Source organism: Streptosporangium sp. NPDC049376, from assembly GCF_044466505.1.
In the GTDB taxonomy this organism is placed as follows: Bacteria; Actinomycetota; Actinomycetes; order Streptosporangiales; family Streptosporangiaceae; genus Streptosporangium.
This window is the reverse complement of record NZ_JBITMT010000004.1, coordinates 512,029-567,625: the sequence shown is the minus strand read 5'-3', so window position 1 is coordinate 567,625 and position 55,597 is coordinate 512,029. Positions and strand designations below refer to the sequence as shown.

The 55,597-nt window shown below is 70.8% G+C and carries 50 protein-coding genes (1 of these 50 cut by a window edge); 14 read left to right on the top strand and 36 right to left on the bottom strand.

The window, feature by feature from the left end:
- Nucleotides 1-604 precede the first annotated feature (604 nt).
- The 4 genes from ACIBVQ_RS15540 to ACIBVQ_RS15525 all read right to left on the bottom strand — a co-directional run bounded on the left by ACIBVQ_RS15540 (nt 605) and on the right by ACIBVQ_RS15525 (nt 4,438).
- Entirely contained in the window at nt 605-874 is a 270-nt protein-coding gene (locus ACIBVQ_RS15540) for a WhiB family transcriptional regulator (RefSeq protein ID WP_184718892.1), read from the bottom strand.
- A 126-nt stretch (nt 875-1,000) separates the two neighbouring features.
- Nucleotides 1,001-1,333, bottom strand: coding sequence for a hypothetical protein (locus ACIBVQ_RS15535; RefSeq protein ID WP_352016224.1), 333 nt, complete (start codon nt 1,331-1,333; stop codon nt 1,001-1,003).
- A 115-nt stretch (nt 1,334-1,448) separates the two neighbouring features.
- Nucleotides 1,449-2,324 carry an acyl-CoA thioesterase II gene (gene tesB, locus ACIBVQ_RS15530; RefSeq protein WP_352016225.1) on the bottom strand — a complete coding sequence of 292 codons (876 nt, stop codon included), beginning with the start codon at nt 2,322-2,324 and terminating at the stop codon, nt 1,449-1,451.
- Nucleotides 2,321-4,438 carry an ATP-dependent DNA helicase UvrD2 gene (locus tag ACIBVQ_RS15525; protein WP_399178019.1) on the bottom strand — a complete coding sequence of 706 codons (2,118 nt, stop codon included), beginning with the start codon at nt 4,436-4,438 and terminating at the stop codon, nt 2,321-2,323. Before ACIBVQ_RS15525 ends, tesB begins: the two co-directional genes overlap by 4 nt.
- A gap of 178 nt (nt 4,439-4,616) precedes the next feature.
- Here ACIBVQ_RS15525 and ACIBVQ_RS15520 point away from each other — a divergent pair, with 178 nt between their 5' ends.
- Together ACIBVQ_RS15520 and ACIBVQ_RS15515 are read left to right on the top strand one after the other, a co-directional pair.
- Nucleotides 4,617-5,762, top strand: coding sequence for an alpha/beta fold hydrolase (locus ACIBVQ_RS15520; RefSeq protein WP_399178017.1), 1,146 nt, complete (start codon nt 4,617-4,619; stop codon nt 5,760-5,762).
- Nucleotides 5,763-5,851: 89 nt separating this feature from the next.
- Complete coding sequence (locus ACIBVQ_RS15515) at nt 5,852-6,088, top strand: mycoredoxin (protein ID WP_184718882.1); 237 nt, start codon at nt 5,852-5,854, stop codon at nt 6,086-6,088.
- Here ACIBVQ_RS15515 and nudC read toward each other — a convergent pair whose 3' ends face one another.
- Nucleotides 6,089-7,147, bottom strand: coding sequence for an NAD(+) diphosphatase (gene nudC / locus ACIBVQ_RS15510; protein ID WP_399178014.1), 1,059 nt, complete (start codon nt 7,145-7,147; stop codon nt 6,089-6,091).
- 92 nt (nt 7,148-7,239) lie between these two features.
- Here nudC and ACIBVQ_RS15505 point away from each other — a divergent pair, with 92 nt between their 5' ends.
- Genes ACIBVQ_RS15505 through ACIBVQ_RS15495 form a run of 3 tightly spaced genes read left to right on the top strand, consistent with a single transcriptional unit; the run spans nt 7,240 to nt 11,572 of the window.
- A complete protein-coding gene (locus ACIBVQ_RS15505) occupies nt 7,240-8,397 on the top strand; it encodes an ATP-grasp domain-containing protein (RefSeq protein WP_399178013.1) in 1,158 nt (385 codons plus the stop codon).
- Complete coding sequence (locus ACIBVQ_RS15500; RefSeq protein WP_399178011.1) at nt 8,382-10,001, top strand: IucA/IucC family protein; 1,620 nt, start codon at nt 8,382-8,384, stop codon at nt 9,999-10,001. The genes ACIBVQ_RS15505 and ACIBVQ_RS15500 overlap by 16 nt, the downstream gene beginning before the upstream one ends.
- The gene (locus tag ACIBVQ_RS15495; RefSeq protein WP_399178009.1) at nt 9,998-11,572 is read left to right on the top strand and encodes an IucA/IucC family protein; all 1,575 of its coding nucleotides are present in this window, start codon (nt 9,998-10,000) and stop codon (nt 11,570-11,572) included. The genes ACIBVQ_RS15500 and ACIBVQ_RS15495 overlap by 4 nt, the downstream gene beginning before the upstream one ends.
- 234 nt (nt 11,573-11,806) lie before the next feature.
- Here the strand turns inward: ACIBVQ_RS15495 and ACIBVQ_RS15490 are convergent, their stop codons facing one another.
- The 9 genes from ACIBVQ_RS15490 to ACIBVQ_RS15450 form a co-directional block, all read right to left on the bottom strand.
- Complete coding sequence (locus tag ACIBVQ_RS15490; RefSeq protein ID WP_362914304.1) at nt 11,807-11,977, bottom strand: hypothetical protein; 171 nt, start codon at nt 11,975-11,977, stop codon at nt 11,807-11,809.
- 1,222 nt (nt 11,978-13,199) lie between these two features.
- Nucleotides 13,200-13,844 (bottom strand): response regulator, encoded by a 645-nt coding sequence (locus ACIBVQ_RS15485; protein WP_399178005.1) that lies wholly within the window; start codon nt 13,842-13,844, stop codon nt 13,200-13,202.
- Nucleotides 13,835-14,989 (bottom strand): histidine kinase, encoded by a 1,155-nt coding sequence (locus ACIBVQ_RS15480; RefSeq protein WP_362914301.1) that lies wholly within the window; start codon nt 14,987-14,989, stop codon nt 13,835-13,837. The genes ACIBVQ_RS15485 and ACIBVQ_RS15480 overlap by 10 nt, the downstream gene beginning before the upstream one ends.
- Before the next feature lie 11 nt (nt 14,990-15,000).
- Nucleotides 15,001-15,801, bottom strand: coding sequence for an ABC transporter permease (locus tag ACIBVQ_RS15475; RefSeq protein WP_399178003.1), 801 nt, complete (start codon nt 15,799-15,801; stop codon nt 15,001-15,003).
- Nucleotides 15,798-16,712 carry an ATP-binding cassette domain-containing protein gene (locus ACIBVQ_RS15470; protein WP_362914297.1) on the bottom strand — a complete coding sequence of 305 codons (915 nt, stop codon included), beginning with the start codon at nt 16,710-16,712 and terminating at the stop codon, nt 15,798-15,800. Before ACIBVQ_RS15470 ends, ACIBVQ_RS15475 begins: the two co-directional genes overlap by 4 nt.
- Before the next feature lie 130 nt (nt 16,713-16,842).
- The gene (locus ACIBVQ_RS15465) at nt 16,843-18,681 is read right to left on the bottom strand and encodes an RICIN domain-containing protein (protein ID WP_399178001.1); all 1,839 of its coding nucleotides are present in this window, start codon (nt 18,679-18,681) and stop codon (nt 16,843-16,845) included.
- Between the two features lie 359 nt (nt 18,682-19,040).
- The gene (locus ACIBVQ_RS15460; protein ID WP_362914295.1) at nt 19,041-19,487 is read right to left on the bottom strand and encodes a hypothetical protein; all 447 of its coding nucleotides are present in this window, start codon (nt 19,485-19,487) and stop codon (nt 19,041-19,043) included.
- 22 nt (nt 19,488-19,509) lie between these two features.
- Nucleotides 19,510-19,737, bottom strand: a complete 228-nt coding sequence (locus ACIBVQ_RS15455; protein WP_352016238.1) for a hypothetical protein — start codon at nt 19,735-19,737, stop codon at nt 19,510-19,512.
- Between the two features lie 82 nt (nt 19,738-19,819).
- Nucleotides 19,820-20,422 carry a disulfide bond formation protein DsbA gene (locus ACIBVQ_RS15450; protein ID WP_399178040.1) on the bottom strand — a complete coding sequence of 201 codons (603 nt, stop codon included), beginning with the start codon at nt 20,420-20,422 and terminating at the stop codon, nt 19,820-19,822.
- A gap of 127 nt (nt 20,423-20,549) precedes the next feature.
- On the opposite strand from ACIBVQ_RS15450, the gene ACIBVQ_RS15445 reads away from it, so the two are divergent.
- Nucleotides 20,550-22,034, top strand: a complete 1,485-nt coding sequence (locus tag ACIBVQ_RS15445; protein WP_399177999.1) for a PLP-dependent aminotransferase family protein — start codon at nt 20,550-20,552, stop codon at nt 22,032-22,034.
- A gap of 22 nt (nt 22,035-22,056) precedes the next feature.
- Here the strand turns inward: ACIBVQ_RS15445 and soxR are convergent, their stop codons facing one another.
- From soxR to ACIBVQ_RS15420, 5 genes are all read right to left on the bottom strand, one after another.
- Nucleotides 22,057-22,506: a redox-sensitive transcriptional activator SoxR gene (gene soxR / locus ACIBVQ_RS15440; protein WP_352016275.1), complete on the bottom strand. Its 450-nt coding sequence runs from the start codon at nt 22,504-22,506 to the stop codon at nt 22,057-22,059.
- 292 nt (nt 22,507-22,798) lie between these two features.
- Complete coding sequence (locus ACIBVQ_RS15435; protein WP_399177997.1) at nt 22,799-26,263, bottom strand: ATP-dependent helicase; 3,465 nt, start codon at nt 26,261-26,263, stop codon at nt 22,799-22,801.
- Complete coding sequence (locus ACIBVQ_RS15430) at nt 26,257-29,403, bottom strand: ATP-dependent helicase (RefSeq protein WP_399177995.1); 3,147 nt, start codon at nt 29,401-29,403, stop codon at nt 26,257-26,259. The genes ACIBVQ_RS15435 and ACIBVQ_RS15430 overlap by 7 nt, the downstream gene beginning before the upstream one ends.
- A 536-nt stretch (nt 29,404-29,939) precedes the next feature.
- Nucleotides 29,940-30,758 (bottom strand): helix-turn-helix transcriptional regulator, encoded by an 819-nt coding sequence (locus tag ACIBVQ_RS15425; protein WP_362914287.1) that lies wholly within the window; start codon nt 30,756-30,758, stop codon nt 29,940-29,942.
- Nucleotides 30,759-30,824: 66 nt separating this feature from the next.
- Nucleotides 30,825-31,196: a hypothetical protein gene (locus ACIBVQ_RS15420; protein WP_399177993.1), complete on the bottom strand. Its 372-nt coding sequence runs from the start codon at nt 31,194-31,196 to the stop codon at nt 30,825-30,827.
- A gap of 609 nt (nt 31,197-31,805) precedes the next feature.
- Here ACIBVQ_RS15420 and ACIBVQ_RS15415 point away from each other — a divergent pair.
- A complete protein-coding gene (locus tag ACIBVQ_RS15415) occupies nt 31,806-32,147 on the top strand; it encodes a cupin domain-containing protein (RefSeq protein WP_399177991.1) in 342 nt (113 codons plus the stop codon).
- 112 nt (nt 32,148-32,259) lie between these two features.
- On the opposite strand, the gene ACIBVQ_RS15410 is transcribed toward ACIBVQ_RS15415, so the two are convergent.
- Nucleotides 32,260-33,096, bottom strand: coding sequence for an NAD(P)H-binding protein (locus tag ACIBVQ_RS15410; RefSeq protein WP_399177989.1), 837 nt, complete (start codon nt 33,094-33,096; stop codon nt 32,260-32,262).
- A 481-nt stretch (nt 33,097-33,577) separates the two neighbouring features.
- Between ACIBVQ_RS15410 and ACIBVQ_RS15405 the strand changes: the two genes are divergently transcribed.
- Nucleotides 33,578-34,219: a hypothetical protein gene (locus ACIBVQ_RS15405; RefSeq protein ID WP_399177987.1), complete on the top strand. Its 642-nt coding sequence runs from the start codon at nt 33,578-33,580 to the stop codon at nt 34,217-34,219.
- A gap of 13 nt (nt 34,220-34,232) precedes the next feature.
- Here the strand turns inward: ACIBVQ_RS15405 and ACIBVQ_RS15400 are convergent, their stop codons facing one another.
- The 9 genes from ACIBVQ_RS15400 to ACIBVQ_RS15360 form a co-directional block, all read right to left on the bottom strand.
- On the bottom strand, nt 34,233-37,016 hold the full coding sequence (locus tag ACIBVQ_RS15400) for a CDP-glycerol glycerophosphotransferase family protein (protein ID WP_399177985.1): 2,784 nt from the start codon (nt 37,014-37,016) through the stop codon (nt 34,233-34,235).
- Between the two features lie 181 nt (nt 37,017-37,197).
- Nucleotides 37,198-37,518 (bottom strand): MGMT family protein, encoded by a 321-nt coding sequence (locus ACIBVQ_RS15395; protein WP_352016250.1) that lies wholly within the window; start codon nt 37,516-37,518, stop codon nt 37,198-37,200.
- Nucleotides 37,506-37,886: a hypothetical protein gene (locus ACIBVQ_RS15390; RefSeq protein WP_352016251.1), complete on the bottom strand. Its 381-nt coding sequence runs from the start codon at nt 37,884-37,886 to the stop codon at nt 37,506-37,508. The genes ACIBVQ_RS15395 and ACIBVQ_RS15390 overlap by 13 nt, the downstream gene beginning before the upstream one ends.
- A 122-nt stretch (nt 37,887-38,008) precedes the next feature.
- Nucleotides 38,009-39,187 (bottom strand): S8 family serine peptidase, encoded by a 1,179-nt coding sequence (locus ACIBVQ_RS15385; RefSeq protein ID WP_399177982.1) that lies wholly within the window; start codon nt 39,185-39,187, stop codon nt 38,009-38,011.
- Nucleotides 39,181-40,224, bottom strand: coding sequence for a hypothetical protein (locus tag ACIBVQ_RS15380; protein ID WP_399177980.1), 1,044 nt, complete (start codon nt 40,222-40,224; stop codon nt 39,181-39,183). Before ACIBVQ_RS15380 ends, ACIBVQ_RS15385 begins: the two co-directional genes overlap by 7 nt.
- An 83-nt stretch (nt 40,225-40,307) precedes the next feature.
- A complete protein-coding gene (locus ACIBVQ_RS15375) occupies nt 40,308-41,528 on the bottom strand; it encodes a S8 family serine peptidase (protein WP_399177978.1) in 1,221 nt (406 codons plus the stop codon).
- On the bottom strand, nt 41,516-42,259 hold the full coding sequence (locus ACIBVQ_RS15370) for a hypothetical protein (protein WP_352016255.1): 744 nt from the start codon (nt 42,257-42,259) through the stop codon (nt 41,516-41,518). Before ACIBVQ_RS15370 ends, ACIBVQ_RS15375 begins: the two co-directional genes overlap by 13 nt.
- A 136-nt stretch (nt 42,260-42,395) precedes the next feature.
- The gene (gene moeZ, locus ACIBVQ_RS15365; RefSeq protein ID WP_399177976.1) at nt 42,396-43,577 is read right to left on the bottom strand and encodes an adenylyltransferase/sulfurtransferase MoeZ; all 1,182 of its coding nucleotides are present in this window, start codon (nt 43,575-43,577) and stop codon (nt 42,396-42,398) included.
- A gap of 80 nt (nt 43,578-43,657) precedes the next feature.
- Nucleotides 43,658-44,581, bottom strand: coding sequence for an alpha/beta fold hydrolase (locus ACIBVQ_RS15360; protein WP_399177974.1), 924 nt, complete (start codon nt 44,579-44,581; stop codon nt 43,658-43,660).
- A 291-nt stretch (nt 44,582-44,872) separates the two neighbouring features.
- Here ACIBVQ_RS15360 and ACIBVQ_RS15355 point away from each other — a divergent pair, with 291 nt between their 5' ends.
- Nucleotides 44,873-45,229 (top strand): hypothetical protein, encoded by a 357-nt coding sequence (locus tag ACIBVQ_RS15355; protein WP_362914269.1) that lies wholly within the window; start codon nt 44,873-44,875, stop codon nt 45,227-45,229.
- Nucleotides 45,230-45,538: 309 nt separating this feature from the next.
- On the opposite strand, the gene ACIBVQ_RS15350 is transcribed toward ACIBVQ_RS15355, so the two are convergent.
- A complete protein-coding gene (locus tag ACIBVQ_RS15350) occupies nt 45,539-46,381 on the bottom strand; it encodes a Ku protein (protein ID WP_399177972.1) in 843 nt (280 codons plus the stop codon).
- A 204-nt stretch (nt 46,382-46,585) separates the two neighbouring features.
- Here ACIBVQ_RS15350 and ACIBVQ_RS15345 point away from each other — a divergent pair, with 204 nt between their 5' ends.
- The 3 genes from ACIBVQ_RS15345 (at nt 46,586) to ACIBVQ_RS15335 (ending at nt 47,820) form a co-directional block, all read left to right on the top strand.
- The gene (locus ACIBVQ_RS15345) at nt 46,586-46,813 is read left to right on the top strand and encodes a hypothetical protein (protein ID WP_352016260.1); all 228 of its coding nucleotides are present in this window, start codon (nt 46,586-46,588) and stop codon (nt 46,811-46,813) included.
- Between the two features lie 59 nt (nt 46,814-46,872).
- Entirely contained in the window at nt 46,873-47,499 is a 627-nt protein-coding gene (locus ACIBVQ_RS15340; protein WP_352016261.1) for a TetR/AcrR family transcriptional regulator, read from the top strand.
- Between the two features lie 90 nt (nt 47,500-47,589).
- Nucleotides 47,590-47,820 carry a DUF3107 domain-containing protein gene (locus ACIBVQ_RS15335; RefSeq protein WP_184718831.1) on the top strand — a complete coding sequence of 77 codons (231 nt, stop codon included), beginning with the start codon at nt 47,590-47,592 and terminating at the stop codon, nt 47,818-47,820.
- 479 nt (nt 47,821-48,299) lie between these two features.
- Here the strand turns inward: ACIBVQ_RS15335 and ACIBVQ_RS15330 are convergent, their stop codons facing one another.
- Entirely contained in the window at nt 48,300-48,950 is a 651-nt protein-coding gene (locus tag ACIBVQ_RS15330) for a ferritin-like fold-containing protein (protein WP_399177969.1), read from the bottom strand.
- 364 nt (nt 48,951-49,314) lie between these two features.
- Between ACIBVQ_RS15330 and ACIBVQ_RS15325 the strand changes: the two genes are divergently transcribed.
- Both ACIBVQ_RS15325 and ACIBVQ_RS15320 read left to right on the top strand, forming a co-directional pair.
- The gene (locus tag ACIBVQ_RS15325) at nt 49,315-51,129 is read left to right on the top strand and encodes a DEAD/DEAH box helicase (protein WP_352016263.1); all 1,815 of its coding nucleotides are present in this window, start codon (nt 49,315-49,317) and stop codon (nt 51,127-51,129) included.
- Nucleotides 51,130-51,243: 114 nt separating this feature from the next.
- Nucleotides 51,244-52,116 carry an alpha/beta hydrolase gene (locus ACIBVQ_RS15320; RefSeq protein WP_352016264.1) on the top strand — a complete coding sequence of 291 codons (873 nt, stop codon included), beginning with the start codon at nt 51,244-51,246 and terminating at the stop codon, nt 52,114-52,116.
- 10 nt (nt 52,117-52,126) lie between these two features.
- Here the strand turns inward: ACIBVQ_RS15320 and pqqE are convergent, their stop codons facing one another.
- The 5 genes from pqqE to ACIBVQ_RS15295 all read right to left on the bottom strand — a co-directional run.
- Nucleotides 52,127-53,245 carry a pyrroloquinoline quinone biosynthesis protein PqqE gene (gene pqqE, locus ACIBVQ_RS15315; RefSeq protein ID WP_352016265.1) on the bottom strand — a complete coding sequence of 373 codons (1,119 nt, stop codon included), beginning with the start codon at nt 53,243-53,245 and terminating at the stop codon, nt 52,127-52,129.
- Nucleotides 53,242-53,544 carry a pyrroloquinoline quinone biosynthesis peptide chaperone PqqD gene (gene pqqD, locus ACIBVQ_RS15310; protein WP_386196117.1) on the bottom strand — a complete coding sequence of 101 codons (303 nt, stop codon included), beginning with the start codon at nt 53,542-53,544 and terminating at the stop codon, nt 53,242-53,244. Before pqqD ends, pqqE begins: the two co-directional genes overlap by 4 nt.
- A complete protein-coding gene (gene pqqC / locus ACIBVQ_RS15305) occupies nt 53,541-54,227 on the bottom strand; it encodes a pyrroloquinoline-quinone synthase PqqC (RefSeq protein ID WP_352016267.1) in 687 nt (228 codons plus the stop codon). The genes pqqD and pqqC overlap by 4 nt, the downstream gene beginning before the upstream one ends.
- A complete protein-coding gene (gene pqqB / locus ACIBVQ_RS15300) occupies nt 54,224-55,084 on the bottom strand; it encodes a pyrroloquinoline quinone biosynthesis protein PqqB (protein WP_399177966.1) in 861 nt (286 codons plus the stop codon). Before pqqB ends, pqqC begins: the two co-directional genes overlap by 4 nt.
- A gap of 463 nt (nt 55,085-55,547) precedes the next feature.
- A protein-coding gene (locus ACIBVQ_RS15295; protein WP_399177964.1) for a RecB family exonuclease crosses the window boundary here: on the bottom strand, nt 55,548-55,597 show its 3' portion. Its footprint extends 847 nt past the window's final position; only the last 50 of its 897 coding nucleotides appear in the window; its start codon lies beyond the right edge, outside the window; its stop codon occupies nt 55,548-55,550.

Genomic DNA, 55,597 nt, shown 5'->3' with positions numbered 1-55,597 from the left:
GCCCCCCCCGCGGGCGCCCCCCGCGGCGCGCCGCCCGCGCCGCCCCCGGCCCCGCCGGGCCCGCCGGGACCCCCGGGCGGGGGGGGGGGCGGGTGTTGTTGGCTGTTGAGCGTCCCGGGTGGTTTTCAACCCGGGGGGGGCGCCCACGCCCGGCGGCGACGCGCGGCGTGGATCCGTGCCGCGCGTCGCTTACCAGAGCCGAACTGAGCGGTGTTCACCGGCATTCATCGCCGTTGGCCACCGGCGAGCGCCGCTTACCGGCGTTCATCACCGTTGACCGGCGCCCATCGCCGGCGAGCGCCGTTGATCAATGGTGATCAACGGCGATCGACGGTGGCCGGTGGCGATCAGACGAGGCGCAGGAGTACGTGCCGCAGCCGGGCCGAGGCGCGTTCCGCGTTCCGGCGGGCGCGCCTCAGGCGCAGTATGCCTGTCACGATGCGCTGCTCCTCCGCCTCCCGGTGAAGGGTTCGTATTCGGTCCCTCACCAGTTCTTCTTGCATAGGCAGCATGTCGAAACCGGCGGTGGCGCTGTTGGGGTAGATCATCGGAAGTGGTCCTTTCGGGACATACGGTCTTTTTGGTTGATCAGGTTCCGCGCCGGTCAGGCGGCGACGGGGGTCTTGCGGGGACGGCCACGCGGGCGCTTCCTCGGGACGATGGCGCCCCTCAGGATGAGCTCGCCGCCCCAGACACCCCACGGCTCCTCGCGCTCAAGCGCGCGGGCCAGGCAGGCCTGCTGGATCGGGCAGCCTCCGCAGAGTGCCTTGGCGAACTCCACGTCCTCCGGAGACTCCGCGAACCAGAGGTCGGGGTCGGTACGACAGGGGATTGCGGCTTCGTCGATCAGGTCCATGATCGTCTGGGCCCCCATCTGCTTCACCTCTCAGTTAGGTGTTGGTCTTCGATTACCTCTAGGTGGGGGGACAGGAACAACGCGGACAAACAAGAAGGCCGCGAATCCTGGGTGCGGATCCGCGGCCTGAAGGCTCTTCTTCGGTCAGGTTATGACCGGAGGTTGCCTCCAGGAATACGGACCACGCCGTCCACCATTGCCGGTGTGCTTGGTCAGTGCGTAGCTGCCGCCCTCAGGAGCCAGAACGGCGCCTGCGCCTGCCGCCTTAAAGGCGGCCGGAGTGGCCGGTCGGCTGCCGAGAACTTGGGTACGGACAGTCGTGTCCTGCCGGAGCTGGGCCTCCCGCTGGACCTGGATCTCCTGTCGGAGTCTGGCCGCGGCACCATCGGCGAGGATGGCGCACGTGCCGAACGACAGGGTCATGGCAGGGGTCATGAAGGTAAGCCCAGACTGGGACGGCATCAGAATGTTCTTCACAGCGGACTCACCTCCATTCGTGGATCGTCGGACAGGAGCGTCCGACTTGCTTGAGCATGACCCTAAACCCCGGCGACAGGGAGGGGCAACATATTTTCTACCTGCAGTTTTACCACTAACTCACACGGATCATGGCTTCCTGGACCACCGACACGGCCAGTTCCCCGGACCGGGTGAACATCTCCCCCTTCGCCAGGCCTCGGGCGGAGCTCGACCAGGGCGACTCCTGGGCGTACAGCATCCACTCGTCGACGCGGAAGGGGCGGTGGAACCACATGGCGTGGTCCAGCGAGGCTCCGGAGACGTTGGGGGTTCCCCAGGCCTGGCCGTGGGCCAGCAGCACGGTGTCCACCAGGGTGAAGTCCGAGGTGTAGGCGGCCAGCACCACGTGCAGCAGCGGGTCGTCGGGCAGCTCCGACTCGTAGCGGAACCAGACGTTCGTCGTGGAACGGCTCAGCGAGGGATCCCGCAGGGCCTCCCAGGTAAGAGGTGTGGCGTAGCGGGCGTCGAGCGGACGCGGCCTGGCCAGCAGTTCCCGCCAGGGGGAGTCCTCGGGCATGTCCGCCAGGGCCTGCCGCATCCGCTCCGGGAAGGGCGCCAGTTCCTCGGGGCCGGGCACCTCGGGCATCGTCGTCGCCTGGTGCGCGAGGCCCGGCTCGTCGATGTGGAAGGAGGCCGACATGGTGAATATCGCCTTGCCGTGCTGGATGGCCACGACTCTGCGGGTGGTGAAGGAACGGCCGTCCCGGACGCGTTCCACGTTGTAGACGATCGGCACCGCCGGATCGCCCGGCCTGATGAAGTAGGCGTGCAGCGAGTGGACGTGACGCTCCGGGGGGACGGTCCTGCCCGCCGCGACCAGCGCCTGGGCGGCGACCTGGCCGCCGAAGACCCGTTGGACGTCCTCGGCGGGGCTGCGTCCCCGGAAGATGTCCAACTCGATCTGCTCCAGGTCCAGCAGGTCGAGCAACTCCTTGAGAGCCTGGTTCACACGTCCTCCGTCCGGTCTGCGGCGGCACGGCAGAGAGCCAGCACCGCCTCGCCGTACCGGTCCATTTTGACGCGTCCTATCCCGGTTATAGAGAGCAGGTCCCTTTCTGTGGCCGGGGCTCGCTCCGCGATGGCCTGGAGGGTGACGTCGGTGAAGACCACGTAGACCGGAACCTTGGCCTCCTTGGCGGCCGAGGCACGCCAGGCCTTGAGGCTCTCCAGCAGGGCCTCGTCGTAGTCGGCCGGGCAGGTTGCGCACCTGCCGAGCTTCTGCTCGGCGGCTGCGGCGAGGGTCCTGCCGCAGACACGGCAGTTGATCGGCGTGGCCACCTCGCGACGCCCGGCGGACCTTCTTGAAGCCGAACCCTGGGACGCCCCTCCGGACACGAACGCGGCGAAGGCCGACGTCGCACGGCCGGACCCTCCGGAACGTCCTGTGAGGCCGTCGAGGAAGCGGGAGGGCCTCCTGGAGCGATGCCCGCCGGGTGAGCGGGCCAACGCCCACGACAGCGCCAGGTGCTCTCTGGCCCGGGTGACGCCGACGTACAGCAGGCGGCGCTCCTCCTCGATCTGCTCCGGTGTCTTGGCGTAGACGATGGGCATCATGCCCTCGGTCATACCGACCAGGAAGACGGCGTCCCATTCGAGGCCCTTGGCGGCGTGCAGGGAGGCCAGTGTCACGCCGTCGACCGGCGGCGCGTGCTGTTCGCCCGCCCTGCGCTCCAGCTCCGCCACGAAGGCGGTCAGGTCGGCGCCCTCGGCGGCCATGTCCTCGGCGAGGTCGGCGAGGGCCCTGAGCGACTCCCACTTCTCCCGGGCCCCACCTCCGCCCGGCGGCACGGGGGTCAGGCCGATTCCGGCGAGGATGTCGCTGACGGTCGGGGCCAGTTCGTCGTCCCGCGCGGCCGAGCGGGCGGCGCCGCGCAGCAGGACGACGGCGTGGCGCACCTCCGGGCGTTCGAAGAAGCGGTCGGCCCCGCGCAGCAGGTAGGGCACGCCGACCGTGGTGAGGGCCTGCTCGTAGGCCTCCGACTGGGCGTTGACCCGGAAGAGCACGGCGATCTCGCGGGACGGGACACCGCCGTCGACGAGGGCTCGGATCGCGCGTGCCACCCCCGCGGCCTCGGCCTGCTCGTCGTCGTACTCGGTGAAGCCGGGTTCCGGACCGTCGGGGCGCTGTGCGACCAGCGTGAGCCGGTGCGGGCTCTTCGACCGGTCGATCAGCCTGTTGGCCAGGGAGACGACCTGGGGGGTCGAGCGGTAGTCACGGACCAGCTTGATCACGGCCGCCTCCGGATGCTCGACGGAGAAGCCGGTCAGATATCTGGGGGTCGCGCCGGTGAAGGAGTAGATCGTCTGGTTGGGGTCGCCGACCACGCACAGGTCGTCGCGTCCGCCGAGCCAGGTGTCGAGCAGGAGTTTCTGCAGCGGGTTGACGTCCTGGTACTCGTCGACGACGAAGTAGCGGTACTGCTGGCGGATCTGTGCCGCCACCTCACGGTGCTCGGTCATCACGGCGGCGGTGAGTTCGAGGATGGTCTCGAAGTCGACCAGGTGCCGTTCGCGGCGGAGCCGTTCGTAGGCGTCGAAGAGCCGGAAGACCTCCTCCGCGGGCACCGGCGGCGTACGGCCCGCCTTTCGCGCGGCCTCGGCGTAGTCCTCGGGGCCGATCTGGGTGGCCTTGGCCCACTCGATCTCGCCCGCGACGTCGCGCAGTTCGGCCCGGTCCGGGGCCCTTCTGACGAGTCGGAAGGCGTCGGCCAGCAGCGGCAACTTCGACTCGATCACCTTGGGCGGGTCTCCGCCGATGACGCGCGGCCAGAAGTAGGTGAGCTGGCGCAGCGCGGCGGCGTGGAAGGTACGGGCCTGCACCCCCGGGGCGCCGAGCGCGCGCAGCCGCTGCCTGAGCTCACCGGCGGCGCGTGTGGTGAATGTCACGGCCAGCACGCTCTGGGCGTCGACCACTCCGCTGCGCACCGCGTGGGCGACGCGGTGGGTGATCGCCCGGGTCTTGCCGGTCCCCGCTCCGGCGAGCACGCAGACCGGTCCGCGTACCGCCTCGGCCACCGCCCGCTGTTCCGGATCCAGTCCCGCCAGGACGTCGTCTGTGACCACGGGGACTCCTTACACGGGTTGTACAGGCCAGCTGTGAACATCCTGGCAGTCGGTGGCCAAGCTCCGCCCATTCTGGCAACATGCCGCCGTCAACCTACGTCGTTCCAGAAGATGCGTAAAAAGGGCAGTTCCTCCACAATGAGGGGGGATTTTGGGGTCCGAGGGAAGGAAGAAACCTGTGAGAACCGCGGCGACCGTGAGCGCTCTCGCCCTGGCGGCGTTGGTGATCGGCCCCGTGGCGCTACAGACATCCTCCGCGGCGCACGCCTCCCCCGCCACGCTGGCGCACTACGGCGGCGCGTCCATCACCGCCTCGAAGGCGACCACCACGCGCAAGGCCAGGACGAAGCACTCCACCAAGGCGAAGCACTCCGCCAGGAAGGCCGATCCGAGCCCCGAGCCGTCCACGACCACCTCGGCGTCGGCCACCTCGACCGCCAAGCCGACGCCCAGCCCGACGGCGAAACCGTCCGCAGGCGCGACCGCCAAGCCGAAGAAGCCGTCGGCCACCGCGACCCCGAGGGTCGCCTCGACCGACAACCCGCTGCTCGACGGCACCGTCATCAACACCGTCGCGTACGGCCCGCACCCCCGTCAGCGGATGGACGTCTGGCACCAGACCGACGGCCTCAAGCGGCCCGGTGTCTTCCTGATCCACGGCGGCTGGTGGTCGAGCGGCGACAAGAAGTACATGACCGCGATCACCACCAGCTACGCCGAGCAGGGTTACACGGTCTTCAACATCAACTACCGCCTGTCCGGTGACGCGGCCTGGCCCGCGCAGCGCACCGACGCGCTGGACGCCATCGCCACCGCCCGCAGGCACGCCGCCCTGTGGTCCTTCGACCCCAACAACTACGTGGTCGTCGGTTTCTCCGCGGGAGGGCACCTGGCCTCCGCCGTCGGCACCTACGGGGACGGGCTGCCCGGCCTGCGCGGGGTCGTCGGCATCTCACCGGTGACCTCGCCGATGCTGGCCTACGAGGACGGCGCGACCGACGTCTTCGACCTGAACAAGCGCAAGCTGCGTGAGTCGGCCATCCAGCTCGCCGGAGGCTGCGAACCCGTCAAGTGCCCGAAGATCTGGGCCAGCATGGAGGTCCCGAGGCACGCCAGCAAGGGCGACGTGCCGGAGCTGGCCGTACATTCCCAGGACGAGTTCGTGCCCGCCGAGCACAGTCTGCGGCTCAAGGAGCGGCTCAAGGCCGTCGGTGTGAGCATGACGGTGCTGACCGAGCCGGGAAGCGAGCACAGCACGCCGATGTACCGGCTTCCCGGGGTCGCCGAGACGGTCCAGGACTGGATCGCGGGCAAGCTCCTCTGACCGACGGAAATCCAGGCGACGGGAAGATGAACGGCTCTCACTTTGTTGCCACTGAGCGCTGAACATCTCACGAGGGGAAATCTCACGAAATGGCGCTGACGGTTTACACCGCCACCTGGTGCGGCCCATGCAAGCGGCTGAAGTCCCAGCTCACCCGCGAGGGGATCTCCTACCGGGAGATCGACATCGAGCAGAACCCCGACGCCGCGCAGTTCGTCGAGAGTGTCAACAACGGCAACCAGACCGTGCCGACCGTGCTCTTCGAGGACGGCACGTCCCTCACCAATCCCTCGGTGATCGAGGTCAAGGCCCGGTTGAACGCCTGATCACCAGTTTCCGGCAAGAGGCTCGCCGTACCAGGTCTCGATCAGCCTCCTGGCGATCGAGACCTCGGGCGGCGGAAGCACCTCGCCGCTGTCCAGCGCGGCCCGCAGTTCGGCGCGGCTGAACCAGCGGGCCTCGGCGATCTCTTCCTGGTCGACCGTGAACTCCGTCGTGACCGCCCGCGCGATGAAGCCGAGCATCAGGCTGCGCGGGAAGGGCCACGGCTGGCTGCCCAGGTAGCGGGGCTCGACGACGCGCACGCCGACCTCCTCGGCGACCTCCCTGGCCACCGCGTGCTCCAGTGACTCCCCCGGCTCGACGAAGCCCGCGAGCACCGAGAAACGGCCCTGGGGCCACTGCGGCCCCCTGGCCAGCAGGCACCGGTCCGCCTCGTCGTGCACGAGCATGATCACCGCGGGGTCGACCCGGGGGAAGTGCTGGCTGCCGTCCTCGGGACAGACCCGCACGTGCCCGCCGGAGCGCGTCTCGGTACGGCTCCCGCAGCGCGGGCAGAAGGCGTGGGTGGCGTGCCAGGCCTCAAGCGCGACCGCGTAGACCAGCAGCCCGGCGTCCAGGTCCCCCAGCAGCGAGCCGACCTGCCGCAGCCCGGCGACGACGTCCGCCCCCTCCTCGATGGCCGAGAGCGCGACGGCGGAGACGATCCGCCCGGGAAGCGCGGCGGGCCCGTCGGCCGGGAGCGATCCCGAGACTGCGAAGTAGGCGATCCCCTCGGCGTCCAGGCCGAGCAGGTAGCGCTCCCCCTGCGGCGCCTCGTCCGTGGGCAGCAGGACGAGATCGACCCCGTCTCCGTGCCGCCTGACCAGCGCCCGCCCGTCGTCGACCACGACGACCCGGGTCGCGCCGTCGGCCCACGCGCGTTCGAGCCACTCGGCGTCACCGCGTAGCGCGGCGGAGCGGTCGATCGCGCTGCGCGCGAGAAGCAGCGGCCCCAGCAGTCCTTCTTGGGTGGTGATGTCCACGTTCTTCCCCGTCTCCCAGATCGACTGGCATCCTACGACGCTCGCCGTGGACGGCTTTCCGGGGAGCGGCAAGCCGGGCATATGCGGTGAATATCCAGTCAGCCGAGCGACATGATCTCTGTACGGCTAGGATGCGGCGAGTTAGGTTAGGCTTACCTGATTCCGGGGGTCCCATGCGGCTGTACCTCACCGCGCTCAAGCCGACCGACTCGGTCACCGACGGATTCCTGCCCGCGGCACGCGCGCTGGGCTGCGACGTCACCGTTCTGACCGACAGACCGGAGCACCATCGGGACTCGGGGGCCGAGGTGCTCGGCTGCGACGTCCGTGACGCCCGCGCGGTGATCGACACCGTCTCCGGCCACCACACGCCCGGCGCGATCTTCTCCAACTCCGACCACCTGCAGGCCGAGACGGCCCTGGCCGCGGCCTACTTCGGCCTGCCCGGCAAGGACTGGCGGGCCTGCGTCACCGCGAAGAACAAGGCCCTCACCCGCGCGCGCCTGGCGGAGGCGGGCGTCGAGACCGTCCGCTCGGTACGGCTCGCCCCCGGCGACCCCGTACCCCGGGACGTGCCGTTTCCCGCGGTCGTCAAACCGCGCGAGGGCGTCGCCAGTGAGGACGTCGTCCTGGTGCGGGACGACCGTGAGCTCGAAGAGGCCCTGCACGCGATCGGCGCCAGACGGCCCGGTGAGGCGCTGGTCGTCGAGGAGTACCTCGAAGGCCCACTGCACACGCTGGAAACGCTCGGCGACGGGAGCGGGACACGGGTGCTCGGCGGCTTCAGGACGACGCTCGGGCCGTTGCCGTACTTCGTCGAGGAACGACTCGACTGGGAGCCTCCGCCCGCGGCAGGCCATGTGCTGCGGGCGCTGGACGCGCTCGGCGTGGGCTTCGGGGCCTGTCACACCGAGTACGTGATGACGCAGGCGGGGCCCAGGATCATCGAGGTCAACTACCGCGTGATCGGCGACCACTGCGACCTCCTGCTCGGCAACCTGCTCGGCGTTCCGCTGTTCGAGAGGATCCTCGGCGTCCACCTGGGCCTGCCGGCCGGGGACCTGGGCGGTGCCCGGGAGCACGGGACCGCGCTGAGCGTGGTCGCGGAGCGGGCCGGGACCGTCGTCTCCGCTCCGGGAGCGGTCGCCCCTTCCCCCGGCGCCCGGGTCAGGCTCTGGCACCGGCCGCTGCGCGCCGTCGGCGACCGGATCGAACCGACCAACACCAACCGTGACTATCTGGGGGTTGTCCGCGCGATCGGGCCCGACCGGGTGAGCGTCGACGCCGCCCTGACGGCCTTCGCGGCGGACAGACCATGGGTGATCGCGTGACCGCGCGGGAACGGTACCTCGCCGCGCGTGTCCTGGACGCGCTGCTGCGCGAGGACTACGGCGGCCTGGCCGGGCGGATCACCGGGAACAGGGGCGGCGTCACACTGGCCCTGGCCGGTGGGCGCGGGGTGCGCCTGGTGCCGGGGTCGCTCTTCCAGGACTTCGTGGTCGCCCCCGAGGAGACGCTCGGCCTGCGCGAGGTCCTGCTGACCCTCGGGGAGGTCGCCCCGCCGGAGGACGGCCCGGGGATCGAGGCGTTCGCCCAGGAGTGCGAGCAGGCGCTGCGCGCCCTGGAGCTGCACGCCGCCCACCGGGAGCGGGTGCTCGGCCTGCTGGCCGCCGCCGGGCCCGGGGAGCGGCTGGACGCCGTACGGTACGAGACGCTGGCCGCCTTCGTCGACCATCCGGTCTATCCGACGGCGCGGTGCAGGAACGGGCTGTCCGACGACGAGCTGACGGCCTACGCGCCGGAGTTCGCGCCCTCCTTCGAGCTGCGCTGGGCGGCCGTGCCCCGGGAACGGGCGCGCGGCGCGGCCATGCCGTACGCGCCGGGCTTCGCGGAGGTGGGGCTGCCGTCGTCCCTGGCGCGCACACATGTGCTCTTCCCCGTGCACCCGCTCACCGTTCCCGTGGTCGAGGAGATCCCGTGGGCGGTCGTGGGGGCGCGGCCGTACCTGGAGGTCAGGCCGACGCTGTCGACGCGCACGGTCGCGCTCGACGCGGGCACGCACGTGAAGCTGCCGCTGCCGACCAGCACGCTGGGACTGCGCAACCGGCGCTCCATCAAACCGGGCACGCTCGCCGACGGCGCCAGGGCGGAGCTGCTGCTGCGGCGGCTGCCGCACCCGGGGGTGCTGCTGGCCGACGAGCAGACCTACGGCCACGCGGACCACGAGTATCTCGGCTGGCTCCTGCGCCGCCTGCCACCCGGCGAGATCGTCCCGGTGGCCGCGCTGCCCGCGCCGACCCCCCGGGGCGTGCCCGTCGTGGAGGAGCTGGCCGGACGGTGGTACGGCGGGGACGTCACGGCGCTGCTCGGCGCCTACCTCAGGCTGCTGTTCGGCTTCCAGGTGCGGCTCTTCGTCCGGTACGGCACCGCCCTGGAGGCCCACCAGCAGAACCTGGCCCTGGTGCTGGGGAACGGTCCGGCCAGGCTGCTGGTCAAGGACAACGACGGGTTGCTGACCTCACCGGACCGGCTGCTGGCCGAGGGCGTCGCGGTGCCGGACTTCACCGACGAGCGGATGCTGACCGACGACCCGCACGCGCTCGCCGACGTGTTCGTGACGATCACGCTGCACCTGGCCGCGGCGGCGGTCGCCTTCTGCGCGCTGCCGCCGGCGCGGGCCTGCCTGCTGGTCCGCGACACGCTCGGGGAGGCGCTCGCCGAGTACGGCGACGACCCGATGGCCCGGCTGCTGCGGGCCAGGACCCTTGAGGCGGCCAGGCTCGTCGGCAAGTCGATGATCGTCGCCGGAACCCTGGTCGACAAGGCGCGTACCGGGGCCCGTGACGTGAACAAGTTCTACGGCACCAGCGGGCCCAACTACCTGCGCCACCCTCCTGCGGCCATCCAGAACATGACGATGCGAAGGATTCCATGACCGGCCTCGCGCTCGACCCCTGCTCCGCGGCCGTCTCCCCCGCGGCCGTCGCCGAGGAGGCGACGCTCGCCGCGCTGCTGCGCTGCTGCGTCAGGGAGGTCGCCGGGCCTCGCGGACAGGTCTGGCACGCCGAGCCGTACGTGCTGCTGCGGGTCGGCGGCACCGTGCTGCGGGCCAGGACGCACGGCGGGCTCGCGCTGCGCTTGGCGGGCCGCCCTGACTGGCTCGACGGGGGTGACTGGCGCCCGCTCGACGCCGACCGGCTCGTCGGGCTCGTGGAGAGCGAGCTGGGCGGGACGAACGAGGAGTTCGCCGCCCAGGTCGGCGCGAGCAGGCGGGCCATGGCGGCGCTGCTCGCGGCCAGGCGGAGCGGGCGGGAACCGGCCGACCCGTGGCTGGCCTCCGAGCAGCGGCTGGTCTTCGGGCACCCGTTCCATCCGAGTCCCAAGGCCCACGACGGGGCGGGCTGGCTGCGCTACGCGCCCGAGGCGCACGCGAGCTTCCCGCTCCGGCTGCTCGGGGTCCGCGACGACGTGCTGGCTGAGGCGGGTGAGACCGGGCGGCTCGACGAGCTCGGCCCGGCACCCGAGGGGTACACGATCCTGCCCGCGCACCCGTGGCAGCTCGACCTGCTCGCCGACGACCTCGCCGTGCCGCTGGCCGACGGCCGCCTGGTCGACCTGGGGTACGGCTCCCGCCCCGCGGTTCCCACCTCCTCGGTCCGTACGGTCTACGACCCCGGGATCGACCGGTGCCTGAAGTTCAGCCTGGATGTGCGGATCACCAACTGCGTCAGGAAGAACGCGTGGTACGAACTGGCCGGAGCGGTCGAGCTGACCCGGCGCCTCGGGCCGGTCTTCGACGACCTGGCCGCCTCCTTCCCCGGGACGCGCTGGCTGAGCGAGCCCGGCTACCGCTCGGCGAACCTGGGCACCCGGCTGTTCGAAGGGCTCGGTGTGATCATCCGTACCAGCCCGTGGTCGGTGTGCAGGCCGGGGGTGACCCCGCTGCTGAGTGGCGCGCTGGCCGTGCCCGGATCTGGACCCGCCGACCCGGCCGGTTGGTGGCGGGCCTATGTCGAGTGCGTCGCGCCTCCGGTGCTTGAGGCCTACCTGGAGCACGGCGTGGTGCTCGAACCGCACCTGCAGAACGTGCTGGTCGGCGTGGACGCGTCGGGGTCGCCGGTCGAGGCGGTCTTCCGCGACCTGGAGGGGACCAAGCTCGTGGCGGGCAGGCACGACCTGTCCGGGCTGCCCTCGCGGGTCGCCGAGGCGCTCACCTACGATTCCGGGCCGGGGTGGGACCGGGTGGTCTACTGCCTGATGGTCAACCATCTGTCCGAGATCGCCGCCTCTCTGGCGGGCGACGGCCCGGTGCGGGAGCTGTGGGCGGTCGCCGGGGAGGTGCTGGCCGGATACGCGGGCTCCAGGGGGTGGCCGCGTCCGCTGGCGGACCTGCTGGCCGGGGCGCCGCTGCCGGCCAAGGCCAACCTCTCGGTGCGGTGGGCGCGCTCGGCCGACCGCCGGGCCGGGTACGTCCCGGTCGCCAACCCATTGGCGATGCTCTCCTAGAGCTCTCCTGGGCTCTCCTGGGCCCTCCTGGCTTCCGTCCGGCTCACATGCCCGGCGCCGGTTTCCTCCGGTAGCCGGGCTTTTCTCTGGGTGATTTATCACGCCATCCACACATATCTCTCCTGCTGGGCGACAACTGCGACCATCCAAGAAATATGGATAAAATCCACCTTCCATATGACACAAGAAGCCGAAATAAGCGACAGAACACATCAGTCAATTCTTTGATCTTCGTTAATAAACCAAAAGCATCACTGTAACGATCACCGGGTACTTCACCCCTGCCGCCATCAGGCGGATCATGTATCCGAAATCATCAACGACATGGAATGCGATGACTTCTAGTGGTACCGGACGGGCTTCCACCGTCGACTCCAGCAGGTACGTACGGGGATTGATCACCACGGCGGCGACAATCGGTACTTTCCTCGCGCTTGCCTCCCAGTCGCTGGCGAACGCCGCGACCCCTGGCTCGGAAAGCGCCCAGCAGGGCAAGCCCGCGGGCCTCGCCACGCGCGGTGAGACTTTCCATATCGGCAGCCTCTCCTCCAGATGGTGTGGGTGCTGGAGAAGGCATTGCAGGTGCCACAACGGCCGTAACGGCCACAATGGCCGTAACGGCCGGGATGGCCACAATGGCCGGGATGGACGCGACGGTAAGACAGGGCCCCGAGGCCCTCAGGGACCGCAGGGTGTCCCCGGAACCCCGGGTGGGCCTCCCGGACCTCCCGGACCTCCCGGACCTCCTGGGCCTCCCGGGCCTCCCGGGCCTCCTGGACCTCCCGGGCCCGCTGGAGCCGCCGGTCCTGCCGGCCCCGCAGGCCCCGCAGGCCCTGCCGGTCGCGAGGCCGGACCGCGGGGTCCCGCAGGCCCTGCCGGAGCCACCGGTCCCGCAGGCCCTGCCGGCCCCGCAGGTCCCGCAGGTCCCGCAGGTCCCGCAGGCCTCACTGGTCCTGAAGGACCCGCAGGCCTCACTGGTCCTGAAGGACCCGCAGGACCCACAGGGCCTGAAGGGCCCGCAGGACCTGAAGGACCCGCAGGACCTGAAGGACCCGCAGGACCCACAGGCCTCACTGGTCCTGAAGGACCCACAGGACCCGCAGGACCCGCAGGTCCTGAAGGACCCGCAGGACCCACAGGCCTCACTGGTCCTGAAGGACCCACAGGACCCGCAGGACCCGCAGGTCCTGAAGGACCCGAAGGACCCAGAGGACCCGCAGGACCCAGAGGGCCCGAGGGACCTCCTGGGTGTCATGTACCTGAGAAGCCTCGGTGTCATGGGCCCCACAAGCCCCATGAGCCCCGCAAGCCCTGCGAGCCCTACAATCCCTGCGAGCCCCACAAGCCCGGCTGGACCGCAGGGCCCAGCGGAGTCGGCTGGACCGCAGGACCCAGCGGGGCAGGCTGGACCGCGGGCCCCAGCGGAGTCGCCTGGACCGCAGGACCCAGCAGGGTCGGCTGAACCGCTGCCCGCTCCCACCGCCTGTCCATCCGGGCAACCGCACCCCGTTCAGTGACGAGGTGGTGCCCTGACGGGTCCGGCCCCCTTCAGGGGGCGAGGAGACGAACCGGATGCCGTGCCCGACCCATCGGGCGCGGCATCCGCGTTTCCCCGGCCGGGCCGTACTCAGTCGTCGAGGTAGCGCAGGATCGCCAGCACCCTGCGGTTGTAGCCGGGGTCGCGCGGCAGGCCGAGTTTGTCCGTGATCGCGTTGATGTGCTTCTCCACGGTGCTCAGTGACACGTGCAGGCGTCCGGCGATCGCCGCGTTGACGAAGCCCTGCGCCAGGAGGCCGAGCACCTCGCGCTCGCGCCCGCTCAGGCCGTCCAGCGGGTCGGTGCGGGTGGTTCGGGCGAGCAGCCGGCGCACCACCTCCGGGTCGAAGACCGTCCCGCCCGCGTGCACCCGCTCCAGCGACTCCAGGAAGTCGGCGACCTCGGAGACACGGTCCTTGAGCAGGTATCCGACCCGTCCGCCCGCCCCGGAGAGAAGGGTCGCGGCGTAGGTCTTCTCCACGTACTGCGACAGCAGCAGGACACCGACCTCGGGCCTGCGCCCACGGATCTCCAGGGCCGCGCGCACCCCCTCGTCGGTGTGGGTCGGCGGCATCCGCACGTCGATCACGGCCACGTCGGGGCGGTGCCGTTCGACGGCGTCGAGCAGCGCCCGCGCGTCGCCGACGGCCGCGACCACCTCGTGCCCGGCCTCGTCGAGCAGCCGGACCAGGCCCTCGCGGAGCAGTACCGAGTCGTCGGCCAGGATCAGCCGCACGGCACGTCTCTCGGCAGCGTCGCGACGACCCTGGTCGGCCCGCCGGGCGGGCTGTGGACGTCGAAGGTGCCGTCGAGCGCCAGGACCCGCCTGGCCAGGCCGGACAGTCCGCCGCCCGAGGGGTCGGCGCCACCCGCTCCGTCGTCTGAGATCGTCACGCTCACCGTCCGTTCGTCCTCGGCCACGACGACCAGGATTTCACGCGCGTCCGCGTGCTTGACGGCGTTGGTGATCGCCTCCCTGGCGACGAAGTACAGGGCCGTCTCGATCGCGGAGGCGGGGCGCCCGGCCAGCCCGTAGTGCACGGTGACCGGCACCTGCGACCGTTCCGCGACGCCGGCGAGCGCGGCGCGCAGGCCGAGTTCGTCCAGGGCGGTCGGGTAGATCCGCCAGGCCACGCTGCGCAGTTCGTCGAGCAGGCGGCGCGACTCGGCGTAGGCCTCCTCGACCAGCGCCGCGGTCCTGGCCTGGTCGGGATTGCCCCGGGCCCGGCCGAGCAGCATGGCCAGCGCGACGCCCCGCTGTTGCACGCCGTCGTGCAGGTCGCGCTCGATCCTGCGCCGTTCGTCGTCCACGGCCCTGACGACACCCGAGCGGGTCGCGGTCAGTTCGGCGATGCGCCTGCGCATCAACTCCCGCGTGCCGGGACCGAGGAAGTGGTCGGCCAGGCGCCGTTCCACGGCCCCCGCGGCGAGAAGCCAGAGCACGGTCAGGGCCAGCACGACCGTCCCTCCGGCGAGGCCGAGCACCCCGTCGCTGGTCACCAGCCGCACCCCCGGCAGGTGCACCGGTACGGCCCGCGCCCTGTCCCCGGCCAGGTTCCACAGGCCGCCGAAGAGGAACAGCCCGCCGAGGAACAGCCCGGCGGCGCTGCCGTACCCGGCGAGGAGACCGAAGAGGGCGCGGACGGCGAGATAGCGACGGCCGTCCCGCCGGGGGTGCCCGGTCGTCTCGTGGTCGAACCAGGCGGCCAGCCTCGCCCGTTCGAGGGCGGTCAGCCGGTTCAGGATCCGCTCGACGCCGGGCCGTACGGCGGGCACCGGGTGGACGAGCGCCGCCGCGCAGAGGAAGAGCAGTTCGACGAGGCCCAGCACGGCGCCCGCGAGCACCCCGACCAGGGCGCGGGTGATCCGGTTACCTGACACGGGCGCGCAGTCTATGCGTCCCTGCGGCGCAGTACGGCATAGCCGGCGACCGTCGCGGCCGCCGCCCAGACCAGCAGCCACACCAGCCCCTGCGTGGCCGGGTAGGGCACCGGGCCGCCCATCGGGGTGTCCGAGCTGCCCATGAAGGCCAGGCCAGCGAACAGCGGCATGCGCAGCGAGGCCTCGAAGCCGATCGAGGTGCCCGTCATCACCAGCAGCAGCGGCGCGCCCATCAGCAGCATGAACGCCGTGGTCAGGGTGCCCGCCGCGCTGCGCGTCGCGACTCCCACGCCCAGCGTCGTCACCGAGACCAGGGCGAGGAAGACGCCCACGCCCAGCAGGTCGGGGACGACCTCGGCGGGCGGCGCCGTCACCCGGCCGCCGAACACCTCCGCGGACAACACCAGGTGGACCACCGCCGTCGCCACACCTGCGGCGACCACCCCGGCGACAAATGTCACCGGCGCCAGTACCAGCGCCTTGGCGGCGAGCACCCGGCCCCGGATCGGCGTCGCCTGCAACGTGGTCCTGATGCCTCCCGAGGCGTACTCGGGGGTGATCGTCAGCATCGCCAGCGCGACCAGGCCGAACTGGGCGAACGCCGTCGCCGAGGTCACCGGGTCGCTGGCGGACAGAGTGCCGGCCAGGTCCCGGCGCACCATCTCCGTCACCGTCCCGCCGCCGATCGCCAGCGAGCCGAGCACCATGAGCGCCGTGGTGCAGGCCAGGCACCACCAGGTCGAGCGGACCGAGCGCAGCTTCACCCACTCGCCGCCGATCGCCTGAGCCAGCTCTCTCACCGACGTGTTCACGCCCGCCCCTTCCGTGCGCCGTACTCGACGCTGTCGGCCGTCAGTTCCTGGTAGGCCTGCTCCAGGGAGGCCTCGCGGTGGCGTAGTTCGTGCAACCTGATGCCCGCCTCGTGCGCCAGGTCGCCGACGCGCTCCGCCGTGGCTCCGGTGACGACCAGCTCGTTCTCCCCCGGCCGTTCCCAGTGCAGGCCCGCGGCGCCGAGCCGTACGGCCAGGTCGTCCGTGTGCGGGGTGCGGACGACCACCGCGCCCAGCGAGCCGCGCGCGATGATCTCGGCCAGCGGCGCGTCCGCGATGAGCCGTCCCCTGCCGATCACCACGAGGTGGTCGGCGGTGAGCTGCATCTCGCTCATCAGGTGACTGGAGACGAAGACCGTCCTGCCCTCGTCGGCCAGGGAGCGCATCAGGTCGCGCACCCAGCGCACACCGTCGGGATCGAGGCCGTTGACGGGTTCGTCGAACATGAGCACCTCAGGGTCGCCGAGCAGGGCGCCCGCGATACCGAGCCTCTGGCTCATGCCCAGCGAGAGCGCGCCCGCCCGCCTGCGCGCCGCCTGCCCGAGCCCGACCGTCTCCAGGACCTCCGTGACCCGGCGGCGCGGGATGCCGTTGCTGCGGGCCAGTGCCGTCAGGTGCGCCCGGCCGCTGCGCCCGGGGTGCAGGGCGCGCGCGTCCAGCAGCGCGCCGACCGTCCGCAGCGGGTTCCTGATCCGGTGGTACGGCAGGCCGCCGATGAGCGCCGTGCCCGAGGTCGGGTGGTCGAGTCCGAGGATCAGGCGCATCGTCGTGGATTTCCCCGCCCCGTTCGGGCCGAGGAACCCGGTGACCGCGCCCTGCCTGACCTCAAGGGACAGGTCGTCGATCACCGTCCGGTCGCCGTACCGTTTGCGCAGGCCGTTGAGTCTGATCATGCCCGCAACGCTAGGCGGGCCCCGGGGTGGTGACCATGGAGGCGATCCTCCGACCTCGATGGCGGAAACCCGTAACCGCGTGACCGTGCGGGCCGTCCGGGGAGGGGCGGACGGCCCGCACGGATCCCGGTCAGACCTGGTTGAGGTACCAGATCTCGTTGCCCGCGATGACTCCGGCGCCGGAGTCGTTGTTACCGGTGATCGTCTGCTGGTCGAGGGTCGTCCCGCTGCCGGACGGCGCGTCGAGCACCTTGGCGCTGTAGCGGTTGACCAGGTAGAACGTGCCGTCGGCGACCCTCTGCAGGGTCCACTGCTGGCTGGTCCCGCTGCCGCAGGTCGCCTGCCTGATCTGGGTGCCGTTGGTCGTGCTCGCCGTGACGAGGTCGAGGCACTTGGCGCTGTTGACGTTCACCAGCTTCCAGTAGGAGCCGCTGGCCTGGAGGGTCCAGCGCTGGCTGGTCGCCCCGGAGGGCGCGTTGTGCGTGACCAGCGCGCCGGAGGCGGTCGAACCGCCGGCGGGCTCGACGTTGTCGTGGCTGGCGAACCCGTTCAGGTAGTAGGAGGTGCCGTTGACCGGGGAGGCGTCGGTGACCTGGTTGAACACCCACTGCTGGTTGGCCGCGCCGGTGTAGGTCTGCTGCGTGACGGCCGCCGGGTAGGCGCCGCCCGCGGTCAGCGCCAGCCCGGAGAGCCAGTCGAAGATCGCGTAGGTGTTCGTGCCGGTCTGCAGGTAGGCGAAGCGCATGCCGTCCTGGCCGTTGCAGTAGTACTGCAGCAGCGTCGTGCCGGGCGTGGTGCCGCTGTAGGCGCTGTCGGCGCACAGGCGACTGCCGACGTTGATGAACTGCAGTCCGGTGTTGTAGCTCATCAGCCACTTCTGGCTGGGGGTGTCCACCCGGGTGCGCTGGCTCAGCTCGGTCAGCGCCGTGGTCGCGCCGCCGATGGGTTCGAGCGCGCCCCCTGTCGAGGCGTTCGTTATGACGTAGGTGTTGCCCACCTTGGGATGGGGGTCGCTGTCGGCCGTCGAACCCGCGATGAGGTAGGCACTGTCGGCCACGTTCCAGTGCGTGGCCAGGTAGCTCCCGGCGGTCGGGACCGCGTTGTAGTAGTCGTCCCGGTTGCAGTCGGGCAGCCGGTAGTCGTTCCACTGCAGGCAGCTCCAGGTGGGCGTGCCGCCGTAGCACATGATGTCCCACTGGTCGAGGCAGTGCCAGGAGCCGTCCGAGTGGGCCGCGCTGAGCTGCACGGCGCCGAAGCTGTGCCCCAGTTCGTGGGCGATGGCGTTCGCCCCGAAGCAGTTGGGACTGGCGTCGACCCGGGAGAAGGCGAGGCCGTTGTTGAGGTTGGTCGACCCGGTGGTCAGGTCGTCGTTCTTGATGTCGGAGACACCGCAGATCACCGTGGCCTCGGTGAGCATGAGGTAGTGCCGGTCGTTGCTGTTGTAGCCGAGGGCCTGCAGGGCGGTCTTTCCGGCGTCGAAGGTGGCCAGCGAACCGGCGGGCACCACCACGTTGCGCACGACGGGGACGCAGCCGCCGCTGACCGCCGTGGTGACGTACCGGATGTGCCTGCTGCGGTCGGAGGTCGCGGCGGCGTCGTTGAACTGGTCGTCGGCGTTGGCCAGCCAGGCCCGGAACATGGGCAGGAGCTGCGCGTAGCGGTCCGGCATCGTCGCCTCGCGCACGTACAGGGTCTCGACGCGCTTGCCGCTGGTGCCGTCACCGTCGCAGGCGACCAGCTGGGGGCTGACCCGTGCGGTCTCCTCCTGCTTCTCGGCGTTCTTCCCGGTGTCCTTGACGGCCTTGGGGCCGACGCGCTCACCGAGCCTGGCGCCGGGGAAGACGTCGGAGGTGACACTGGACTGGCCGCCGTCCGGCGGGGCGGCCGACGCCGCGGGGGGTGAGGCGACCAGGCCGACCACGGCGAGTATCGACGCGGCGGCCAAGGAGAGGTTTCGCCTGAGCTGCATTCCGATGAACTCCGATCGGTACGGATACACCCGCACAGGGCGATTCATCGGCAATGATCACATTTCAAATATTAAAAGCGACCCCCTTGTAAGATTTATCACACCATATTGACGCGAGGCCTTCCAGGTGTTCTCACATTCAAGGTGAACACGTGCGGTAATACCGGTGAACACCACAACCCCATTACGTCCCCGTACATTCAGGGAATGCGCCGCGACGGAGCGTGCGCACCCCTCCGCCCCACGTGACGTCGGGCTTCGACCGGCACCCCACACCCTTCTCATCGGGAAAGACCCAAGGACAGGAAATCCGAACATTTCCCTCCCTGGAGGGAAACCCGGGGAATCGGCCGGGAGAATCAGGGGAGGATTTCCAGCCGGACGCCGGGAATGTCGTCGTAGAGGTGAGGGGCCGGGGTTATGACGCGCCAGCCGCCTCTGGACTCGGCCAGCAGTACGGCATGGGCCGCGGCGAGAACGGCCACGAGGTCGGTTCCCGTGACGGGGCCCGGGGTGTGCCGTTCCAGGTTGGCCGCGATCCTCGGGCCGAGCCCGGCGGCGTGCGCGACGTCGGCGGCCGTCAGGCTCCCCACCGTCACCACCGGCACCCCGAGCAGGGCCTCGGCCTGCTCGGGCCGCAGGGCCGTCACACACTGCGCGGCGGCCGCGGGCAGCAGGAGTGTGGTGTTGCGCAGCACGGACTGACGGACGATCTCACGCCCGTAGTTGCTCCTGACGTCGAGCAGATGGCAGACCGCGTCGAGATCGAGGACGTGGCCGGTCAGACCGTCGTCCTCCGGGGTCACCCGGCCTCCCGCACGTCCGGGGTCACGCGACCTCCCGCGCGGAGCCGAACAGGCGGTTGGCGCGCTCCCGGTCGGCGTCGGTGATGTCGTCCTGCCAGCCGGGACCCCACAGCCGTTCCAGGGCCGCCATGCCCTCCCTGATGCGACGCTGCTCCCGCAGTGCCTCGGCGATGTAGCCGGAGGCGTTACCCGAGCGCTGCGCCTCGTCGGCGAGGTCGTCGGGCAGGGAGATCGTGATCCGCTTGGTCATACCGAGGAGGGTAATCGCGTCATACTCCCCCCGTCCACGAAAGGGCGATCATCCGCGTGGCCGGTCACGCGGAGGCAACGGGTCAGTCGACTCGGGGAGATTCCGTACGGCTCCGCTTGAGCTCGAAGAAGCCCGGGGTCGCCGAGACCAGCAGCACACCGTCCCAGAGCCCGCCCGCCGCCTCACCACGCGGCACCGGGCTGACCACCGGCCCGAAGAAGGCGTTGACCCGCCCGTCGGGGCCGGGGACGTGGATGGCCGGGGTGCCCAGGTCCTCACCGATCGGGTCGAGACCGGCCCGGTGGCTCAGCAGGAGGGCCTCGTCGTGGTCGGTGCTCTCCGCCGCCTCGGCGAGTCCCGGGTCGAGGCCGAGTTCGGCCAGCGCGTCGCCGTACAGGCCGGGACCGATCGGGACCTTCCCATGGTGGATCCGGTCGCCGAAGGCGGTGTAGAGGTCGCGCAGGACGGGCGTGCCGTACTTCTGCTCGGCGGCGACGAGCACCCGGACCGGGCCGAGCGTGTCGGTGAGCCAGTGCCGGTACCACTCCTCCAGGCCCTGCCTGCCCTCGTTGAGCAGCCACAGGCTCATCACGTGCAAGCGGACCTCCACGTCACGGACGCGTTCGACCTCCAGCAGCCAGCGTGAGGTGTTCCACGCCCAGGGGCACTTCGGGTCGAACCACATGTCGGCGACGGTCAAGACATAACTCCTCGGCTGTTTCCCCGTTGGTCGAGTCCATCCAACGGCCTCGATTGGCTCCCCAGAAGGGCCAATTCCCCGGAAACCGAAAGAGCCAATGTAGGGTCTCCGCGTGGATCCGCACGTCAGCCTGGACGGCCCCGGCGACCTGGCCTCCCGCATCTACCGGCAGCTCCGCGAGGCGATCCTGGACGGCAGGCTCCGTCCCGGGGAGCGGCTGCCGCCCTCGCGGGAGCTGGCCCGCCGCCTCGGCGTCTCGCGCAACACGGCCTGCACGGCCTACGAACGGCTGACGGCCGAGGGCTTCCTCCTCCCCCGCGTCGGCGCGGGCACCTTCGTCGCCGAACCCACCACACCCGCCGGAGCCGTACGGCGTGGCGCCCCGCAGGGCCGTGGGGTGCGTCCCCGCCCCTTCTGGGACGATCTCCCCGACACCGCGGAAAGCCCCGAACCCCCTCGCTACGACTTCCGGGTCGGCAGACCCGACGGTGGCCTCTTCCCCCTCGCCACCTGGCGCCGCCTTCTCGCCGCCGAACTGCGCGCCTCGACGGTCAGAACCTCCGGGTACGGCGAGCCAGCGGGCCACCCCGCCCTCCGGGAGGCCGTGGCCCGCCACGTCGGCCTGTCCCGTTCGGTGCGCGCCGACGCCGGGGACGTCGTCGTCACCCAGGGCGCGCAGCAGGCCCTCGACCTCGTCGGCCGAATCCTCATCGAGCCGGGTGACCGGGTGGCCGTTGAGGAGCCGGGCTATCCCCCGGCACGGCTGCTGTTCGCCTCCCTCGGCGCCCGGGTCAGCGGGGTGCCCGTGGACGACGAAGGCCTCGACGTGGACGCGCTCCCGTCCGGCACCCGGCTGGTCTACGTCACCCCGTCGCACCAGTTCCCGCTGGGCACGCCGATGTCCCCGGCGCGGAGGGCCGCGCTGCTCGACTGGGCCGCGCGCCACGACGCCGTGATCGTCGAGGACGACTACGACAGCGAGTTCCGCTTCGGTCAGCGTCCTCTCGACCCGCTGCAGAGCCTCGACCGGGACGGCCGGGTCGTCTACGTGGGCACGTTCTCCAAGACGCTGCTGCCGATGCTGCGGCTCGGCTTCCTGGTCGCCCCGGCCTCGTTGCGCCCGGCGCTGCGCGCGGCCAGGCGGCTGACCGACTGGCAGGGCGACCACGCCGCGCAGGCCGCGCTCGCCCGGTTCATCGACTCGGGCGAACTGTCCCGGCACGTCCGCAAGGCGACCCGCGTCTACGCGGACCGCCGCGAACGCGTCCTCACGGCGCTGCGCGAGGACCTCACCGACTGGTTCGAGCCTGTGCCGTCGGCCGCGGGTCTGCACCTGTGCGCCAGGCTCAGGCCCGATGTGCCCGTCGATCTCGGCCGGATGTCGGCGGAGGCGCGCGCGTCGGGCGTCGCCGTCGAGAGTCTGGAGGCATACTGCGCCGAGGACCGGTCACGCTCCGGGCTGGTGCTCGGCTACGGCTCCATCCGCGCCGAGCGCGTCACCGAGGGGCTGCGGCTCCTCACCCACCACCTGGCCACGCAAGTCCGAAAAACGCACCGCGTGCTTGACAAGGCTCTAAATTACGATTTTCCGGCGTAGCCCCCCGGCATGTGATCCTCGATCACGGCTCATAGAGTTTGCGCGCCCCCGAGGCGTTTTCTCCGAGACAGTCATCCGGATTGACCAGCTTGCACAGTCCCAGGGACAGGCAACCGCATCCGATACATCCGGCGAGCCGGTCGCGGAGCCACTCAAGACGCTGGATTCGGCCGTTCAGGTCTTTTTGGTAGCATTCCGAAAGCTTGGCCCAGTCTTCCCGTGTCGGCGTACGCCCCTCGGGAAGGAGGGACAGGTAGAAGCCGATCTCCGCAAGAGAGGTCCCCAGCTGCTGGGACGCACGGATAAAGGCCACCCTGCGAAGGGTGTCACGTGAGTAACGTCGCTGATTGCCCGCCGTACGGCGACTGACTATGAGCTGCTTGCGTTCGTAGAAGCGCAGGGTCGAGGTGGCCACACCACTACGCCTGGACAATTCCCCGACCGTCAGCTCCACGGCTCGACGATATCCCATATAAATGGGGACAACCATTATTCCGTTCATTGCATGAGCGGCTCTTACGCTCCTCCACCCGACTCCGTAAGAGTCCTGGCGATGGAGTGGGTCACCACCGGACGCGGTGAGATCTCCAGGAATCCCCGCTGACCAGAACGACACCCGGACTTGTCCTCCCGGGGAGGACGCAGGCGACGCCTCGTTTTTGGACCTGCCCACCGTGGCCATGCCCCTCCCGCCCGGACAGCTGGGAGAACACGATCTCCGGCACGGAGGTCGAGGCGTTGGCGTGACCTGACACGTCAGCTGTTCAACCGATCGCGGGGACCGACTCGATGAGGGCGACCAGGCCGCGTTCGTCGAGGAGGTCGGCGGGCCGTACGGTCTCGTTGAGCCGCACGTAGTGGAAGGCCGCGCTCACCCGGCCGAGCGGGACCTCCGCCAGGTGCGCCCAGGCCAGCCGATAGGCCGCCAGCTGTACGGCCGCCGCGACCTCGGCCTTCTTCCCCTTCGGCCGTCTGCCGGTCTTCCAGTCGACGACCTCGTAACCGCCGTCCGGTGTCTCGAAGACCGCGTCCATCCGGCCCCTGACCAGCCGGTCGGCGATCATGGTCTCGAACGGGACCTCGACGTCAAGCGGCTCCCTGTCCGCCCACTCGCTCTCCTCGAACCGCTCGCGCAGCTCGGCCAGCTGGATGTCTGCGGCCTCGTCGGCCTCGCCCGTCTCGTCGGCCGAACCGGGCAGGTCGAGCTCGTCGATCAGCCGCTGCTGGCCCCAGCGGGATTCGAGCCAGCTGTGGAAGGAGGTGCCCCTGCGGGCCAGCGGGGCGGGCTTCCTCGGCACGGGACGGCGGATCTGCCGGGCCAGAGCCTTGGGGTCGGAGGCGAGCGTGACCAGCGAGGACACGGTCAGGTGGGTGGGCAGCTCGACCCGGCCGGGACCGCGCCGCCGGTTCAGCTCACGTTCCCTGAGCAACAGCTCGATGTCGCGTTCCCAGGCCCTGGCCCGCTCCCTGTCCCACCCGCGCAACGCCGGGGAGACCCGGTCGGGGACGTCGTCATAGGGTTCGGGGAGAGGCCGGCCCGCCGGGCCGAGGTCCCCGTTGAGATCCTCGTAGGGATCGTCGTAGGGGTCGTCGGGGAAGGGCACCTCGTCGTCCTCGACGACGAACATCTCCTCTACCGGGACGACCTCCGGCTCCTCGGATTCCTCCGACAGCGCCGCCAGCGCCGCACTGACCATGTCCGCGCCGTCCCGTACGGCCTCGTACCGTGCCCCGGCCGGGGTGACGGGCCACCTGGACTCGGCGGGCTCGGCCAGCAGCGGGTTGGTCTCCCCCTCCTCAAGGGGCGGCGCCCAGACCTCGGCCCGCCCGCACGTGTCGCGGACCTCGACCAGGAAGTCGGACGGGTCGAGGGGCTTCGACCCGCCGCCCCAGCGGTAGCCGGAGGCGATCAGCAGGTAGTGGGCACGGGTGACGGCGACGTAGGCCAGACGGCGTTCCTCAAGGAGCTCCCGCTCCCGGCAGCGCTCGTCGAAGTCGCCGATCTCCTCCTTGGACAGGCCGCCGAGTCTGGGCAGGTCGGAGGCGTCGCCCCGTAGCGGGTACGGCAGTTTGCGCGCGTTCTCCGTCCACCTGGGGCTGACGGTCGGCCTGGCCGGGAAGACCGTGCCGACGGTGAGCGTCCCGCCCTTCGACAACGCCTGGGACATCCCCGGCACGATCACGACCGGCCATTCGAGGCCCTTCGAGGCGTGGACCGTCATCAGCTTGACGCTGTTGCTCTCTCCGACCCGGCCCGCGTCGAGGCCGTTCTCCTCCTCGTCTGCGGCCTTCAGGAACGCCAGGAACGCCCCCAGCGTCGGGTCCTCGGAGTCTCCGGCGAAGCGGGAGGCGGCGTCGAGGAAGGCGTCCAGGTCGGCGCGGGCCGCGAAGACACCGGCGGAGCCCCTGGCCGCGACCTCGATGTCCAGGCCGAGCCTGCGTTCGATCTCGGCGACCAGGTCGGGCAGCGGCTGCCCGGTGTGGGCGCGCAGGACCCGCAGCTCCTGGGCCATGGCCACCAGGCGGACCCGGGCGAGCGGGGAGAACGCCTCCTGCCACTCGGGGCGTTCCGGCAGCTCGTCGAGGGCGTCGACCAGACTGCCCCGCTCCTCGGCCATGTCCGCGACGACCTGGTCGAGGGGGTCGGCGACGCCGCCGGGCCCGTCCTCACGGGTCTCCCGGCTCAGCTCACGCGCCCGGTCACCCAGTTCCTTCAGGTCGGCGGGACCGATCCGCCAGCGTGGCCCGGACAGCAGCCTGACCAGGGCGTCCCCGGCCGTCGGGTCGTAGATCACCCGTAGCGTCGCCACGATGTCCGCCACCTCGGGCACGGTCAGCAGCCCGCCGAGACCGACCACCTCGACCGGGATGCCCCGCGCCTCAAGGGCCCTGCGCAGCGTGGGGAACTGCGACCGTTTGCGGGCCAGGATCGCCACGTCGTGGGGTTGCAGGCACTGCGGCCCGCCCCAGGCGCTCTGCTTGGCCCGTTTGCGTTCGCCGTCGCCCCAGGGCAGCCCGTCGGGGGCGCTCTCGCCGCCCAGCAGCCCGGAGATCTTCGCCGCGATCCACTCCGCCTCGTCCTCAGCGGTCCCGTGGAAGGCGGTCACGACCCGGCCCCGCTCGATCCGGTTGCCGCCGGGCACCAGCACCGGCACCTCACGGGCTTCGAGCCGCAGCGGGATCTGCACCCTGGCCGCCACGTCGAGTACGGCGTCGCCGTTGCGGAAGCTGACCGACAGCCGGCGGACCGGGGCGGGCTCCCCCGAGGCCGTCCTGAAGTCGCGGGGGAAGCGGGTGAGGTTGCCCGAGGAGGCCCCGCGCCAGCCGTAGATCGACTGGCAGGGGTCGCCGACCGCCGTCACCGGGTGCCCGTTCCCGAACAGCGAGCGCAGCAGGACCAGCTGGGCGTGGCTGGTGTCCTGGTACTCGTCGAGCAGGACGACGGCGAACCTGCCCCGCTCGGCCTCCCCGACCTCGGGGTGCCGTTCGGCGATCCTGGCCGCGAGCGCCATCTGGTCGCCGTGGTCGACGACCTCGCGGCGGCGCTTGAGCCGTTCGTAGGCCTCGACCAGCGGAAGCAGCTGCTCCCTGGCCCGCTGCGTGGCCAGTGGCCTGCGCTGGAGCTGGGTGGGCGTGCCGGGCAGCCTGCCGTACCGCTCGGTCAGCCAGGCGCCGATCTCCCGCACCTCCTGCGGGGTGCGCAGGTGCTCGGCCATCTCCCCGGCGAGGTCGAGCACCGCCCGCGTGACGGTCGCCGGACCCCACTCGATCTGCTCCATCGGGCCGTCGTAGCCGCTGACCACCCGTCCGGCGAGCTGCCACGCGACGGCCGGGCTGATCAGGCGCATGGTGGGTTCGAGCGCCTCCCGCAGGGCGTGCTCGGTGACCAGCCTGGCCGCGTAGGCGTGGTAGGTGGAGATCGTCGGCTCGCCCTGCAACAGTTCGGCGGGCACCTGCTCGGCCGCGACCAGCCCGTTGAGCCGCTCACGCACCCGTACGGCCAGCTCCCCGGCGGCCTTCCTGGTGAAGGTCAGGCCGAGCACCTGCTCGGGGCGGACCAGGCCGTTGGCGACCAGCCACACGACCCGTCCCGCCATGGTCTCGCTCTTGCCGGAACCCGCCCCGGCGACCACGACCATCGGTTCGAGACCTGCCTCGATGACCTCGGCCTGCTCCGGCGTCGGCGGGAGGATGCCCAGCTTGGCCGCGAGCTGAACCGGGCTCAGCACACCTGGTCTCCGTTCTTGCTGACCGGGCAGCTCGCCCGCACGACACAAGTGCGGCAGCCGTCGTTGACCTTCGCCTGGAAGACCGGGCCGGACATCCCGGCCGCCACGGTGTCCACCATGTCACGTGCCCAGCCCGGGTCGGTGTCGTCGGCCAGCGGGATCTGGGCCTGCTCCTTGGCGGCGTTCCTCGTCGCCGCGTCTCCGACCTGCACCAGGGCCGCGCCGCCGGGCTCGGTCATCCCATGCCGTTCGAACGCGCCGAGCAGCGTGGCGAGCTGGTAGACCCCGAGCTGGGGGTGGCGTTCGAGGTCGGCCTCCTTGGGGCCGTGCTTGCCGGTCTTGATGTCGATGATCACGGCCCTGCCCTCGCCGTCCCGCTCGACCCGGTCGACCCGCCCCTTGATCTGCACGCCCTCGGAGACCGTCGCGACGAACGACTCCTCAAGGGCGACCAGCTCCCGGGGGTTGTCCCGCTGCCAGCGCAGGAACCGGGAGACCATCTCCTCGGCGACGCCGCGCTGCTTGCGGTTGTACCAGGCGCCGCCGAAGTCCAGCTCGTGCCAGACGTCGTCGAGCCGTTTGCCGAGCGTCTCCTCGGTCCCCTCGCCGGTCGCCGCGAGCACCGCCAGGGCGTGGATGACCGTGCCGAGGCCCCTGGCGACGTCGGTGCCGCCCGCGCCGACCGAGGTCTCCAGCAGCCAGCGCAGCCCGCACTTGGTGAAGTTCTCCACCGCGGACGGCGAGACGCGCACGATGTCGTCCGGCCAGCGCAGCGGCCGCTCGTCGGAGATCTCCGTCAGGGCGTACCACTCGTTGGGGTGCGCGCCGGGCACCCCGGCGGCGGCGAGCCTGGCCAGGTGCTCGGCGGCGGCCCGGCGCAGCGCCTCGGGCCGTGTCGGGTCGGAGACGGCCGAACGCAGGTCCGCGACCAGCGCGGACATGCTCAGCCAGCGGGAGCGCTCGTCCACGACCGTCTCCCCCGTCTCGCCGGGGGCGAGCTCGGCCAGGAACCTGGAGGGCCGCTCGTCGGCGTCGTCCCCCCCGACGGCCGTGACGACCAGCTTCCTCCTCGCCCTGGTGGCCGCCACGTAGAACAGGCGCCGCTCCTCGGCCAGCATCTGCGAGGCCAGCGCCGCCGAGACGGCCGCGGGGTTCTCGTGCTCGGAACCGGCCGCCTTGGCGACCATCTCGTCGGTGCCCAGCACCGACCCCCGCAGCCGCAGGTCGGGCCAGGCCCCCTCCTGCACCCCGGCGACGACCACGACGTCCCATTCGAGGCCCTTGGAGCGGTGGGCGGTCATGATGCGCACCGCCTCGCTGTCGGGGGCGCGCTCGGCCAGGGAGTCTCCGGGGATCTCCCGCGCGATGAGGTCCTCGACGAACACCTCGACACCGGCGTGCGGCAACCGGTCCACGAAGCCCGCCGCGTAGTCGAACAGCGCCACGACCGCGTCGAGGTCACGGTCGGCCATCGTGCCCCTGAACCCGCCGGACAGGCTTGTCTCGGTCCACCGTCCGGCCAGCTCGGTGGCGCTCCAGACGCCCCACAGGACGTCCTCGGCGGTGCCGCCGCGCCGTACGACCTCCGCGGCGCCCGCGATGAGCCTGGCGAGCCGTTCGGCGGGGAGCGCGACGTGCGGCTCGATCCTGACCAGCTCCCGCTCGTCCTTCAGCGCGGCCACCAGCAACTCGCCCGAGGAACGGGGCTCGGCCGCAGGGGCCGGGTCGTCGAGGTCGTGCTCCTCCGGACTGGTCACGGCCTCGTGCTCGGCGACACGCAGGGCCCTGCGCAGCCGCCGTACCCCGATCATGTCGGTGCCGCCGAGCGCGCCGGTCAGCAGTTCCTCCGCCATCGCCTCGTCGAGGATCTCCGGGTCGAGCGCGACCTGGATCAGCCTGATCAGCGGGCGCACCCCCGGCTCCTGGAACAGCGGCAGCTCACCCGCGCCGACCGCGACCGGCACTCCGGCCGCGACCAGCGCCCGGCGCAGCAACGGCAGCTGACGGGTCGCCGAACGCACCAGCACCGCCATCCGTGACCACGGTACGCCGTCGAGCAGGTGGGCCCTGCGCAGCGTGTCGGCCACCAGCGCCGCCTCCTGCGCCTCGCCGTCGGCCACCACGACGTGGACCTCGCCCGGCTCCACGTCCGGCAGCGGCCTCAGGTCGCGGTGCCCGGCGCCGCCCGGCGGAACCGGCAGGCGGGCCGTCACCCGCCGCGATGCCTTCAGCAGCTCGGCGCCGCTGCGGCGGCAGACCCGCAACGCGATGACGGGGGCCCTCCCGCCGTCCTTCCTCCTGAAGCGGTCGGGGAACTCCATGATCCCGCGCACGTCCGCGCCCCGGAACCCGTAGATCGACTGGTCGGGGTCACCCACCACGACCAGGTCACGCCCCTCCCCCGCGAGCTGCCCGAGCAGGAACTCCTGGGAGGGGTCGGCGTCCTGGTACTCGTCGACGAAGACGACGTCGTAGGCGGAACGTTCGCGCTGCCGTACCTCGGGGTCGGTCAGCAGCGCCCCCGAGGCCCGGATCAGGTCGGCGTAGTCGAGCACCGGCTCCAGGTCGAGGTCGAACCGCGCCTGGTAACGGCCCGCGAACCGGCCCGCGGCCACCCAGTCGGCTCGGCCGTGCGCCCGGCCGAGCGCGACCACGTCCTCACCGTCCAGGCCGCGTTCGGCGGCACGGGCCATGAAGTCGCGCAGTTCCTGGGCGAACCCCCTGGTCCTGAGCGCCTCCCGCATGTCCTGCGGCCACAGCGGGGCACCGTCCTCAAGCTCGCCGTGGAGCAGACGGCGGATCTCCAGCAGCTGCTCGGGCGCGGTCAGCACCCGGGGCGCGACGTTCCCGGCGAGTACGGCCTCGCGGCGCAGCAACGCGTAGGCGTAACTGTGGAAGGTGAGCGCCAGCGGCGTCCTGGTCGTACGGCGCACGCGCGCCGTGATGCGCTCGCGCAGCTCCTCGGCGGCCTTGCGGCTGTAGGTGAGGACGAGCACCCGTTCCGGGTCTGTCCCTCTGCGTTCGATCCGGTCGACGACGCTCTCCACGATCGTGGTCGTCTTGCCGGTCCCCGGCCCGGCCAGGACCAGCAGCGGGCCGCTCTCATGCGTGACAGCCGCCCGCTGGTGCTCGTCGAGCACGGGGGCAACAGCCCTCCCGGCACCCACACGACGCACCAACCGCCAGCCCTGACCACTCACAACTCGTCATTCCACCAGATCCCGGACGATGATCGTGCCGACTCCGCCCCTCCGGCCCCTCTTGTAGGACGCCAAAGCGGACTGGGTCACGAGGAGTTCGACCTGGCCATCACCCCCGGCGGACGCCAGACCTCCTGGCCTGTGCCCCCCGGTCCTGCTCCTTCATCCCGGCCTCACGCCGGTGACCGGCCTTCTCCCACAGGGCACCGACCGGGACGGCCGGCGTCCGACCTCGGAAGGAGCCGGTCCCACCGAGAGGGCATGGGGTGGTCGCTCTCCGAGCGGCTCGCCGTACGGCCCCTTCGCATGGGTCCGCCGACATGTGGTCGGCGTTATCGATCAGGCGTCCGGTTCCAGGGTTGTGACAGTCAGGAAGTGCCGGGTGTGGAAGAGGCCGCCACCAGTGGATCACGAGTCTCGACGTCCACACCCACCGCGGCTCACCCTGTCCTGCCCGATGCGTTCGACGATCGCTGCTACCCGCTCAGCGCCTCGCGCAAGACGGAGGGGGCTTCGCCGAGGTGTTTGCGGACGGTTCGGGTCAGGTGGGCGTGGTCGGCGAAGCCATAGCGGGCGGCGAGATCCGCGAGGCAGTCGCCACCAGCGGTCAGATCGTTGAGGACGGCGCGGACGCGTAGGTCGTTCCGGTAGCCGGTGATGGTGCGGCCGGTGACGGTATGGAAGATCTTGCTCAGGTGCTTGGGGGACGCGCCGACCATTCGGGCGAGATCTTCGAGGTTCGTCGTGAGATAACCGGCGTTGAGGGCTTCCTGGACGGCCAACGCCAGCCGACGATGCACCACACGTGTGGCCATCGAAGTGCCGGCGGAGGCTTTCCACGCCGGCCGGGACGGGGTCAGCGCGTCGAAGAGCAGGTAGAGCCGTTCCTCGGCTTCGAGGCGGTCGGTTCCCCGCAGAAGGGCTCTTAGCAGCTTCCGATGGCGAAGGTCGGCTTGCGCGCTGACATGGAGGGTCCAGTCGTGACGCAACGGACCGCTGAAGCGATCGGCGAAGCTGCCCGGCTCGAAGAGGATCGCCGTGTACACCCAGTCCCGGCCCAGGGGCTCGGCGAACCTCTCCTCTGTGCCGGCGACATTGACGTATCCGGTGACGGGGTCGAGATAGGACGCCATGCCTTCGGCGTCGCGGACGAAGCCGCTGGCCTGGAAGAGGACGACTGCGTCCGTCTCGTCGGGTGAAAACCCTGACCACTCCGTGGGAGGACCGCCGTCGCCACGGGCGCGCTCGATTCTGATGCCGATGTCGGGCGCGTGCATCAAGTTGTCCCTGGACATGGCCGAAGCATTACACGTCATCGGGTAGGAGTAAACACCCGTGTCAATTAATACCATTCGAAACAGTCAATGCATGGAGCCATTTCCGCATCCGGCGATCATCTCCACGACGAAAAGACCTTCGATCGCAGATATCAAGAAAAGCTCTCGGCATTCGCCCCTGTAAATCAACCATGCTTTTCGGACCCGATGACCGTCCCGGCGGGCTTCGAGAAGCCGCGTACCGATGTTCAAGCGCGAGCGGGTTCGAGCGGAAAAGATGGTGGCACAGGGGCTCCAGCCGGGCGGCCCGAGCAGAAGGAAGGCCACGACATGACGGTACACGTAGCCCTGGTCGTCTTCTGTGCGTCCAAAGTCCCGAACGAGGCCGTCCATCCCATGAGCGGCCCGCACGCGCCCGGGCGCGGTTTCGGCGACCGCCCCGACGGGCGCGGCCACGCCGACCTTTTCAGGCCCCGGATGTCACCGATCCAGGAATGGAGAGTGAGGCATTCGCGCCCCGCCCTCGATCAACGGATCCTCACAACGGAAGGGAAGAACATGTTCAGCCTCATCAAGTCGACGAACCCGACCCCGGGTCGAATGGTCGCGCCTTCGGTGACCGCGGTTGCGGCCAACTGCTGGTCGTAGGCGGGGCCTGGTCGGACCGGCTCAGGCAGCAGTACAAGTGCGATCCGGAAGCAGCCACGGGACCCGGCTCCTGCGCGAACCGGCATCTCGCCCGTCCAAACCGTGAACGGTCGTGTTCCGCGCCTGTACCGGCGGCTCGGAGTCGTTCTGCTGCACCGCACCCCTCGCGCCGTCGCCGACCTCGTCCGCACCGCGACACGCCTCTAGCCGCGCGATCCGGGGTTCTCCCGCCGGTCACAGCGACATCGCCTTCCGGTCGGCGACCGGCGGCAAGAACCGCTCATGCCGGATCGACGACGTTCAGCCGTGACCGTCGACGACAGGGCACCTGCCCGAAGACCGCCCGTGAGCATCGTGGGATGGAGCCCTTTTGGGCACTTTTCTCACCTGGGAACGGCCCTCGGTAGGGTCGTCGGCATGCGAATCATCAAGGGTGCGGGTGAGTGGGCGCAGCCGGCCGGTGGGGCCGCCAACGACTGGGTCGAGCAGCTCAAGGTGCCTGATCTGTCCGTCGGGACGTACTGCATCCCGGCGGGCGGGGTCGACACCCAGAGCCCGCACACCGAGGACGAGATCTACGTGGTGACCTCGGGCCGGGCCAGGATCGTGACGCCGGACGGCGAGGCGGAGGTCGGCCCCGGCGCCGTGATCTTCGTCCCGGCGGGCGAGGAACACCGCTTCGTCGACATCACCGAGGACCTGGCCCTACTGGTCGTCTTCGGCCCGTCCTACGGCTCACGCGCGGTTCCCCAGTCCTGACGATCGGCTCGCGCGAGGTGACCGATCTGTTGTGCGAGCGTGCGGGATTCGACGGCCGGGTGCCGGACGGCCCTCAGGAGTGATTCCGAAGGTCCGCCCGGCCGCGGGAGGGTTACTCGACGAATTCGGCGATGTGGTCCCGGATCCAGGTGGTGAACGGGCGGGCCGGGTGGCCGGTGACCCGTTCGACGGTGTCGCTGAGCGGAGTCAGGCGGCCGTCGTTGGCGTGCCAGTAGTCGAGCAGGGCGTCGGCGTAGGACGCGGGGATGTAGGCCGCCACTTCCCGCCTCCATTCCTCGGAGGTGACGTGGTTGACGGTGATCGGGCGGCCGACGGCCTCGGAGAGCCGGTCGATCTGCTCGCTGAAGGTGAGGGTCCGCGGGCCGGTCAGGTGGAGGTTTCCGCCCTGGTGGTGGGGGTCGGTGAGCACGGTGAAGGCCACCTCGGCGATGTCCCGTTCGTGGATGGGGTCGGTGTAGGAGCCCGGGTAGGGCAGGTTCACCGGCTGCCCCGCCTTGATCGCCCACGCCCAGGCGCTCGCGTTGCCGGCGAAGGAGCCGGGGCGCAGGAGCGTGGTGGTCAGCGGCGAGTTCAGCAGGGCGGTCTCGACGTCGAGATGGGAGGCGGCCAGCGGGTTGTCGGCCGCGCCGGGGTCGAGGACGCTGGCTGAGGACAGCAACGCCACGTGCTTGACGCCCGCGGTGGTGGCGGCGCCGACGAACTCGTCGATGTGTGACGCCTCGGCGTACAGGAAGACCGCGCTGACACCGTGGAGAGCGGCAGGGAAGGTGGCCGGGTCGCCGAGATCGCAGGTGGCGGTCGCGACGCCGTCGGGGACGCGGAGTTCGCCGGGAACGCGGGAGGCGACGCGTACGGGGTGGCCTGCCTGGTGCAGCAGGGCGGTCAGCTGGGTGGCGACCGCGCCGCGGCCTCCGGTGACGAGAATCATGAAAGTGTTCCTTCGGATGGTGTGGTCAGGTTCGGGCCGGTGGAGAGACACCCGGCCCAGCGTCAGAAGGGCCTGCGAGGCTCGGTGGCGGCGGGCCCCGCGCCGGAGCGGACATGGACCGAGGCACGGATCGAGACGGCGCCGTCGAAGAACGGGGTCGTCCTCAGACCCGCCGGCGATCGTCGGGGAGCCGGACTCCTTCAGGATGGTGAAGGAGGGCCACGAGCAGGAGGACCGCGCGTACGCGCGAGGGGAAGGTTGCGGGCATGGCTGAGCACGCTCTCCACTGAGAGATCCAGACAGCCTTGCTGAGGCTGCCGTGCCGGCCGGATGTCCCGACGCGCTCACCGAGGAGCGCTGCACCTTACGAGCGGGAACGTACCACAAATCACGACATCCACGATCACCGGTACGCCTCAAGGGACCCGGGAGTAGCCTCTGCCGAGGCTGTGAACGACCCGTAAGGCGGCGGAGGGACGAGATGGGCGCGGACGATCGGATCGAGCGGGCCGGGGTGTTGTACGAGCGGGCGGTCTTCGGGGGTGACGCCGACGCCGTGGCGGCGGCCGATCGGGAGTTGGACGCGGTCGAGGCCGATCTCTCCCTCGCCCGGGGGCGGGTCGCGCACGCGCGGTTCCTGGCCGACGGGCGCCGGGAGGCGTACGAACCAGGTCTGTTCGAACGCGCCGCCGAGCTCTACCGGAGCCTCGGGGACGTACGCGGCGAGGCGGAGGCCCTGTTCTGGATCGGGTGTTTCCACCAGGTCGTACGGAACGACGACACCGCCGCGGTTCCCGTGCTGGAACAGTCCCACCGGCGGGCGGTGCGTGCCGGTGACGCCCTGACCGCGTCCTACGCCCTCCGGCACCTGGGTATCGCGGAGCACCGGGCGGGCCGGCTGGGAGCGGCAAGGGAGCGCCTGGAGGAGTCGACGCGGCTCCGCCGTGAGGCCGGGTTCCTTCCGGGTGTCGCCGCCAACCTGGTCGGGCTCGCCTATGTCACGGCCGGGGAGGGTCACCGCGACGAGGCGCTGAGGCTTCTCGACGAGGCGGGTTCCATCGCCGGGTCGTCCCGGGCCGACGGCGTGCTGCGTCAGGTCCAGGAGGCGCGGTCCCGCCTGTGACCTGCGACGAGGGTCAGGTGAAGATGTGGTCCACGAGGCGGGGGGTGGCCTTGCCGTCGTCTCGGGGGGTGTAGGTGTTGCGGAAGTGCTCGTAGCGTTCGGCGTGGGCGGCGGCCACGGTGTCGATGGTCCTGAGGGCCTCGATGACGTCGGCGCCGTTGGTCAGCAGCGGCCCCGGGGCCTCGGCGGCGAGGTCGAGGTACAGGCCGCGCTTGGTCGAGTAGCGCTGCAGGTCGTAGGTGAAGAAGAGCATGGGCCTGCCGGTGGCCGCGAAGTCGAACATGACGGACGAGTAGTCAGTGATCAACACATCCGCCACCAGCAATAAGTCCGTTATATCCGGATAAGCGGTGACGTCGCGGCCAAGCCCTTCGGGGATGTTGGGCGCCGCCTGCATCGAGTGCGCCCTGATCAGGAACTCGTGTCCCGGGCCGAGCGCCTTGTGCGCCCGCGCCAGGTCCAGCTTGAGCGAGGAGTTCTTGCGGTCGTAGTCGCGGAAGGTCGGCGCGTACAGCACCACCCTGACCCCGTCGGCGACGCCGAGCCTGCGGCGCACCCGGGCGGCCAGTTCGTCCCGCTCGGGCGAGGAGAGCACGTCGTTGCGGGGATAGCCGCACTCCAGGACCTCCCCGTGGTAGCCGAACGCCTTGCGCAGGATCGGGGTCGCCCAGGGGCTCTGCGAGACCAGCAGGTCCCAGCCGCGCACCTCGGCGGCCTGCCGGTGCCAGGCGGCGGGCTTCGGGTCACGGGACATGTGGGGCAGGTCGTTGCCCAGGCGCTTGAGCGGGCTGCCGTGCCAGGTCTGCACGACCATCTGGTCGTCGCGGGCCCGGAACCAGGGCGGCAGGAAACCGTTGGTGACGACGTACCGGGAGCGTGCCAGCACGGCGTAGTGCTCCCGGCTGCCCGCCCTGACCACCGTCGGCCGGATGCCCGAGCCGAACCCCAGCTCCGCCGAACCGGGCGGGGTGAAGGCGCCGTCCTTGACGATCCAGACGTGCGCGCGGTCGTCGCCGCGCCGTACGCGCTCCTCGTAGATGGCGCGGACGTTGCCCTCGTACTGGCGGCCGTCGTAGGCGACGTAGACGGTGGCCTCGTCCAGCTCACGACGCCGCTGGTCGGGATAGAAGGAGCGCTGCAGGGCGTACAGGCCCCCGGCGCCCTTCTCGTCGTCGGGGATGTCCTCGGCGACGATCAGCACGGGCACGTCGAACCTGGTGGACAACAGGCGGTAGGCCCTGCCGTCGCGGACCCTCGGCTCCTCGTCGAGGGTGTCCAGCGCGGCGTGGTCCACGCGGAGGGGGACGACCTCACCCGAGGGGTCGCGGGTGGTCATGCTCCAGCTTCCGCTCCCCATCGCGACGGCCTCGCCGAACTTCGGCATGGCCGAGGGCGTCAGCCGTACGGCGAAGCGGTCGTCGGTGCGCTCCATCGGCACGGTGTGGACCGTCCCGCCACGGTGCCTGAGCGTCAGCTCGGCGGCCCCCGAGCCGGGGTAGGAGCCCTCGATGGTGAGCGTGCCCTCCTCGTCCCAGGTGGCGGAGGAGATGACGGGGCGGATGCGGTGCGCGGCGACGCTGACGCGGTCGCGCCGGTCGCGCAGCACAGTGATCTCCCGGTCGCCGACGACCAGCCGGCTCTCCCTGGCCTGGCCGATCATGACGGGTGCGGCGGGGTCGCCCTTCGGCTCGATCCAGAGCCTGCCGCCGTCGCGCTCCTGCAGCAGCGAGGGTACGGCCAGCGGCACGACGACCTGGGTACCTCCCTCGACGGGGGTGAACTCGGCGGACATCCGGTGGCCGTCGAGCCGGGCCTGTCCCCTGGTGTGCTCCCCGCCGGGCAGGAAGACCGTCAGTTCGAGGCGGTCGCCGTCGAGGCGGATTCCGGTCAGCGCGGCCCTGGTCGGCTGCAGGGCGATCTGCAGCGCGCGGTCGGAGGTCCAGACAGGACGGATCCACCAGCCGCCGGGGAGCTCGAACCCGGCCGGACGCTCGGTGCGGCCGTTCGAGGGGCCGCGGAGCAGGCCGGTGGCTCGGGCGCCACGGCTCCAGATGGCGATCTCGGCCCGCCAGGTGGTGGTGTCGGGCACGGTCTCCCTGCGGCGCAGGGTCCGCCTGACGCCGTTCACCAGGGAGCGCAGGGCGCCGCGCCAGCGCAGCGGCCAGGCGGGCATCTCGGCGACGAAGCCGGACCAGTCGTAGTTGCAGCCGGGCTCACGGGCCCCGTGGGTGGCCTCGGGGCGCAGGACCCTACGGGTGCGCAGCCGTACGGGAGGCAGCCAGCGGGGGCCGCGCAGCACGACGAAGGCCCGGTTGAAGCGGGGGCTGCGGACGGAGAGCCCGGCGAGGTAGGCGTGCCCGGTGACGCGCAGCCGACCACCGGTCCAGGAGACGTCCTCGATGTGCGTCATCGGGATCAGGTCGGCCGCGCGCAGCCGGTACATGGCCTCGGGCAGCTCGTCCTGCAGGGGCAGGTTGGCGTACCAGCGCAGGCGTCTGCGGACCCGCCGGGAGGGCTCGGCCGCCGCGGTGGTGAGGCTCTGCAGCGCGTCGCCCTCGGCGAGGTCGTCGATCGTACGGTGCTCGACGAGGTGGAAGGCGAGCCTCCTGGCGACCGGGAGGTCACGCTTGACCTTGGGGTCGACACCCGTGATGTAGGGCTTGAAGAGCGTGACGAACTCGCGGCGGCGGGCGGCGCCGCGTTTGACCGCGAGATCCAGGCGGCTGCCGAGCGGACCGGAGAGGACTCCGGCGTCGAGGCGGCGGCGTTGCGCGGGTGTCAGTCCCTCGGCTGTCACGGCCGAGAGGATCGATTCGAGCGGTTCTCCCCGGTCACAGAGATCTTGGACAACCCGAAGACGGTCGGCGACGGAGTCGCCACCTGTTCGGGCGGGCGTGACGCCTGTGGCCATGAAGGGGGCACCGCCTTTCGGACAGAGCGCTGTCCTAGGCAATGTTAGTGGGCCACGAAGAAGCCGGTTACGTCGTGATTTCTGGTAGACCGTCCCAGCGTGCGAAACGCATGTCGGCGCGCTCGCCCCGCATGGGTGTGCCCTCCTCGCGCCACCTGGCCAGGCAGCGCGCCTCGTGCCCGGGAGCCGGGGTCCCGTCGGCGTGCACGACACGCCACCACGGCACGCCGCCGCCCCAGGTGGACATGACCCTGCCGACCTGACGGGGACCGCCCTCGCCGAGGTATTCGGCGATGTCGCCGTAGGCCATCACCCTGCCGGCGGGGATGCGCTCGACCAGGTCGAGCACGCGCTCGGCGTAGGGGGTCGGGTGGCCTACTGACTCCATACGGAGGGTCCGGCCGCGAGAATCTCGTCGATCTTCCCGAACTCGTAGGCCGTCGAGCCGTTCAGCTGCTCGACGAGGCCGTCACGGATCGCGTACTGCTCGCCGTCCTCACCGACCAGGCGGGCGCCGAGCAGCGCGGAGACCCTGGCGAGCTGAGCCACCTGCCAGTCGGAGCCCGGCGCGCCCGAGAGCTTGCCGTCCCAGACGGCCACCGCGTGGACCCCGTCGCCGTGGCGGGCCAGGACCTCACCCTTCTCCTGCGAACCGCGGAACTCGAACCCCGCTCGCCCCAGCACGTTCGCGAGCTCCGCGAAGGCGAGAGGCGCCGGGCGCTCCACGCGCAACTCGTACCCCATGATGCGCGACATTAGCGAATGTTCGACGTTCGCCGGACCGTGAGAAGCCGCATGGAGCCGTCCGCGTCCGAACGGTGTCCAAAAAGACTTCGAACCGAATCAAAGCCCGTCCCATATATGACGTTATATGGCATTTATCCGGAACGTCGGGTGAGTGTCACCACGGTCCAGCAGAACGCGAGCAGGCCGACGGCCAGGCCGGTGCCGTACACCCAGAGCCTGAGGGTGTCGGGGCCGGGCCTGGCGGGCTCCTCGGTCGGGAGGCCCGCCCCGAAGTGACGCTCCCCCTCGTCGGGTGGCGTGCCCGCCGAGGCGCGCAGCAACTCCCCAGCCCTGGCCAGGGCGGCGCCCGCGTCGACCACACCGAAACCGACATGGTCGTCGTATCCGGCGATCGGCGCGGAGGTGGCGGTCGAACTCAACGCTCGCGCCACCAAATAAGGCGGCATATCTGGATATTTCGCTTTTATCAGTGCGGCGACTCCGGCGACCAGCGCCGCCGCCGAACTGGTCCCGTCCGAGGGGCGGTACCCCCCGCCGGGAACGACCACGGGCACCTCGACGCCCGGCGCGGAGACCAGGACCGACAGGTTGTCGCTGCTGAACCCGGCGGGCTCGCTCCGCTCGTTCACCGCGCCCACGCCGATGACCCCGGAGTAACCCGCGGGGAAGCTCCAGAAGGAGGTGTCCTTCTTGACCGCGTAGGGGGTCTCCCCGTCGTTGCCGGCCGCCGCGACCAGCACGACCCCCTTCGCCAGGGCGTAGGAGACGGCCTCACGCTCGCTCTTCTGCGGGCCGTACGCCCCCAGGGACATGCTGACGACCTTGGCGCCGTGGTCGGCCGCGTAGCGGATGGCGCGGGCGACCGGGCTGTTCGTCCCGGTGCGCCGGTCCTGCTCGGGGAGCGGGGGGGCGCTCTGCTCGCTGTCACGCAGGATCAGCGGCAGGGACAGGACGCGCGCCTCGGGGGCGATCCCCAGCAGGCCGCCCTCGCCCCGGCCTCCCCCCGCGATGAGCGAGGCCATCGCGGTGCCGTGCCAGACCTCCTTCGCGTCGTCCCCGACCGGCCCGGCCGAACCCATCTCGGGCCCGACGGTCACCCTGCCGCGCAGCTCCGGGACCTGGGCGTCCACGTCGCTGTCGACCAGCGCGACGGTCACCCCGACCCCCTTGGTGATCTTCCACGCCTGCTCGACGTTCATCTTCTCCAGCACCCAGCGCTGGTCCCGGCGCACGTCGTCGGCGACCGCCGGGGCGCAGACCCCCAGACAGAGCGTGATCAGGGCTCCCGCGGCCCCCAGCCGCCTCAGCACACGTTCCCCTGGGTGCACTGGGGTACGGCGCTCGGCTCGTCTCCCAGGGCACGGGCGATGCGTCCCGCGATGGACTGGGCGGTCGGCCACAGCTCGCTGTGCAGGATCTCCTCGGGCGGAACGGCCTCACGCGTACGGCCGTCGGCGTATCCGGCCGTGGAGAGGACGACGTACGGCCCGGCCGCGATCCAGGAGTTGTGCTGGCGCTGCGCGGCGCCGAACAGCTCACCCGCCGTACCGGGGAAGGCGACGGGGCGCACCCCGACCCGGTCGTCCACGGGCAGTTGCCCGGTCGCGGCGATCCGGCGCTCCTCACTGCCGAGTACGGCCACGCCGACCGTGACCACGAAGGTCGAGGTCTGGTCCACGTAGGTCGCCCGCAGCAGGGTCAGGCAGCCGTGCTCGGAGAGCACCGAGCCGACCGGGGCGTCAAGGCCCGCTCCGCAGGAGGTCTCCGGGGCCAGCCCGATCCGTCTGGCGTACTGCTGCGCGCGGCCGAGGGCGACGTACTGCAGCTCGGTGGGGAAGATCAGGTCGGCCGACCAGGTGTGCCAGCGGGCCGCGATGTCCTCCTGGATGTAGCGGGCCTGCTCGGCGGGGGTCAGCGGGCGGGCCCTGGTCTCGCGGAGGACGCCGACCGCGCCCGCGAGCACGTCGCTCACGGCGATGGCCAGGATGACGCCCATCAGGATCAGGAAGATCACCCGCAGGCGCATGCCCTCTTCGAGGCTCGCCGCCTCGACGCGCTCAAGCGCGGGACGGCGGTGCCAGCCGTTCTCCCGGCGCCCCGCGGCGGGCCAGGCCCGGACCCTGGCACGTCGCGGCGCGCCGGGGGCACCGGGAGCGCCGCCTGCGGTGGTCCTGCGAGAACGGGAGCCCCGGGGCACCCGGGAACCGCTCGGAGGCCAGCCCGTGGCACGGCCCCCGGCGCGCCCACCGGTGTGTCCACCGGCGGACGGAGCCTGGGAGCCGCCCGTGTGCGGTCCCGAGGCCTCCAGGTGCCGTTCAGGCTCCTGGGACCGCCCGGGCTTCGACATAGTTCGATGCTACGTCGCGCGCCCCCGCCGCCCTATCGCCGGAGTGTGTTTGGCGGGTCGCCCCCTGCCGTCCCCGGCACCCCTCAGGGCGGCGCGGGAACCGTACGGGCCCGGCGGACGGCGAATCCGGCCGTCACCAGGCAGGCGGTCGCGCAGAGCGCGGCGGCCGCGGCGACCCCGCCGTTGAGGGCGATCCCGCGCCGGTCACGCCGGATCACCTGGACCGGCCCGGCCGCCGCGCCCATCGGCAGGGCGGGATCGTGGACGCCGTCCCCGCCCGCGGTCAGGGTGTGGCGGGAGATCCTCGCGGCCTCGGCCAGCGCGCGGGGGGCGTTGACCACGCCGAAGCCCATGCCGGTGTCGTAGCCTCCGCTGGGCCGCCTGGTCGCCCCCTTGGTCAGGGCCTGCGCGACCAACGCGGGCGACATTTTCGGATATTTCGCTTTTATCAGGGCGGCGACTCCGGAGACCAACGCGGTCGCCTGGGAGGTTCCCCGGCCGATCCAGTATTCGTTGCCCGGCCCCGCGCCGAGGATGTCCACCCCGGGCGCCGCCACCACGACCGAGGGGTTCCAGTTGGAGAAGGAGGCCCGGCGCAGCCTGCGGTCGGCCGCCGCGACCGAGACCACCCCGGGGAAGGCCGCCGGATAGGAGTAGGGGGCGTAGCCGGTCGCCTCCGGCCTGCCCGCCCCCTCGTTGCCCGCCGCGGCGACGAGCACGACCCCCCTGGAGATCGCGTAGCGGACCGCCGCCCGCTCCTCCCTGGTCGCCAGTTCCTTCGAGATCGACATGTTGATCACGTCGGCGCCGTGGTCGACGGCGTACCTGATGCCCTTGGCCACCACGTTCTCGAACCGCTCGGCGGTGTTGAAGGTGCGAAAGCCCGGCTCCTCGTCCTCCAGGATCACCCGCACGGACAGGATCCTCGCCTTGGGCGCGACGCCGATCACCCCGCTGCCCCCGCCGGGACCGTGCCCGTGCCCGGCGATGAGCGAGGCCATGTAGGTGCCGTGCAGCCGTGAGGGGGCCACTCCCCGTGGGTTGGCGCCCACGGTGAAGTCCCTGCCCTCGGTGACGGAACCCGCCAGGTCGCGGTGGACGGGATCGACCCCCGAGTCCAGCACCGCGACCAGCGCGCCCGCCCCCTTGGAGACGCGCCAGGCGTCGGCCAGGTCCAGGGTCCGCAGCACCTGCCGCTGGTTGCCCCGCACCTCGTCGGCCCACCCGGCCGGCACGGCGGGCACCAGCCAGAACCCGGTCAGCGCGAGCGCCACAACCGCCCGCCGTACCCTCAGCACCGCCACCGTCCAGCAGACTCGGAGCCGCAGTCGGGGCGTTCCGGCGTCGCGAGCCCTGCGAGGATCCGGTCGGCGATGTCCCCGGTGAAGGCGAAGATCGTCGGCCGCTGCTCCCCCACGGCCTTGCCCGGCCTGCCGTCCACCTGGCCGACCGTGGTCATCACCACGTACGGCCCCGCCTGCCGTACCAGGCCGCGCTGCCTGCCGACGGCGGTGAAGCGGTCGGTGACCGTACCGGGGAAGCCGAGGGCCAGCAGACCCGGGGAGGGGCGGCCGGTCCTGGGCAGCGCGGCCTTGGCCCTCGCCGCCTCCCGCTCCCCCGCGAACGCCACGACGCCGACGGTGACGACGACTCCCTGGAGCGCGTCGATGTAGGTGGCGCGCAGCACCCCCCGGCATCCCGTACGACGCAGCGCCTCACGCAGCCCGGGGTCGACGGCCCGGTCGCAGCGGGTCTCCGGGGAGATGCCCACCCGGTGCGCCTGCTCCCTGCCACCCTGTTCGGCGGCGTAACCGACGGTCTCGGGGAAGATCCGCCCGGCTGGCCAGGCCCGCCAGCGGCCCGCGGTCTCGGCGGCGACGGCGCGGTCGAGCTCCGCCCTGGAGGGGCCCCTGGTCAGCTCGGTCACCGCGGCGCCCGCCGTGACCGCCGCCACGGCCGCGCAGGCCAGCGCCAGCGTGGACGCCATGATCAGCGTCATCCACGCGCGCCTGCGCTGACCTGGGACTTCGTTCACATTCTCGACCTTAAACCGGCCTCTAGGGATCTCACCCGCTCTATCCCCAAATAACGGACGCCTCATGACAACGGATGTCCGTGACAACACACGCCCCACGGAGCGAGGCTCCGCGGGGCGTGAGGTACGGCCGTGACTAGTAGGTCGGCAGGCTGGGGTCCACGGACTTGATCCAGCTCAGCACACCACCGCCGACGTGGACGGCGTCGGAGAAACCGGCGTTCTTGACGATCGCCAGCACCTCGGCCGAACGCGCGCCGGACTTGCAGTGCAGCACGATGCGCTTGTCCTGCGGGAGCCGCTCCAGCGCGGAGCCGTTGGTGAACTCACCCTTGGGGATGAGCACGGCGCCGGGGATGGAGACGATCTCGTACTCGTTCGGCTCGCGGACGTCGATCACGTAGATGTTCTCGTCCGCGTCCTGCATGGCCTTGAGGTCGGTCGCGGTGATCGTGGAGCCGGAGGCCGCGTCCTGGGCCTCCTGGGAGACCGCGCCGCAGAACGCCTCGTAGTCGTCCAGGAGCTGGGTGACCGTCGGGTTCTTGCCGCAGAGCACGCACTCGGGGTCCTTGCGGACCTTGACCGAGCGGTAGGTCATCTCCAGGGCGTCGTAGATCATCAGACGGCCGACCAGGGGCTCGCCGATGCCCGCGAGGAGCTTGATGGCCTCGTTGACCTGGATGGAGCCGATCGAGGCGCACAGCACGCCGAGCACGCCGCCCTCGGCGCACGAGGGCACCATGCCGGGGGGCGGGGGCTCGGGGTAGAGGCAGCGGTAGCAGGGACCGTGCTCGGCCCAGAACACGCTGGCCTGCCCGTCGAAGCGGTAGATCGAGCCCCAGACGTACGGCTTGCCGAGCAGGACGGCCGCGTCGTTCACCATGTAGCGGGTGGCGAAGTTGTCGGTGCCGTCCACGATCAGGTCGTAGTCGGAGAAGATCTCCATGATGTTGTCGGTGGTCAGCGCCACGTTGTGGACGATCACGTCGATCAGGGGGTTGATCTCCCTGACGCTGGCCGCGGCGCTCTCGGCCTTCAGCCTGCCGATGTCGGACTGGCCGTGGATGACCTGGCGCTGGAGGTTGGACTCGTCGACGACGTCGAAGTCGACGACGCCGAGGGTGCCCACGCCCGCGGCGGCGAGGTACAGCAGAGTGGGAGATCCCAGGCCGCCCGCGCCCACACAGAGCACCTTGGCGTTCTTCAGGCGCTTCTGCCCTGCCATACCCACGTCGGGGATGATCAGATGGCGCGAGTAGCGACGCACCTCATCGACGGTCAGCTCGGCTGCCGGCTCTACCAAGGGTGGCAACGACACAGTTCTACTCCCGTTTCAGGGGGTTTTGACGACACGGCTGGCACAGCACGCACCATTCACAACCTAACCGGATGCTCCTGTCATTCCCCAATCGGGACAGGTATGGACTCGGAGATGAGCCTGCGGGCCTCACGGGCGACCCTGCCGGGCACCTCCATCTGCGCCACGTGTCCGGCGTCGGGCAGCAGCACCAGCCTGACGTGCGGGAAGGCCCGGCCCGCGCGGACGGCCATGCGAGGGTGCACCAGCCGGTCGCGCCTGCCGTGGATGACCAGCGTGGGCGCGGACACCAGGGCCGCCTGACGCCACAGGTTCTCCTCACCCCGCCTGAAGTACTCGGCGACGATCCCCCTGGCGTAGCCCGTCAGGACACCCGCCGAGTACGGCAGGCCGTCCCTGCGCCGCAGTTCCTCGGCCGCCTCCTTCAGCCGGTCGGGGTGGAGCCGACCGAAGTCGGCGTAACACATGGACATCGTCATCGTGATCCTGCGCTCCGCGGGCAGCATGCGCATCCGGCCCACGGCCCACTCCCCGACCTTCGGCACGCTCGACAGGGCCACACGTGCCGGGCCGTACCGGGGCAGCAGGTCGGGCAGGGCCGGGGAGACGAGGGTGAGCGAGCGGACCAGGTCGGGCCTGGTCGCGGCGACGCGCACCGAGACCGCCCCGCCGAGGGAGTTGCCGAACAGGTGGACCGGGGTGTCGGAGACGCGCTCGATCAGCGCGACGACGGCCCGGGCGTGGGCGGCGACGGAGTAGTCGCCGCCGGGCGGCTCCGGTGAGTGCCCGGCACCGGGCAGGTCCAGCGCGTATCCCCTGACCACGTCGGACAACTCGCCCATCAGGTCGGTCCAGTTGGTCGCCGAGCCCGCCAGGCCGTGCACGTAGACGGCGCTCTCCTTGGGCCCCGGCGGAGTCGAGCGCACGTGGACACGTCCGTCCCATCCGTTCTCCGCCAGGTCGACCAGCTCTCCGGGCCAGCTCGGAATCGGCTCGCTTCCCACGACTTCCCCCCTCGTTCGCCTTCCGTTTCGACGATAGCTCCCCGCCGTACAGCGTGGGCACAAAAGCGACATTAAAGACTTATCGCATCAAAACAATTAATAAGAGTCCAACGCCGTCAATAGAGAGATAAGGAGACAGTAAAAGCCACCGATCGCCGTTTGGTAGGCGAGATGCACGGAAATACAAGACTGCGAAGGATGACCGATTAACAGTCATCCGGGGCATTTTCCGACCAGTGTGGAAAATGCCCAAAGAGTGGGGGCAACCGATCCTTTCAAGGGGGAAACGAAATGCCCAAGTTCAAGAGCATTCTCACGGGACTCGCGCTCAGCACCGCCCTGTCGGGCGGGCTCGTCGCGATGAGTGCCGCGACCTCGACCGCCGAGGCCTCCGTGGTTCCGGCCTTCCAGACCAGCGTCGGCTTCACCACCGGCGGCTGCGGATGGGGCTGGGGCCGTCGCTGGGGTGGCTGGGGCCACCGCGGCTGGGGCTGCGGCTGGAGGCGTCACCACCACCGTAGGCTCGTCATCATCAACACCAACAACGTCGGCGCCGGCGGTGGCGGCGGCGGTGGCGGCGGCGCTGCCCGCAACGCCAACGACAACGACAACGACAACGACAGGCGCGGGCTGCTCGGGGCACGCTAACCCCGCAGACGGCTGACCGCCGGGCCGGCGCGCCACGTGAACGTGACACGAGGCCGAGTCACGTGACCGGGCGCGACCGGCTCCGGCGGCCGCCGAAACTCCCGCCCACGGCGAATGGGTGTGGTGTCCGCCTTCTCCTCCGAATACGCGGGGAAATGACGCGGACATCCGGGAGTGAATCAATCGATTCGCCTTTCAGATAGACGCGAAGCACGGTTCTTCGTGGAGACCGGCGAGGGCCCCGGGGATTCTCGAATCTCCGGGGTCCTCATCGCGCCCGCCTTTCCGCTGGGCGTTCTCACGCGAGGCTCACGCCGTACCCCGTGTCTCCTCACCGGACGCCGCGGGGCGCCTCCGCCCGCCTTCCCCGGGGGCGGGACGCCTCCGCTTGGCGGCCTCGACACTGGCCCGCAGCGCGGCCATCAGGTCGGCCGTCGGGCCCGGCTCCGGCGGCGGGCCCACGGAGACGACCTCCCTGCCCGCGACCTTCGCCTCGATGACCTCCTGCAGCGCCCTGCGGTAGGCGTCGTGGTGGCGCGAGGGGTCGAAGTCGGCCGTCATGCTCTCGACCAGCGACTCGGCCATCCGCAGCTCCTGCGGCCTGGCCTCGGGCTCCTCCTCCAGGAAGGCGAAGTCGGCCGGGCGCACCTCGTCGGGCCAGAGCATGGTCTCCAGCACCAGGACCCCCTCCCTGACCCGCAGCGTCGCGAGCGACTCACGCTGCCGCAGCGCGACCTTCGCGATCCCCACCCGCCCCGAGCGCCCCAGCACCTCCCGCAACAGGACGTACGGCCCGGCGGCCCCCTCGTCCGGCTCCAGGTAGTAGGCCCTGCCGAGCAGGACCGGGTCGATCTGCTCCGCCGGGGCGAACTGCAGGACCTCGATCCGGTGCGCCGTGGACAACGGCAGGTCCTCGAAGTCCTCCCCCTCCAGCACGACCACCTCACCGGTCGGCAGTTCGTAGCCCTTGGCCACCTCGGCGTAGGGGACCTCCTGCTCGCAGGCCTCGCAGAACCTGCGGAGCCTGATCCGGCCCGCGTCCTCCCGGTGCACCAGGTTGAAGGTGACGTTCCGCTGTTCGGTCGCGGCGTACATCCTGACCGGGATCGTCACCAGACCGAACGAGACCGCGCCGTTCCAGATGCTCCGCATGGCGTCTCCCTGGATAGGGGCTTTCCCCAAGTCTCGCACGCGTGTTCGGATACGTCACAGGACGAGGGCGAACACCCGCTCACGGGACCGGGCACATCCGAGGCCATACGCTGACGATGTCCGGCCATGTCCGGTATTCCCCAGAGAACGGGGAAGGTGTCCACCGAGGAATCCGGAGAGCCAGGGAGAGCAACGGGAGGGCAGATGTCAGAGATGGACGTTCACGGCGAAGGCGCGCAGGACGAGCCGCAGGAGCCTTTCAGCGAGGAACTCGACATCGAGGCGCCCGAGGCGGACGCCGTGGAACAGCAGCGCCCGGCACGCGAGGAGGACTCCCCGACCTGGCCCGACCACATCCCCCAGGAGGCCGACACGGCGGACACCACGGAGCAGAGCCGTGCTGTTGATCTTGATGAGGACGATTATCGCTGACGTGGATTACCCGCGCGTAGGATGAGCGAGACAGCATGAGACCCCGCGAGGAGACCGCCGTGACGACTACCCCGGACGCCAAGCCCCGGGGCACCCGGCTGCCCCGGCTGGCCCGCCGCCGCCAGTTGCTGAACGCGGCCCAGGAGGTCTTCGTCGAGAACGGCTACCACGCGGCGGCGATGGACGAGATCGCCGAGCGCGCCGGGGTGAGCAAACCGGTTCTCTACCAGCACTTCCCCGGCAAGCAGGAGCTCTATCTGGCCCTGCTCGACCTGCACGTCGACGACATGATCGCCCGCTGCCGCGACGCCCTGGCCTCGACCACGGACAACAAGCAGCGCGTCCAGGCCGCGATCGGCGCCTTCTTCGACTTCGTCTCCGGCCAGGGTGAGGCCTTCCGGCTGGTCTTCGAGTCCGACCTGCGCAACATCGCCCCCGTCCGCCAGCGCATGGAGCGCAACCTCCGCGAGAGCGCCGAGATGATCAGCCAGGTCATCCAGGAGGACACCGGCTGCTCAAGCGACGAGGCCCGCCTGCTCGGCGTCGGCCTGGTCGGCATGGCCGAGGTCAGCGCGCGCTACTGGATCAGCAGCACCGGCTCCATCCCGAAGGACGCCGCGACCCAGCTCATCGCCCGCCTGGCCTGGCGCGGCATCTCCGGTTTCCCCAGGACCGCCGACCACTGATCCGGCTGTTCGCTTGACGCGATCAGCCCGCATGTCGTGCCTCCGATGGGGCGACCATGGGACGAGCAACCCTCGTCGAAAGGGAGCAACATGGAAATCAAGATCGGCGTGCGCTCGGTGCACCGCGAACTCGTGGTCGAGACGGACCTGACGGCCGAGCAGGTCGAGGAGGAACTCGGCAAGGCGCTCGCCGCCGACCGCGGGATCTTCTCCCTCACCGACAGCAAAGGTCGCAGGGTCCTCGTCCCCATCACCTCACTCGGTTTCGTCGAGATCGGCGAGGAGGAGGCACGCCCCGTCGGCTTCGGCGGCACCCTCTGACAGACCCGGTACGGCTCGCGCCAGGCCGTGACGCCGGTCGTGAGACCGGCGCACCGGTCCTGGCGCGACCCGTCACCGAGCCCTGGGCGATTCCGGCGCCGGCGGAGACGAGACGTCCCGCACCGGCGTCGGCGGACGCCTCAGTGCGGTCTCAGCACTCCCCGGGGCACTCTCCCCTCTCTCCGAGTCCGCACCCGCGCGGACGGCGGGCCCTTCTTGCGGAATGGCCCTCCGAAGGGGCCGCCGGACAGTCGGCGCCTCCCCTTCGCAGCACCGGACGTGACGTCCAGGGGTTCGGTCCACATCTCGTTAGGAAACTGCCATAGCGGCGCGAGGCCCTCATGTCTCGCACGGTACAACCGTTTGGCGCCTCGACGCGTGGTCTCGCCGGGCGCCTTTTCCTCCCGCACCCCACATCTGGCCCGGCGTTCCGCCCGATGGCGCTTTCGCCCGGCGCCGCCCCCGACGCCGGGAGGCGCTCACGGACCGGGGGTCAGGCCGAGGGCGGCCATCCGCCCGCCGTGCGCCTCGGTCAGCCTGCCGAACATCCGGGTGATGTCCTCCCCGGCCGCCTCGACCAGCAACGCCGCCAGCTCGGGGCGCGCGGCCACCACGTGCTGTCCCTGGCTCAGGGCCTCACCGACCAGCCGCCTGGCCCACAGGGCGAGCCGCCCCGCCTGCCTGTGGTCCTGCCTGATCGCCGCACCGACACGGTCCACCGCGAACTGGGAACGACCCTCGTCGACGAGCACCTCCTCGACCAGTTCCCGCGTCTTGTCGTCGACGTGGGCGGCGGCCTCCCGGTAGAAGTCGAGCGCGATCCCCGTGCCGACATAGGCCTTGACCAGCGCCTCAAGCCAGTCGGAGGGCGTGGTCTGGGCATGCCAGTCGTCCAGGGGCCGCACGAAGGGCTCCATCGCCTCCTCCGGATCGACCCCGAGCGAGGCTATCCGGTCACGCAGAAGACGGAAATGGGCGTACTCGGTCGCGGCGAGGTCGCTGAGCGCGGCCCGGTCGGTCAGTGTCGGGGCGTGTCTCGCGGCGTCTTCGGCGAACCTGAGGAACGCGGTCAACTCGGCGTAGGCGAGCACTCCGAGCAGGTCGGGGACGCCAGGAGGGGAATCACTCATGCAGGAAGCCTATGAGTTACGGCGCCTGCCCTTTCAGCTGGAATACGAAGAAATCGGCTGCACGTTGTGGTATCGAGTACACTACTGTGTGAAAGTGCGACCGCCCTGTGTTAATCCAGGAGACCTGCTCCTGGACGCCCCCAAGTCGGCATGACGCCGCAGCGGTCGCTGATGACATTGAGAGGGCTAGCCCTTCCGCGAGGACACGGCACGGGGAACCTTTGCGCCCGTGGTCCCGGCAGGACTGCCTTCAACGGAGATTAGGCAGGCCAAGCTGACGACGTTCCGAGACCTCGGAGTCACACCAGAGATCGCTGACGCCCTTGAGACCGAGGGCATCACCGCGCCGTTCCCGATCCAGGAAATGGCCCTTCCCCTGGCCCTGACCGGCCAGGACATCATCGGCCAGGCCCGCACGGGTACCGGCAAGACCTACGCCTTCGGCGTGGCGATGCTGCAACGTGTCGGCAAGCCGAGGAAGAACCGAAAGAAGCCGCGCGGGCTGATCGTCGTGCCCACCCGTGAGCTGGCCATCCAGGTCACCGAAGACCTGGTCACGGCCGCGGGCAAGCTCGGCTCCCGCATCCTCACCGTGTACGGCGGACGCGCCTACGAGCCCCAGATCGAGGCGCTCAAGCAGGGCGTCGACGTGATCGTCGGCACCCCGGGCCGCCTGCTCGACCTGGTCAAGCAGAAGCACCTCGACCTCGGCCAGATCGACGCGCTCGTCCTCGACGAGGCCGACCGCATGCTCGACCTGGGCTTCCTGCCCGACATCGAGCGCATCATCAAGCTCGTCCCGGCCAAGCGGCAGACGATGCTGTTCTCCGCGACGCTGCCCGGCGAGATCGTCGCGCTGTCACGGCGCTACCTCAACCGCCCGACGCACGTGCGCGCGGAGAACAACGACGCCGAGGCCGAGGCGACGCCGCAGACCACCCAGTTCGTCTGGCGCGTGCACCGGATGGACAAGATCGAGATCCTGGGCCGCCTGCTCCAGTGCGAGGGCCGGGGTCTCACGATGATCTTCTGTGAGACCAAGCGCGCCTGCGACATGGTCGTCGAACAGCTCAAGGAGCGCGGGTTCGCCGCGGCGGCCGTACACGGCGACCTGGGCCAGGGCCAGCGCGAGCAGGCGCTGCGCGCCTTCAGGAACGGCAAGATCGACGTCCTGGTCGCGACCGACGTCGCGGCGCGGGGCATCGACGTCGACGACGTCACCCACGTCGTCAACTACGACTGCCCGCAGGACGAGAAGGCCTACGTGCACCGCATCGGCCGTACCGGCCGGGCGGGTAAGACCGGCGTCGCGGTGACCTTCGTCGAGTGGGAGGACCTCACTCGCTGGAAGGTCATCAACAACGCGCTCTCGCTCGACTTCGCCGAGCCCGTCGAGACCTACTCGACCTCACCGCACATCTTCACCGAGCTGGGCATCCCCGAGGGCACCAAGGGTGTGCTGCCGCACGCCAACCGCTCCAGGGCGGGCCTGGCGGCGGAAGAGGTCGAAGATCTCGGAGAGACGGGCCGGACCCGCTCACGCGGCCGCAGGGGCCGTGAGGAGGAGCGGGAGGAGCGCCGTGAGCGCCCCGCCCGCACCAGGGAGAGGCGCCGCACCCGCGGTGGCCGTACCGGCGCGGAGGCGGCCGAGTCCGCGGGGGCCCAGGAGTCCCGGCCGGCCGTCGCCGAGGCACAGCACGAGGAGTCCGGGCGCCGCCGCTCGCGGGGGGACCGTGTCTCCGAGGAGACCCAGGCGCCGCTCGCGGCGCGGAGGGTCGAGAGCCCGATCGTCGAACCCGCCGAGCTGGAGGTGGACGTGGATGTGACGCCCCGCAAGGACATCCGTGACGACCGGCCCGCCGAGACCGCGTCCCGCAGGGGCCGCAACCGGAGGGCAGGCCTGAACCCCGAGGTGAGTCTCACCGACGAGGGTCCCGGTGGGGAGGCCGCCGAGGCTCCGCTGTGGGATGACGAGCAGGACTGGGAGGACGAGGCGCCCGCGCCGCGCCCCCAGCCGGAGAAGATCATCCCGCCCAGCCCGTTCGCGGTGATCTTCCAGTCTCCCGACCTGGCCACCGACGACGACGAGATCGCGCCGTCCGCCGCCTCCGAGCGGGCGCAGAGCCGCCGCCGTCCGCAGGTCAGGGGCCAGCAGCGGGGTCCCCGCCGCCAGGGCTAGCCGTACCGGTGTGACGAGGGGCGCGACCGCGAGGTGGCGCCCCTTTGCCGCATCTCGGCACGTCCGGCCTCGGGGCGCGGAGACATGTCACCAAGAGAGGTATCGTGGGGCCACGTGAGTACGCCGCGTTTTCTGACCCTGCCTCCAGGCGTCCGTGCCCGTCGGCTGGAGACTGCGGCCGGCACGTTCGCCGCGCTGGAGGCGTTGCCGGTCAGCGGCATCGCCGAACGCATGCCCGCCCTGCTGGTTCCCGGTCTCACCGGCAGCAAGGAGGACTTCCTCGCGGTTCTTCAGACGCTCGCCCAGTCGGGCCGTCAGGTCGTCGCGATCGACATGCGGGGGCAGTTCGAGACGGGCGGCCCCGACGACCCGTCGGCCTACACGTGCGCGGCGCTGGGCAACGACGTCGACGCGCTGGCGCAGCTGATCGGCAGGGGTGAGCCCGTCCACCTGGTCGGGCACTCCTTCGGCGGCCTGGTCACCCGGGAGGCGGTCATCGACGGCCGCACCAAGTTCGCCTCCTACACGATGATGAGCACCGGCCCCGCCGCGATCGTCGGCCCCAGAGAGCAGGTGGGCCGGGAGATGCTGACCAGGGCCCCCGAGGTGGGGCTCGAACGGATGTGGGACACCCACCTTGAGCCGGAGGCCCTGTCCGCCGGGGTGCCCGACGAGATCGTGGCCTTTCTGCGCAAGCGTTTCTTCGCCAACTCCCCGGTCGGGATGTCCGTGATGACCAAGGAGATCCTCGCGGCACGTGACCGCTGTGACGAGCTCAACCAGGTGGACGTGGCGACCCTGGTGCTGTTCGGCGAGCACGACGACGGCTGGCCGCCGATGGCTCAGTCGGAGATGGCCGACCGGCTGAACGCCGACTGCGTCGTCGTGCCCGGCGCGGCCCACTCTCCCGCGGTCGAGGCCCCGGAGACGACGGCGGCGGCGCTCATCCGCTTCTGGACCGCCGCCGAGGCGAACCTGCGCAGCTGAACCGCGTACCTCAGGGGTTCGGGCCGACCGCCTGGCGTGGCGGGGTGAGCCGTTCCGGCCGCCGGTAGACCAGCTCTCCGTCCCCCGCCGACTCGACCAGCTCGGTGATCAGGTGGTGGTCGGGTGAGAGCCCACACGCCGGGTCCGTACGGCTCGCGTCCCCGGTGAGCGCGTAGGCCTGGCAGCGGCAGCCACCGAAGTCCACCTCCTTGCGCGGGCAACCGGCGCACGGCCCGCTCATCCACTCCGTGCCCCGGTAGGCCTCGAAGGCCGCCGAACGCCGCCAGATCCACTCAAGCGAGTGATCCCTGACGTTGGGGAACTCCAGTGGCAGGTCGTAGGAGGCCGGGCAGGGCAGCACCGATCCGTCCGGGCCGACGGTCAGCGAGATCGCCCCCCAGCCACCCATGCAGGGCTTGGGCACCCCGTCGAAGTAGTCGGGGACGACCCAGATCAGTTCGACGCCCTCGACCCGCTCGCGCAGCCGTTCCACGGTCTCCTTGGCCCGGGTGAGCTGCTCGCGCGTGGGCAGCAGCGCGCGCCGGTTGCGCAGCGCCCAACCGTAGAACTGGGTGTTGGCCAGCTCGACCCGCTCGGCGCCCCAGGAGGCGGCCAGTTCGACGATGCCCTCGATGGAGTCGAGGTTGCGCCGGTGGAGGACGACGTTGAGCCCGAGCGGAAGCCCCGTCTCACGCACCAGGGCCGCCGCGCGCTCCTTCGCGGCGAAGGAGCGGGTCCCGGCGATGAGGTCGGAGGCCGCGGCCGTCGAGTCCTGCACCGAGAGCTGGACGCTGTGCAGCCCCGCCTCGACCAGCCGGGCGAGCCGGTCCTCGTCAAGCCCGACGCCACTGGTCACCAGCTGGGTGTAGACGCCGTTGCGCGCCGCGGCGGCGGTGATCTCCTCAAGGTCGGCGCGCAGCAGCGGCTCGCCGCCGGACAGGTGCGCGTGGACCACCCCGAGCGCGGCGGCCTCCTCGAAGACCCGCACCCAGTCGGCGGTGGCCAGCTCCCGGGAGCGCGGGATGAGCCCGACCGGGTTGGAGCAGTAGGGACAGTGCAGCGGGCAGCCGTGGGTGAGCTCGGCCAGCATGGCCCACGGCGGCGCGGGCCCGTCGCCCGTCTCACTCATCGCACCCACCCCTCCGTGCGCACCCGGCTGAGAAACTCGGTGACGTCGTCGGCCACCGGCGCCCCGGGGAAGTCCGCGCTCAGCCTCTCGACGATCTCCTCCACGGTCCTGACCCCGTCGCACAGCCGCAGTACGGCGACCGCCCCGCCCTCAAGCAGCACGATCCGCTCGGGCATGACCAGCAGGTCGGCCCGCCGTACGGCGTCGTGCCGCAGGATGATCCCGGAGCCGAGGCGGGGCCGCCAGTCGGCCTGGGGCACGGTCTCCGCCCCCGGGGAGGGGGCCTCGGCGGCCGTCACGCCTGGTCCACCGCGTCGAGCAGCGCCCACAGCACGTCGCACTTGCGGGAGAGCGCGGCCACGGCCCGCTCCTGCTCGGCCCGTCCCCTGGCCCACTCCAGGACCATTTCGAGGGCCTCCCCGCTGTCCTGCCGTCCCTGGCTGATCCTGCCCCTGAAGTACTGCAGGCCCTCGGAGTCGATCCAGGTGTAGTGCCGCTCGAAGGCCTCGATCCTGGTCCGCATGATGTCGGGGGCGAACAGCTCGGTCAGCGACGCGGCGACGGCCTCAAGCGGCGTCCCCAGCCTGCACAGGTTCACGTACGCCTCGACGGCGAACCGCACGCCGGGCAGGACGCCCTCCCCGGACAGCAGGTCCTTGCGGTCCAGGCCCGCGGCCTCTCCCAGGCGCAGCCAGCGCTCGATGCCGCCCTCGCCCGCGCGCCTTCCGTCGTGGTCCTGGATACGGCGGATCCACATGCGGCGCAGTTCCGGCGCCTCCAGCTTGGCGAGGATGAGCGCGTCCTTGATCGGAATGTGCCGCTGGTAGTGGAAACGGTTGAGAATCCACCGGCGGATCTCCTCCGGCGACAGCTCCCCGGCGTGCATGCGCACGTTGAAGGGGTGGCGGTTGTGGTATCGCGCCTCGGGCACGGCCCGCAGACGGGCCTCGAACTCGGCGGGGGTCCAGGATTCGGCGTTCACAGCTCGATCACCATTCCGTCGGCGGCCACCTCGACGCCCAGTTCGGCCAGCCTCTTGTGCTGGGGCGCGTCCGGGTCGACGAGGGGGTTGGTGTTGTTCAGATGCGTGTACAGGCACCGGCCGGGCAGCCGGGACAGTCGCTCCGCCGTCGCCTCGACGGGCAGGTGGCCCATCTCGGTCGCGGTGCGCGAGGAGATCCCGGTACGGCGGGGCTCCTCGTCGTCCCAGAAGGTGCCGTCGACGATCACACAGTCGGCCTCGGCCATCGCCGACTCAAGCTCGGGCGACCAGACGCCGAAGGCCGGGGCGTACAGGCACGTCCCGCCGCTCGCCCGGTCGGTGAAGCGCAGCGCGACCACCCAGTCGGGAGCCGCCGCCTCGTCCGAGGCGTAGCGGGGGCGTTTCCCGGAGACCGGGACCGCCTGGACACCGACGTCCTCGGCGAGCGCGACCTCGCCGTCCGCCGTCAGGTCACGCCAGCGCAGGTCGGCGTACGGGGAGAGCACCTCAGACAGCCTCAGCCCACCGGTGAGCGCCCGGCGGACCGTGGGGGTGGCGACGATCTCCAGTTCGTCGGCCTCGCGCAGCCGGAACAGCCCCAGTGTGTGGTCGAGTTCGGCGTCGGTGAGGACCACGCGCATGACGCGTGTCCGCTCCGTGGGCGTACCGCCGGAACGCAGTGTCTCGACGTGTTCGGCGATGTCGGGGGTCGCGTTGACGATGTGGTCCTCGACGGCCAGCGACGCGTGGGTGCGCCGCCAGGCCGGGTTGGTGCGTGCCCCGGTACACCCGGGGCACGCACAGTTCCACTGGGGGACGCCACCGCCTGCGGCGGTTCCCAGAATTCGCAGTCGCATGGCGTGAACCCCCGTCCGGTTACCTGGTGGCCAGGAAGTACGCCGTCATCTCCATCGACGCCTCGACGACCTGGTAACCGGGCTTGTGCCAGGTGGCCTTCTCGCCTTGGCGCTCCGTGGTCTCGACCATGAGAGTGCACCGCCTTCCATGTGACGCGTGGGTTTTGGGTCACAACCGTTATGACCCGATATCAGTGCTTTCGTCAATGGTTGGCGGCAATTACGTCGGACCTATTTTCTGTTATTGGCCCCAAATATAATAATCTACCACTTTTGATACATATTTCATCGGATCAATCCGGGGCACAACACGACAGAAGCCCTGAGATACTCATGCACTGAACGCCAAATTCCGGACACCCGCGCCCCAGTCATCACCCGCCCCCGGAACCTCGTCTCAAGGGGCGCTCAGGCGTGCCGTAAGGGCCGCTCCTGAGACCTGTGGAGATGCTTCGAGAACGCCTCAGTCGTCGCCGAGGCCGTCCCACGGCTGACGGCCGTCGGCGGCCCGCT

Coding starts and splice junctions, on each gene's coding strand:
- ACIBVQ_RS15540 (WP_184718892.1), bottom strand. CDS start 874: ATGGGGGCCCAGACGATCATGGACCTGATCGACGAAGCCGCAATCCCC.
- ACIBVQ_RS15515 (WP_184718882.1), top strand. CDS start 5,852: ATGGCGCTGACGGTTTACACCGCCACCTGGTGCGGCCCATGCAAGCGG.
- nudC (WP_399178014.1), bottom strand. CDS start 7,147: ATGCCCGGCTTGCCGCTCCCCGGAAAGCCGTCCACGGCGAGCGTCGTA.
- ACIBVQ_RS15505 (WP_399178013.1), top strand. CDS start 7,240: ATGCGGCTGTACCTCACCGCGCTCAAGCCGACCGACTCGGTCACCGAC.
- ACIBVQ_RS15500 (WP_399178011.1), top strand. CDS start 8,382: ATGGGTGATCGCGTGACCGCGCGGGAACGGTACCTCGCCGCGCGTGTC.
- ACIBVQ_RS15495 (WP_399178009.1), top strand. CDS start 9,998: ATGACCGGCCTCGCGCTCGACCCCTGCTCCGCGGCCGTCTCCCCCGCG.
- ACIBVQ_RS15470 (WP_362914297.1), bottom strand. CDS start 16,712: ATGATCAGACTCAACGGCCTGCGCAAACGGTACGGCGACCGGACGGTG.
- ACIBVQ_RS15465 (WP_399178001.1), bottom strand. CDS start 18,681: ATGCAGCTCAGGCGAAACCTCTCCTTGGCCGCCGCGTCGATACTCGCC.
- ACIBVQ_RS15455 (WP_352016238.1), bottom strand. CDS start 19,737: ATGACCAAGCGGATCACGATCTCCCTGCCCGACGACCTCGCCGACGAG.
- ACIBVQ_RS15450 (WP_399178040.1), bottom strand. CDS start 20,422: ATGTGGTTCGACCCGAAGTGCCCCTGGGCGTGGAACACCTCACGCTGG.
- soxR (WP_352016275.1), bottom strand. CDS start 22,506: ATGGGATATCGTCGAGCCGTGGAGCTGACGGTCGGGGAATTGTCCAGG.
- ACIBVQ_RS15425 (WP_362914287.1), bottom strand. CDS start 30,758: ATGTCCAGGGACAACTTGATGCACGCGCCCGACATCGGCATCAGAATC.
- ACIBVQ_RS15415 (WP_399177991.1), top strand. CDS start 31,806: ATGCGAATCATCAAGGGTGCGGGTGAGTGGGCGCAGCCGGCCGGTGGG.
- ACIBVQ_RS15410 (WP_399177989.1), bottom strand. CDS start 33,096: ATGATTCTCGTCACCGGAGGCCGCGGCGCGGTCGCCACCCAGCTGACC.
- ACIBVQ_RS15405 (WP_399177987.1), top strand. CDS start 33,578: ATGGGCGCGGACGATCGGATCGAGCGGGCCGGGGTGTTGTACGAGCGG.
- ACIBVQ_RS15395 (WP_352016250.1), bottom strand. CDS start 37,518: ATGGAGTCAGTAGGCCACCCGACCCCCTACGCCGAGCGCGTGCTCGAC.
- ACIBVQ_RS15390 (WP_352016251.1), bottom strand. CDS start 37,886: ATGTCGCGCATCATGGGGTACGAGTTGCGCGTGGAGCGCCCGGCGCCT.
- ACIBVQ_RS15380 (WP_399177980.1), bottom strand. CDS start 40,224: ATGTCGAAGCCCGGGCGGTCCCAGGAGCCTGAACGGCACCTGGAGGCC.
- ACIBVQ_RS15355 (WP_362914269.1), top strand. CDS start 44,873: ATGCCCAAGTTCAAGAGCATTCTCACGGGACTCGCGCTCAGCACCGCC.
- ACIBVQ_RS15350 (WP_399177972.1), bottom strand. CDS start 46,381: ATGCGGAGCATCTGGAACGGCGCGGTCTCGTTCGGTCTGGTGACGATC.
- ACIBVQ_RS15345 (WP_352016260.1), top strand. CDS start 46,586: ATGTCAGAGATGGACGTTCACGGCGAAGGCGCGCAGGACGAGCCGCAG.
- ACIBVQ_RS15335 (WP_184718831.1), top strand. CDS start 47,590: ATGGAAATCAAGATCGGCGTGCGCTCGGTGCACCGCGAACTCGTGGTC.
- ACIBVQ_RS15330 (WP_399177969.1), bottom strand. CDS start 48,950: ATGAGTGATTCCCCTCCTGGCGTCCCCGACCTGCTCGGAGTGCTCGCC.
- ACIBVQ_RS15325 (WP_352016263.1), top strand. CDS start 49,315: ATGGCCCTTCCCCTGGCCCTGACCGGCCAGGACATCATCGGCCAGGCC.
- pqqE (WP_352016265.1), bottom strand. CDS start 53,245: ATGAGTGAGACGGGCGACGGGCCCGCGCCGCCGTGGGCCATGCTGGCC.
- pqqB (WP_399177966.1), bottom strand. CDS start 55,084: ATGCGACTGCGAATTCTGGGAACCGCCGCAGGCGGTGGCGTCCCCCAG.